Here is a 57671-nt window from a genome sequence, read left to right as displayed (position 1 = left end):
AATACTGGGCCACCAAGTACGACTGGCGCGCACACGAGGCCGAACTCAACACCCACCCGCAGTACGTCACCGACGTCGACGGGCAGCGGCTGCACTTCGTACACGTGAAATCCGCCGAACCCGGCGCACTGCCGCTGGTGCTGCTGCACGGTTGGCCGGGCTCGGTCGTGGAGTTCCTCGACGTGATCGGCCCGCTGAGCAACCCGCGGGCGCACGGCGGTGACGCGGCCGACGCGTTCGACCTGGTGATCCCGTCGCTGCCGGGATTCGGGTTCTCCGGGCCGCTGTCCGGGCCGGGCTGGGACAGCCGGCGGATCGCGGCCGCGTTCGCCGAGCTGATGCACCGCCTCGGCTACCACCGGTACGGCGCGCAGGGCGGCGACTTCGGCGCCTTTGTCGCCCCCGATCTCGGCCGGGTCGACCCGCAGCACGTGGTCGGCGTCCACGTCAACGCCGCCACCATGGGCTTCATCCCGTTCGGCGAGGTCGGCGAGGACGAACTGGCCGCCCTCACCGATGCCGAGCGCGCCCGCGTCGCGCGGATGCGGGCGTTCCTCGGCGAAGGAAACGGATACTTCCAGATCCAGGCCACCCGTCCGCAGACCCTCGCGCACGCGCTGGTCGACTCACCGGTCGGGCAACTGGCCTGGATCGTCGAGAAGTTCAAGGAATGGACCCACGGTGAGCTGCCCGAGCAATCGGTCGACCGGGACCGGATGCTCACCAACGTCATGCTGTACTGGCTGACCGGTACCGCCGGCTCCGCCGCGAACCTCTACTACGAGAGCATGCACACCCGCAACTGGCCCACCCCCAGCGACGTACCCACCGGCGTCGCGGTGTTCGCCGAGGACATCGCCATCCGCCGGTACGCCGAGCGCGGCAACGCCATCGTGCACTGGTCGGAGTTCGACCGAGGCGGACACTTCGCCGCCATGGAAGCCCCCGACCTGCTCGTCCAGGACGTGCGCACCTTCTTCCGCCGTTTCCGCTGACCCCGGCTCGCGTGCGGACGAGCCCGACGGCCCGCCCGCACGCGTCTCGGTCGACCACCCCGGCCCGGTCGACCACCCCGGCCCGGTCGCCCTCGGCGGAGGGACGCCGAGTCGGTCCCTACGAGAGGCGGTTGCTCTTGCCCGCGCCACTGGGGCAGATGACGAGGAGGCAGCTGTCGACGCGTACGCCGTCGATGACCGGGCCCCAGACGCTGGCCGTGGTGCTGCCGAACTGGAGCGTGGTCGACGCCGACAGCAGGTTGGTGAAGTAGAAGGTCCGGTGGACGTACCCCATGTCGCTCGGCGAGTGGCCGGCGGTGTCGAAGCTGAAGCTGTCGACCGTCGCGCCGTTCGCGGTGACGGTTCCGGTGGTCACGATGGCCCCGCCGTCGGGGTTGCCGGCGAGGGCGTAGGTCACTCGGTACGTGGTGAGCAGGCTGGTCGGCACCGTCCTGGCGACCGAGCCCGGCTGGTCGCCGTTGAGGTCGAGCGACTGCCCGCCCTCGGCGGCCTGCCAGTCGCTGGTCAGATCGACGTTTCCGCTGGTCACCGTCCACGGTCCCAGCGCCTGACCCTTGCCGAACGTCACGAAGTCGGTGGAGATCTGCGGTTGCTCGAAGCCGTCGGCGAAGACGGTGCCGCCGGCCGCCGCAGGGCTCGCCGTGCTCACGCTCAGTAGTGCGGTCAGTGTGAGCACCAGGCCCGCGCCGATCGTCGTACGGCGGGTGCGCGCATGCGTCGTTGCCATGATGGTCCTTTCGACGACGGTGTCCGACGGGGCGATGCCGGTTGTCCCTGGCGGCGGTGCGCGGTCCGGCTGCCGGATTCCCAGGAATCGATGCCCGTCAGCGACGCTACGGTTACCGTCCGAAGGCGACAAGGTTTCGGATTACTCACACATCCGTCGATATCCGACAACGATGCTGCCCCGACGGCCGTTGACACCCGCGCGGTACCCGGAATGAACAGCAGGCGGCAGCTACCGCCACGCGCATATCTCGCGCTTGACCTATAGGTCGGTCATCTGCTTATGGTGATGGCATGACTAAGCCCTTCGCGCCGATGCGCGAGCCCACGTACTTCATCCTCGCCGCCTTGCAGGACGAGCCCCTGCACGGCTACGCCATCGTCAAGCGCGCGCAGGAGTTGTCCGACGGGCGGGTGCGTCTGACGACCGGCACGCTGTACGCCGCGTTGGACCGGCTCGCCGGCGAGGAGATGGTGCGGGTCGCCGAAGAGGCCGTGGTCAACGGCCGCGCCCGTCGCACCTACGAGCTGACCGAGCACGGGTTGGCCGCGCTGCGCGCGGAGGCCGCGCGGATGGCAGCCGCGGCCCGGGTGGTTCGGGACCGCTCCGTGGGGTCGCCGGCCGTGACGGTGCGGACGGTACTGGCATGAGCGGGCTGGAACGCCACTACCGGTGGCTGCTGCGGGCATACCCTCGGGCCTACCGGCAGTACCGCGCCGACGAGATGCTGGAAACGCTGCTGGTCGCGGGCGAGACGGGCCGGAGGTATCCGAGCCTTCGGGAGTCCGTGGCGCTCGTGGTGGGGGGCCTGCGGGCCCGTACCGGCGTGGACCGGCTAGGTTCTCCGGCCGCGCTCCGACACTCGGCACTTCGGCTGACCGCGCTCTCGCTCATCGTGTGCGGCATCGCCCTCACGGCCACCCCCGTAATTTGGCGGTCATGGCTGCTCCTGCCCGGCGCCTCCCCCGACGCTGTCGTCGCCGGAAGCCTGGCCACGTCCGGGATGTTGCTGCTCGCGCTGGCCGCCACAGCCTGGGCCCGCCATCGCCTCGCGCTCGTCGCCACCATCGGCGCTCTCATCGCGAGTCACTGGCGCTCCGTCGTACACGGTCAGTGGTACGTGGAGCAGTGGACCGGGGTCGAGGTGCGGGGGTCGAGGCTCCAGGCGCTTCTCTACCTGACCGTGGACTTCTCAGTGTGGGCAATCGTGTTGGCCGCACTGGCGATGCTGCCGCTGCTCAGGACCCGGCAACCACGCGTCACGCGACCATGGATCTGGTTCGCCGTGACGGCGGTGGTTGTGGCGGTCGTGACGCCCAACCCGCTCAACGGCTGGTCCGGCGGGCTCGGCCAACCGGTCGTCGTGGTCGCCTGGCTCATGGCGGCAATCATGGGTGCCACATTCGACGTACGAATATCGGTCGTCGTCGGCGCGATCCTGCTGGTGCCGACCCTCGGCGCCCTGGCGCACACACTGATCGGTTCGGAGGCTGGTGTCGGAGGTCCCGGCAACCCGGCCGTACTGCTCGGAATCATGGTCGGGATGCTCGTGACCACACTCGCGGTCAACCGGGTCGCCGCCCGCCGCCAGGTCACCCTGTAGGACCCGGCGGAGCCCGTTCAGCGCAGGGCGGGCCGGCTCAGATGTCGAGGTCCTCCACGACGGGCTCGTCCTGGATGGTCTGCAGCGCGACCGCGTAGAGCTCCGCCGGCAGCAGCGTTTCGAGTTCCTCGACGGTGTCGACAACCGAGAACGTGGCCTGGGCCGGGGTTCGCATCCAGGCCTGGTCGGGCGACCAGTCGCCGATCCAACCGCGCCAGCCGGTGGCCCACTTCCTGCTGCGCTCCGCGTTGGGCCCGACCGGGGTGTGCAGCTCCGACCGGACATGATGCACGGCGAAGCGGCCCTTGCTGGTCCGGAACAGCGAGTACGTCTCCTCACCCTCCGCGCTCGACGAGGTCCACTCGCCCAGGGCGACACCGAGGAAGCGCTTGACCAGGGAACGCCCGACGCCCACCTTCACGGTGATCTCGTCGAACCCGGCCCGCTTTGCCTCCTCCACCTCGACCAGTCGACGTAGCGCCGTGACGATCGCGGCCGACAGGTTGCTCCCCGTCAACTCCTGGGCGCGCAGCAGCAGCGGCAGGTCGTCGTCGGCGACGTAGATCGTCTTGTTCGGCATGCACTTCTCACCTCTGGACAGCAGTCTACTCATACGTGTAAGACTACGTACATGCATACGTACACAGGAGCACGGCCGTACGCCGTCGAGGTCGACGTCCTTGCCACGCCAGTACTCAGTGATACGATCTACCGGTAGTCGGTGCTACTTAGTAGCACCATAGGTGGCCCGTGGGCAGCGAGCATCATCAACGCCCCGCTCGTCAGGGTCGGGCAGAAGCGCCTGGTCGACGTGGAAAGACAAGAGAGGACAGCCTGATGACGGCAGAGCAAGTCCCGGCGATCCACGTACGGGGCCTGGAGAAGTCGTACAAGGACCTGCGCGTGCTGCGCGGCGTGGACTTCGAGGTCGCGCGGGGCAGCATCTTCGCCCTGCTCGGCTCGAACGGAGCGGGCAAGACCACGGTCGTGAAGATCCTGTCCACGCTGCTCAGGGCGGACGCGGGGACGGCCGAGGTCAACGGTTTCGATGTCGCCGCCCAGGCGGCGAAGGTACGGGAGTCCATCAGCCTCACCGGGCAGTTCGCGGCCGTCGACGAGATCCTCACCGGGCGGGAGAACCTCGTCCTGGTCGCCCGGCTGCGACACCTCAGGAAGCCGGGCACCATCGCGGATGACCTGCTCGAACGCTTCTCGCTGACCGACGCCGGCGGGCGGAGGGTGTCGACGTACTCGGGCGGCATGCGGCGCCGCCTCGACATCGCGATGAGCCTCATCGGAAATCCGCCGGTCATCTTCCTGGACGAGCCGACAACCGGGCTCGACCCCCAGGCCCGCATCGAGGTGTGGCAGGCCGTCAAGAAGCTCGCCGGACAGGGCACGACGGTGCTGCTCACGACGCAGTACCTGGACGAGGCCGAACAACTGGCCGATCGGATCGCGATCCTCCACGAGGGTCGGATCATCGTCAACGGCACCCTCACCGAACTCAAGCGGCTGCTACCGCCCGCCAAGGTCGAATACGTCGAGAAGCAGCCGACCCTCGAGGACGTCTTCTTCGCCGTCGTCGGCGACGGCAGGCGCGGCACCGCCAACGACCGCAACGTCGGCGCGAACACGTAAGGAACGACGATGACCAAGCACTTCCTCAGCGACACCGCCGTCCTGTTGGGCCGATCCCTGACGCACGTCACCCGCAGCGTCGACACCATCATCACCACCGCGATCACGCCGATCGCCATGATGCTGCTGTTCGTCTACGTGCTCGGCGGCGCGATCAACGCGGGACCCGACTCGTACGTGAACTACCTGCTGCCCGGCATCCTGCTCATCACGATCGCCTCGGGCATCGCCTACACGGCGTTCCGGCTATTCCTGGACATGAAGAGCGGAATCTTCGAGCGATTCCAGTCCATGCCGATCGCACGGTCGTCCGTGCTGTGGGCGCACGTGCTGACCTCGCTCGTCGCCAACCTCATCTCGCTCGTGGTCGTCGTGGTCGTCGCCCTCCTCATGGGCTTCCGCTCGGCCGCCGGAGTGCTCGCCTGGCTCGCGGTGGCCGGCATCCTGATCCTGTTCACCCTCGCGCTGACCTGGCTGGCCGTCATCCCCGGCCTCACCGCCAAGTCCGTCGACGGGGCGAGCGGGTTCTCCTACCCGCTCATCTTCCTGCCGTTCGTCAGTTCGGCATTCGTACCCACCGACACCATGCCCGGCCCGGTGCGTGCTTTCGCCGAGCACCAGCCGGTGACGGCCATCGTCAACGCGATTCGCGACCTGTTCACCCGGCAGCCGGTGGACAGCGACATCTGGATCGCCCTCGCCTGGTGCGTCGGCATCCTCATCGTCACCTACATCTCGGCCATGGCCATCTACCGGCGCAAGATCAGCTAATGGACCGTCAAGCGCCCGACGGGGCCGGCGAGACCGTCGAGGCGCGCGGCGCCCCTGCTACGGCGGCCTCACCCGCCACCGCCCACTTCCGAAGCCGAGAGAAGAGAGCCATGACTGTCACGCATTCCGCCTGGACCGGCATGGTGCCGGTCGAGGACACCGAACTGTACGTGACCGACACCGGTGGGCCCGGCCTTCCGGTGGTCCATCTGAACGGCGCGGCGCGCCGATCTAGGGCAAATCGTCGTGATTGCGGATCCACTAGCAGGGATTTGCCCTAGATCGGCGCGCCCGGGCTGGGCTCCTGCCAGCGCCCGTCCGGGCCCATGCGCAGGGTTCGCGGCGGGCCCATCATCGCCAGCACCCGGGCGTACGCCGCCTCGCGCTCGGCCTGCTCGACGCCGGACGGGTCGGTGACGCGGAACCCATAGACGGGGACCTGCTCCGCGTCGAGGTCGTCCGGGTCCGGGTACCCCTCGATGACGAACCCGAAGAGGGCGCGCAGCGCATCCTCGCCGAGTTCCAGGGGGTGGAACGGCAACGGATACGGACCATTGTCGGGCCAGCCCGGTACGGGTTCGACCGCGCGCTCGCCGGCCCAGTAGGGGCGCTCGAAGTCGTACGGCTCGCCGATGTTCTCGATGATGCCGCTGTCCGGCGAGAGGCTGAGCGAACGGACCAGCCGACCGTCCTCCCAGACGGCGAAGCAGAGCCCGTCGACCGCCGAGTGCATGCCGTGCATGAGGATGCGCCGGCCGGCGCCCAGCGCAAGCAAATGGTCGGGCAGTTCGGAGGGGCGGTCGAGGACCAGGCGCCGGGTACAGAACAGTTCCGCGCCGGGCAGCACGGTCGCGTACGTGACGTCGTCCGGCGGATACGCCTCCTCAAGGAGCGTGGAGTCCTTCCCCGGATCGACGGAGTATCCGGGATGGATTCGACGTACGACTGCCTCGGTCTCCTCGCGCGAGGCCGGCGCCGGCCCGAGCAGGGCTCGGCGAATATCTCCGTCGGCAAACGCCAGCAGGGCGGTCTTCGCCCCCATGCGATTCCTCCAGTTGCTCGGCGCAGGCGGGGAGAGCCTATCCGCCCGCGCCTCCGCCGGTAGTCCCGGAAACTGGACAAGGCATGGCATCGCGGGGTCCGGCACGCGGGAATTGTGCCGGACCCCGAGGTTGAGCTGCGGGGCGAGCTATTTGTACGCGTCGACTACTTGAACGAGGACGCCTTGTCGTTGAACCAGAGCGGGACGGCGACCGGCTGGTTGTTCTCGTAGTTGGCCGTCCACCGCAGACCCTGCCCGCCCGAGTGCTCGTACAGGTCGATCCAGCAGCCGGGCACGTGCACCCGTACGGAGGAGGTCTTGTCGTTGAACCACGTCGGGATGTTGACGAGGTTGCCGCCGCACGGCGCCGGCCCGAAGACGTTGTACGTCTGGCCGAGCCCGTTGGCGTGCTCGTAGAGGGTCGCCCACTGCACGTCCGCGGCCTGGGCGGGGGTGGCGAACGCCGCCAGCGAGATGGTCATCACGCCAGCCACCGTGGCCAGGGTACGGAGAGCCGAATTCTTCCTGCGCATCCTTCATCCCTTTCCGTTCGGGGAACCTGATCGGGCGATGCCCTCGCCAATGGCGAACAGATTCGGCATCGCCCTGTTCGGATGGGCAAACGCTATTCGACCGTCCGCCGTCTTTTCCCGTCGTGCGTTTACGGGACGCCCCGTGGAGCCGGATGTCGGTCGAAATCCGACCCACCCAATTGTCGACTCCCCCACCGCCCGAAGCAGAAGGGTGATTTCGGTCCAGCACGCACCGCAGCCCGGATCGACGGGCGGCCGGTACGACACCTGAGCCGCACCAGCTGACCACCCGAGTTGCCGGACCGTGGGGGGAGTGTCAGGCCGGCGCCGGCTTCCGGAAGGCCGGTGGCACGTGGCACGGGTGGACGCTCACCCGCTGCCAGACGTCCTCGACGACGTAGGGCTCGACGCGCAGCCAGGCGTCCAGCTCGTCGCGGCTGGCGGCCTCCATCACCAGCATGGAGCCGACCATCTCGCCGTCGTCGTCGAGGATCGTCGCGCCGTAGACGGCCCGTACCCCGAGGCTCATCGCGGCCTGGGCCAGGTGCCGCTCGCGGGCGGCGGCACGGCGCTCGCGCCCCACCGGTCCGGGATGGTCGTACGCGACGACGAGGAACAGCATGGCGCCTCCGGTGACTCGTGCGGACACCCCGTCGATCTAGGGCAAATCGTGGTGATTGGAGATCCACTAGCAGGGATTTGCCCTAGATCGACGGGGGACGATCGGCGGAGAGGGACGCGGACGAGGCTAGCTCCAGCCGGTCAGGCCGGCGCCGTAGGGGTAGAGGGGGTTGCCGTAGTTGGTGGGTACCGGCTGGCCGGCGTCGATTCTCGCCCGGATCTCCGTACGTTGGGCGGCGGTGGCACCCAGGTCGTACGGCAGGTCCCAGCTCTCCGTGGCGTCGGCCGGTACGTCGGTGCCACCGGCCCGGAGCACGTCGGTGAGGTTGCGCGGCAGTTGCCAGGGCAGCTTGCCGCTCGGCGCGTAGTCGCCGAAGAGCAGGCTGGCCAGGGCCGGCCCCATCTCCTCACCGCCCCGGTAGGTGACCACGATCGCGCTGGCCAGGCTGTTCCACTCGGTGATGACGTACGGCCGGGGCAGCACCAGCACCACCACGACGGGTATCCCCTGCCGCTGGAAGTTCTGAATGATCGACAGTTGGTCCGGCGGCAGGTACGGCTGCTCCTTCACCCAGTTCGTCGCGTGCGTGTACGACGACTCCCCCACCGCCACGACCGCGAGCTTCGGTGCCGGTCCGGTGTCCTGGTAGACGTTGACCCCGGCCCGGCTCGCCCTCGATCTGATCGCGTCGAGGATGGTCTGCGAGCCGTATTCCTGGTGGAAGTAGCTGGTCCAGATGCAGCAGGCGGTGGTGTCGGTGGCGCGCGGTCCGGCCACCACGATGTTGTCGCCGGCCGCGAGCCGCATCGGCAGCACACCGTTGTTCTTGAGCAGCGTCATCGACTCGCGCGACGCCTGGTTGGCCAGGGCCGTGTACGCCGGCGTGTGGAAGCGGTACGGCCCGTTGACCGGGTCGCCGTACGGGTTCTCGAAGAGCCCGAGCTGGAACTTCAGTCGTAGCACCCGGCGGACCGCGTCGTCGATGCGCGACAGCGGCACGTTGGCGACGAAGGTGGCGATCGAGAAGCCGGCCGCGCCGGGGTCGGCGCCGCCCATCACGTCCGAGCCGGCCTTGGCGGCGCCCACCCAGGAGCCCGAGGGGAGCCAGTCGGTGGTGATGAGCCCGGTGTACCCGAGGTTCTGCCGCAGGTAGGCGAGGATCTTCGCGCTGTCCCCCGCGCCCGGACCGCCCGGGTCGAGGAAGGAGCTGCCCGCGTACCCGGGCATGATGTTGACGGCGCCCGCCTCCATCGCGGCCCGGAACGGGATCATGTGGTACTTGATGGTGACCCCGTCGTAGACGATCAGGGCCTCGCCGCCGGCGCCCTCGCCCGGCCAGTGCTTCACGGTGGCGAGCACCGAGCGCGGGTTCAGCTCCGGGCCGCCCTGCAGCCCCGCGACCAGCGCGCGTACCTGGGCCGCGGCGACGTCGGCGTTCTCGCCGTTGCCCTCCTGGATGCGGGGGTAGAGCACCTTGGTGCCGACCTCCGCGAGCGGCCCGAGCACGCCCCGGGTGCCGACCTCCAGCTGCTCGCGCCGCTGCATGTCGCCGAGCTTGTAGTCGAGCGCGTAGTCACGGGCCGCGGCGAGCGCGCTCTGGGTCGGGTACGTCGTCTTGTAGCCGTGGATCGTGTCGCCGGCCGAGATGAACGGGATGCCCAGCCGGGTGCCGCTCGACGCCAGCAGCGTGTTGTGCAGGTCCTGCGCCTCGGCCGGGCCGAAGTGCCAGCCCGACTGCGGGAACTGCTGGGCGTTGTAGAACATCTGGTACGCCTTCTCCTCGGTCGTCATCCGACCGAGCAGGTCGTTCACCCGCGTCTCGACGGGCTGCCGCCAGTCCTCGTACGGCTCGATGGTGCCGTTCTTGTTGAGGTCCCGGCTGCCGTTGACGATCCGTACGCCGTCGGCGACGGTGCTCAGCGTCGGCACGTAGACGCTGAACCGGCGGATGTTCGAGGTGCTGGTGCCGCCGCCGGTGACCGCCACGACGTACCACTTGTAGGTCCACCGGTCCGGCAGGTCCCAGCTCGGCGTGTAGCTGGTGCCGGTCGGCTCGGCGACCTTGGTGTAGAGGTCGATGAGGTTGCCGGCGGCGGTGAAGTCGTAGTCGGTCCGGCTGATGTTGATCCAGACCTGGTAGCGGCTCGCGCCGCCGACGGCGGCCCAGCTCAGCGCGGGCCGGCGGGTGGTGGTGACCATCGCGCCGTCGGCCGGGGCGTTGAGGGCGAACTGTCCGGTGGTGCCCGGCGGGCGGGTCGGCCCGGAGAGCATCGGCGGCGTGGTCGCGCTGCTGTCGACCGTACCGGAGATCTGGAACTCCCAGAGCGAGTAGCCGTACCCGGTGGCCCGCGCGGTGCCGTAGAAGCGCACGTAGCGGCCGGTGCCGGTGACGGTGAGCCGCTCGACGCCGCCGCGACCGTCGGCGGTGGAGTAGACGCTGTTCCAGCTGGCGCCGTCGGCGGAGACCTCGATCCGGTACGCCTTCGCGTACGCGGCCTCCCAGTTCAGCGTGACCCCGGTGATGCTGGCGGTGCCGCCGAGGTCGACCTGGAGCCACTGCGGATCGGCGAACTGGCTGGACCAGCGGGTGGTGGTCCGCCCGTCGAGGGCCGCCGCCGGGGCGTTGCCGCCCTCCCAGGAGGAGGCCGAGACCGGCTTGAACTCGGAGATGACGGTGCCGGGGCCACCGCCGCCGGGGCCGCCGCTCTGGGTGCCGTAGACCTGGAACTCCCAGAGCGAGTAGCCGTACCCGGTGGCCCGCGCGGTGCCGTAGATCCGCACGTACCGGCCGGTGCCGGTGACGGTGAGGTCCTGGGTGCCGCCGGTGCCGGTGGTGGTGCTGTAGACCGTGCTCCAGGTCGAGCCGTTGGCCGAGGTCTGGAGCTGGAACGCGGTGGCGTACGCCGCCTCCCAGGTCAGCACGACCCGGTCGATGTCGGCGCTGGCGCCCAGGTCGACCTGGAGCCACTGCGGGTCGGTGAACTGGCTGGCCCAGCGGGTGCCGGGGTTGCCGTCGACGGCGGCCGAGGCGGGCGTGCCGGCGTTCTCGACCGACGAGGCGGTGACGGTTTTGCCCTGCGAGAGCAGCACGCCGGCCGCGTGGGCGGGCGGCACGGTCGCGTTCGGATAGCCGGTGAGCAGCGCGACGACGACGAGTCCGACGAGGACGGCGAGGCTGCGGCCGCGCGAGCGGAGACGGGTGGTTGGGCGGCCGGGGGATCTGCTGGAGAACATGGTCGCTCCCAGGTGGGGGCAGCGGGTCCCGGCACCGGCGGCGGGGTCGGCGCGAGGGGACGACGACCCGCTGCCGGGTCGACGGGGGTTTGGAGAGCGCTCTCCCGTAACACTATAGAAATCGGTTGATCAGTCAAGACGGTGGCGGGGTGCTCGCCGCGCGGGACGCGTCAGTCCGGACGTCGGTGCGTCGCGTCGGCCGGTGGGACGGGCGCGGCCAGTTCGCGCGGGGCCGCGCCCGGGCGCCGGGCCCGGTGCAGCAGCAGCGCGGCGAGGCAGGCGCCGGCGAGGACCGCGGCGGCGCCCACGAGCTGGCCGGCCGCCAGCCCCGCGACGAACGCCTCGGTCACCTCGGCGCGCCCGGTACCGCCGTGGACGGCGGCCAGGGCGTCCGGGAACGAGGCCGCGCCGGCCGCCGTACCGGGCAGCAGCGCGACGAAGCGGGCGTTCATCACCGCGCCCAGTACGGCCACGCCGAGGCCGCTGCCCACCTCGGACAGGGTGCCGTCGATGCCGGCCCCGGTGCCGGCCCGGTCGGCCGGGATCGCGCCCATCACCGCCGCCACGATCGCCGGGTTGGCCAGCGCGCAGCCCGCCCCCATCAGGATCAGCCCGGCCAGCAGCCCGCCGTACCCGTCGAGGGCGCTGCGGGCGACCACCACGAGGCCGGCCGCGAAGAGCGACATTCCGGCGGCGATGGCGAGCGGTACGCCGAGCGCCCGGATCGCCCGGGTGGACACCCCGGCGAAGTTGAGCAGGACCACGCTGAGCGCGAACGGCGCGGTGCGCAGCCCGGCCTCCCAGGGCTCGTACCCGCGGACGAACTGGAGCTGCTGGGTGAGCAGGAAGAGCGCCCCGGCGCTGCCGAAGGTGACCAGTACGACCCCGGAGATCGCGCCGACGAAGCCCCGGTTGCGGAAGAAGTCCAGGTCGAGCATGGGGTGCCGGACCCGCCGCTCCCAGCCGGCGAAGGCGGCGAGCAGCAGCGCGCCCGCACCGGCCGGCAGGAGGACGTGCGCGGAGAGCCAGCCGTGTCCGGGCCCGGAGATGATGGCGTAGACCAGGGCGGACATTCCCGCGGTGGAGAGCGCCGCGCCGCCGAGGTCGGGGCGCCCGGCGGCCGGGCCCCGCGACTCGGGCAGCAGCGCCCAGGCCGCGACCAGCCCGAGCGCCACCACCGGCAGGTTCACCAGGAAGATCGCGCCCCACCAGAAGTGGGCGAGCAGCAGACCGCCGATCGGCGGGCCGGCCGCGAAGCCGAGCGCGTTCACGGCCGCCCAGACGCCGATCGCGCGCGGCCGTTCGTCGGCGTCGAAGACCTGCATCACCACGGCGAGCGTGCTGGTGGTCAGCAGCGCCCCGCCCACGCCCATGCCGGCCCGCGCCGCGACCAGTGCGCCGGCCGACGGCGCGAGGCCAGCCGCCAGCGACCCGACGCCGAAGAGGGCCAGCCCCGCGAGCAGGGCCCGCTTGCGCCCGTACCGGTCGGCGAGGCCGCCCGCGGTGAGCAGCAGCCCGGCCTGCACCAACGCGTACGAGTTGATGGTCCACTGGATCTCGGCGGTGCTGGCGCCCAGCTCCGTGCCGAGCACCGGGATGGCCACGTTCAGCACGGTGCTGTCGAGCAGCACGGCGAGCTGGGCGAGGCAGACCACCGCGAGGATCAGCCAGCGGGTGGGCAGTCGGTTGGCCACCCCGGTTTCGAGAACCGTCATCGCCCCGGCGGGGACGGCGCGGCCGCCGCGCCCGGGGCGGCACCGGCGGGCGGCGCCGGCACCGCTCGCTGCGCGGGCACGGCCGGCCGCGCGGGCGCGGCCGGCGCGTAGGGCGCGATCGGGTTGCGCAGCGTGCCGACGAGTTGGAGCGCCGCCGACGGGTCGGCGAGGTCGACCATCTGCTGGTTGTCGCGCAGTTGCAGCCGGTTGAGGCAGGAGAGCGCGAACTCCTCGACGAAGAGGTCGTACCGGCGCAGCCGCTCGGCCAGGTGCGGCACCCGCCGCTGGTAGTCGGCCGCGCACTCGGCGACGGTACGCCAGAAGCTCTCCTCGTCGAGCACGTCCGAGGTCGCCAGGATGGCGGCGAGGTGCCGCAGGAAGCAGTCGAAGACGTCGGTGAAGATGGCGAGCAGCCGCATCTCCTCCGGCACGGCGGCCTGGATGCGGCGTACCCGCTCGGGCAGCTCCGCCTCCGGGTCCATCACCGCGATCTCCTCGGCGATGTCCTTGAAGATCACCCGTTCGACCGTGCCGCCCTCGTCGAGGACGAGGATGACGTTCTCGCCGTGCGGCATGAAGGCCAGGTCGTAGGCGTAGAAGCTGTGCAGCAGCGGGGTCAGGTACGCGTCCAGGTACCGGCGCAGCCACGCCTCGGGGGCCAGCCCCGAGCGCGCGACCAGCGCGGCGGCGAGCGAGCGCCCCTCGGCGTCGACGTGCAGCAGCGACGCCATGGTGGCCAGCCGCCGCCCCGGCTCCAGCGCGGGCACCGGGCTCTCCCGCCACAGCGCCGCCAGCATCTTCCGGTACGGCGAGTAGCGGTCGGTCGCGGCCTCGTACTGCCGGTGGTGGTAGCCGACGGCCGCCCGCTCCCGCAGGATGGTCAGCCGGGTCGACGCGAGGATCTCGTCGTTCGCGACCAGGTCGGCGAGCCAGTCGTTGATGGCCGGGGTCGCCTCCATGTACGCGGCCGAGAGCCCGCGCATGAAGCCCATGTTCAGCACCGACAGGGCCGTCTTGACGTAGTGCCGGCGCGGGGTGGTGATGTTGAAGAAGGTTCGGATCGACTGCTGGGCCAGGTGTTCGTCCGGGCCGGGACCGAGGCAGACCAGCCGGCGACGGGCGAGTTCGCCGGCGAAGGTGACCGACAGCTTGTTCCACCACTGCCACGGGTGCACCGGGATCAGCAGGTGGTCGGCGAGGTCCAGCCCGAGGCCGGCCAGGGTCTCGGCGAAGCCGGCGAGGGTCTCCTCCCCCAGTTCCTCGTGGATCAGCGTCTCGTAGTCCAGGTCGGCGGCGCAGGTGAAGGTCGCGTGGTCCCGGTGCGCGGCCAGCCAGATCAGCCGTACCGGGTTGGCCGCCTCCGGCGCGTACCGCCGGTACTCGTCCGCGCCGAAGCCGAGCCGGCCGTTGTTCGCCACGAAGCAGGGGTGGCCCTCGGTCATCCCGGTCTCGATCGCCTGGAAGTCGGCGCCGGCCAGTTCGTCGGCGCGCACCGGCGGCTTGGCCAGCTTGTACGCGACACCGGCCAGGGTGGAGCTGATCTCCTCCAGGTAGACGGGGAGGATCCGCGCGCCGAGGCCGAGCGACTGCCGCAGCTCCACGCAGAGGTCGAGGGCGTCCAGCGGCAGCTCGGTGCCGTCGCGGTGCCGGGTGATGCCGTCGGCGTCGATCTCCCAGTGCTCCAGGCTCCGCACCCGGGCCGTGAAGCGGTACTCGACGCTGCCGTCGTCGCTGGTCACCACGTACCGGCGCGGGGACGTCGGGGCCGCCTCCGGGTCGACCGGCACCGGGGTGACGAGCCGCTCGTGGGCGAACTCCGCGAGGGCCTTGCGGACCAGGAGCCGGTTGGCGCGCGCCCAGTTCTCCGGGGTGAGGTGGGCGACGGCGTCGATGGGGTTCATTCCGCTCCTCCGGTGGCGGCCAGGAACTGGGCGCGGGTACAGGTGCTCAACAGGGCCCGCTTCTCCGGCTTGGCGACGGTGCCGACGACCTCGAACCCGACGGCCGCGTTGAGCGCGTGCACGGCGGTGTTGCGCACGTCCGGCTCGACCACCACGCGCCGGGTCGCCGGGTCGGCGAAGAGCCAGGCCAGCACCGTCGTGATCACCGCTCGGGTGAAGCCGTGCACCGGGGTGTCGGTGGGGGCGCAGAGGAAGTGCATGCCCACGTCGCCGGGGAGCGGGTCGTAGAGGCCGACCAGCTCGACCCGGGCCGGGTCGTAACGTTCGGCGAGGAAGGCCGGCTCGCCCCGCCAGAGGCCGAGGAAGGCGTCGTGGTGCGGGTGCTCGGCGATGCGCCGGTACTCCTCGGTCACCCGGGCCACGTCGGCGTCCTGCATCAGCCAGAACACCGAGCGCGGATGGGTCACCCAGGCGTGCAGCAGCTCGGCGTCGGCGACCGGGTCGAGCGTACGCAGCGCGAACTCGCCCAGTGCCGGGTCGGTACGGCGGTAGACGGTCACGAGCCACCGTCCGAGGGCGCGCCGAACTCCTGGAAGGCGATCGACTTCTCGATCGGGTAGACCTCCCGGCCGAGCAGCTCCCGGATGATCCACGAGTTGCGGTACGGGCCCATGCCCAGGTCGGGCGAGGTGACGCTGTGCGCGTGTGTCGCGGCGTTCTGGAGGAAGATCTCCCGGCCGGCCGCGTCGATGGTGTAGTTGCGGGCCACGTCGAAGCGCCCGTGCCCGTCGAAGCGGATCCGGTCCCGGATCGGGGCGAGGAAGTCGGGCACGGTGTACCGGTAACCGGTGGCGAGCACCAGCCCCTCGGTACGCAGCGAGAAGTCCCGCTCCTGCTCGACCTGGCGCAGCCCGAGCGTGTACGTGCCGGTCGGCTCGTCGTGGCTCGCCGAGGTCAGTTCGGTGTTGGTCAGCAGCCGGGTGGCGACCGGCCCGGCCACGCTCTGCTGGTAGAGCAGGTCGAAGATCTCGTTGATCAGGGCCGAGTTGATCCCCTTGAAGAGCCCCTTCTGCTCGGACTCCAGCCGGTACCGGGTCGGCTCGGGCAGCGCGTGGAAGTAGTCCACGTAGTCCGGCGAGGTCATCTCCAGGGTCAGTTTCGTGTATTCGAGGGGGAAGAAGCGCGGCGAGCGGGTGACCCAGTTCAGTCGGTAGCCGTACGCGTCGATGTCGCCGAGCAGGTCGCGGTAGATCTCGGCGGCGCTCTGGCCGCTGCCGACCACGGTGATGCTGTTCTTCCGCCGCAGCCGGTCCCGGTGCTCCAGGTAGCGCGAGTTGTGGACGACGTCGCCGCCGAGCCCGCGGGCGGCCTCCGGCACGTCCGGCGGGGTGCCGGTGCCGAGCACCAGGTGCCGGGCCCGGAACTCGACCCGCTCCCCCGTCCCGGCCCGTACCGCGCGCACCACGTACCGCTCGTCGGCCGGGTCGTACTCGACCGAGGTCACCTCGTGTCCGAAGCGGACGCTGCCGAGCCGGCCGGCCGCCCAGCGGCAGTAGTCGTCGTACTCGACGCGCAGCGGGTAGAAGTTCTCCCGGATGTAGAACGGGTAGAGCCGGCCGCGCTCCTTCAGGTAGTTGAGGAACGAGTACGGCGAGGTCGGGTCGGCCAGCGTGACCAGGTCGGCGATGAACGGGGTCTGCAGGTGCGTCGCCTCCAGCAGCATCCCGGGATGCCAGGAGAACTGGCCGCGCGCCTCCAGGAAGACGCCGTCCAGCTCGGGTAGGGGTTCGGTCAGGCAGGCCAGGCCCAGGTTGTAGGGGCCCAGCCCGACGGCGATGAAGTCGTGGGTGGACATGGCGCTCCTGCCGCGCGTACCGCGGATGTCGGGTGGTGGACGAGGGGTGGTGACGGGGCGGGCCCGACGCGCCGGTCAGCCGGCGTGGCAGACCACGGCCTGGCCGCGCTTCTCGTGCACGTACCGGCCGGCGTGCTCGGCGATCAGGTCGAGGACGTAGCCGATGTCGTCGAGCGAGGTCTCGGGGTTGAGCAGGGTGAACTTCAGGTAGTGCTGGCCGTCGACGCGGGTGCCGGCGACCACGGCGGCACCCGAGGCGGCCAGCGCGTCGCGGGCGTACAGGTTGGCCGCGTCGGCCAGCTCCCGCTCCGGCCCGGTCGGCAGGTACCGGAAGACCACCGTACTGAGCTGCGAGCGGTTCACCACCTCGAACCGGGGGTCCTCGCTCAGCATCTGCCAGGCGCCGGCGGCCCGGTCGACCACCTCGTCGAAGAGGGCGCCGAGAGCGTCCGGGCCCATCACGCGCAGGGTCAGCCAGAGCTTGAGCGCGTCGAAGCGGCGGGTGGTCTGCAGGCTCTTGTCCACCTGGTTGGGGATGCGCTGCTCGACCATGCGCGCGGGGTTGAGGTAGTCGGCGTGGTAGGTGGCGTGCCGCAGCGTCCGCCGGTCGCGGACCAGCACCGCGCTGGAGCTGACCGGCTGGAAGAAGGACTTGTGGTAGTCGACCGTGACCGAGTCGGCCCGCTCGATGCCGGCGAGCAGGTGCCGGCGGGTGCGGGAGACCAGCAGCCCGCAGCCGTACGCGGCGTCCACGTGCAGCCACACCCCGGCGGCCGTACAGAGGTCGGCGATCGGGGTGAGCGGGTCGATCGAGCCGAAGTCGGTGGTACCGGCGGTGGCGACCACGGCCGCCACCAGCAGCCCCTGCTGCCGGCAGCGGGCGATCTCACGGGCCAGCCCGGCCGGCGACATGCGCCGCTCGGCGTCGGTCTCGACCGCCACGACCGCGTCCGCGCCGAGACCGAGCAGCTTGGCCGACTTCCGCACGCTGAAGTGGGCGGCCTCCGAGGTGAGGACGCGCAGCCGGGGCAGCAGCTCCGGCCGGGTCGGCGGGGTCGCGCTCGCGGCGGCGACCTGCGCGTACGTCTCCTCGCGCGCCAGCAGCAGCGCGTGCAGATTGGACTGGCTGCCGCCGCTGGTGAAGACCCCGTCGGCGTCCGGACCGAGCCCGACCCGCGCGGCCGTCCACTCGACCAGCCGGCGCTCGATCAGGGTCGCGCCGGCGCTCTGGTCCCAGGTGTCCAGCGAGGAGTTGACGGCCGAGAGGAGCGCCTCGCCGAGCAGCGCCGGGATCACCACCGGGCAGTTGAGGTGGGCCAGGTAGCGGGGGTGGTGGAAGTAGACGGCGTCGCGCAGGTAGATCTGCTCGATCTCGTCCAGGGCGGCGCCGCTGTCGCCCAGCGGCAGGTCCAGGTCGATCCCGGAGATCTCCGGCGCCAGCGTGCCCGGGCTGATCCCGGTGAACGGCCGCTCGGTGCCGGCCACCCGGTTGGCCACCCGGTCGATCCCGTCGAGCAGCGCCCGCCGGTACTCCTCGACCGTGCCGTTGCGGAACAGGTGTGCGCGTGCGCCCGCCGGCCGGGAATCCGTCCCGGACGGTGACGCCTCGACGGTGGGCCCCTGCGTGCTCATGACAGCTCCTCGGCGGTACGGGCGCGGGCGCGTTCGCGCAGGTCCTCTTCGGAGACGCCCCGGCGCCAGTAGCCGGAGAAGGTGACCCGTTCGCGGTCGAAGCCGCGGTCGCCGACCAGGTGCCGGCGTACCGCGCGGACGGTGGCGGACTCGCCGGCGATCCAGGCGTACCCGGTGCCGCCGGGCAGCGGGGCGGAGCGCAGCGACTCGATCAGCCCGGGGCCACGGTTGCCGGCGCCGCCCCGGACCAGCCAGGTGACCTCGGCCTGGGCGGCGGTCGGCAGGTACTGGATGTCGGCGAGGTGGGCGACCTCGATCCAGATCCGGGCCCGGGTGCCGGCCGGCAGCCAGTCCAGGATCGCGCCGACGGCGGGCAGCGCGGTCTCGTCGGCGGTCATCAGCACCCAGTCGGTGCCGGCGGGCGGGCGGAACCCGACGCTGCGGTTCTCCGCCGTCGCCGGGCCGAGCAGGACGACGCGGTCGCCGGGGCGGGCGGACGCCGCCCAGCGGGAGGCCGGGCCGGTACCGCCGTGCAGGGCGAAGTCGATGTCCACCTCGGCGCGCTCCGGCCGCTGCGCCCGTACCGTGTACGAGCGCATGACCGCGCGTACCTCGGGGTCGAGGGCGCGCCACCGGGCGAACCAGTCGTCGCCGAACTCGACGGGTACCACGGGCGCGTCCTGTCCGGGGTGCGGCAGGAAGAGCGAGAGGCTCTGGTCCCGGCCGCCGCCGGCGAACCCGGCGAGCTGGGTACCGCCGAAGGTGATCCTGAGCATGGAGGGTCCGAGCCGCCGGCACCGGACGACCCGTGCCTCGAAGAAGCGGAACTGTACGGCGGCGGGGGCGAGTTGGGTGGTCGTCATCCTCGGTTCAGCCGACCTTCTTGGCGCCCTGGATGACCTTGGCCAGGTTCTCCAGCAGCGGCGCGGCACCCGCGTACGAGAAGCGCGGCACCGCGTCCCAGGCCGCGACCTGGTTCGCCCGGACGGCGGGCAGCTGCGCCCAGGTCGGCTTCGCGGCCAGGTCCTTCGGTTGCAGCGTGGTGGGCCGGTTGTCGAGCAGGATCACGTCGGCGCCGTACTTGGCGGCGTTCTCCCAGCTCAGGCTCTCGAAGTAGTCGCCCGGGTCGAGCTTGGCCGGCTGGACGAACTCGACCCCCAGCTCGGCGAAGTAGAGCAGGTCCGTGCTGATCTTCGGGTTGGAGACGTAGAAGAGGTCGGCGCTGCCGGAGGAGGCCATCACCCTGATGCCCGGGTTCGCCCTGACCGCCTGGCGCAGGGTCTCGCTCGCGGCCTCGAAGCGGGCCTTGGCGTCGGTCACCTTCCTGGCGTTCAGGTCGGCGCCGAGGGAGGCGGCCAGCTCGGCGTAGCGCGCGATCGGCTTGGTGATCGGTACCCGGCCGACGCCGATGGCGACGCTCGGCGCGAGCGGGAGGATCTTGTCCTTGCTCTCGTCCGGCACGTACCAGAGGGCGCCGGGGTCGTACATGTGGGTGACCAGGAGTTGCGGGCGCAGCGCGGCGTACTTCTCGACGCTGAACTCGCCCCACGCGTTGCCGAGGATGGTCACGGCCTCCACGTCCAGGTCCCCGGCCTGTGGTTCGACGCTGCCGTCGGCGCGCTTGGTCTCGCCGAAGACCCCGACGATCTGCTTGTCGAGTCCGAAGTCGACCAGGGCCGCCGCGGTGCCGGTGAAGGCGACGATCCGGGTCGGCGTGCCGGCCGCGGTGACCCTCTCGTTCCGGTCGTCGGTGAAGGACCAGGGGCTCCCGTTGCCCTTGCCCCCGTTGCCCTCGCCCGACGGGGACGCGGGTTCGCCGCCCCGGCCACAGGCGCCGAGGAGGGCGCCGAGTGTGACGGCTCCGCCCGCGGCGAGCAGGCCGCGGCGGGACAGACGGGTAGCGGGCGGCAAATGTGACATGGCAACGTCTTTCGCGTTGAGGAGGGTCAGCCTTCGCGTTCAGGATGGTCAGCCGACCGGCGACGTTGTTAAGTTACCCTAACCTAAGTCGCTGTCAACGGTGGTCCGCCGCACCGGTCCCACGATCTGGAGCCCACACTGTCCGTAACCCAACCATCGCGCAGCGGGCCACCCCTGGTCCTGCCGGCACCGGCGGCCGTACGGCCCCGGCGCGGCCGGCCCGGCCTGCGCGCGACCGGGCTGGTGGCGTCCCTGCTGCTGCTCGCCACGGTCCTGGTTCTCAGTATCGCGGTGGGCGCCAGCGCGCTCCCGCTCCACGACGTCTGGCAGGGACTCGTACAGGCCGACTCCCCCGCGTACGCCGTGGTGCACCGGATGCGGCTGCCCCGTACGCTGCTCGGCCTGCTCGCCGGCACCGCCCTGGGCCTGGCCGGCGCCGTCATGCAGGCGCTGACCCGCAATCCGCTCGCCGACCCCGGGCTGCTCGGCATCAACGCCGGCGCCTCCGCCGCGGTCGCCACGGCCGCCGCCCTGCTCCCGCTGACCGGCTTCGGCGGCTACATCTGGTTCGCGCTGGCCGGCGCGGCGGCGGTCACCGCCCTCGTCTACACGGTCGGCGGCGGGCGCGGGGCCACCCCGGCCCGGCTCGCGCTGGCCGGGGCCGCGCTCAACGCCACCCTCTACTCGTACGTCAACGCGATGATGCTGCTCAGCAGCGCGTCGCTGGAACGGATGCGGTTCTGGACCGTGGGCTCGCTGGCCAGCGCCGACGGGGCCACGGTGCTCCGGGTGCTGCCCTTCGTCGCCGCCGGGGTGGTGATCGCGCTCGCGGTGGCCCGACCCCTCAACGCGCTCGCCCTCGGCGACGACGCGGCCCGCTCGCTGGGCGCCCGCCCGGCCGCGATCCGGGTCGCCGTCATCGTGGCCGTGACGCTGCTCTGCGGGGCGGCGACCGCGGCCTGCGGTCCGATCGTCTTCGTCGGGCTGCTCGTACCGCACCTCGTGCGGGCGCTCACCGGGCCGGACCTGCGCTGGCTGCTGCCGTACTGCGCGGTGCTCGCCCCGGTGCTGCTGCTCGGCGCGGACGTGCTCGGCCGGCTGCTGGGCCGCCCGGGCGAACTCCAGGTCGGCATCGTCACCGCCGTGCTCGGCGGGCCGCTCTTCCTCTACCTGGTGGTCCGGCGGCCGGTGGCCCGCAAATGATCGTCATCCGTACCCCGGGCGGGCTCTCGCTGCGCGTCCGCAGCCGGGCCCTGGCCGTCGGCGCCGGCGCCACGCTGGTGGCGTTCGCGGTCGGGGTCGTCTCCATCGGCGGCGGCGACTACCCGATGAGCCCCGCCGACGTGCTGCGCACCCTCGCCGGGCAGGGCTCGGCGACGGACAACTTCATCATCGGGGAGCTGCGGCTGCCCCGGCTGGTCACCGCGCTGCTGGTCGGCGCCGCCCTCGCGCTCGCCGGTACGGTCTTCCAGTCCCTGGTACGCAACCCGCTCGGCAGCCCCGACGTGCTCGGCTTCACCCAGGGCGCCGCCGTGGGCGCGCTCGTCGTGGTCGTCGCCGGCGGCAGCAGCCTGGCGCTGTCGACCGGGGCGGTCGCCGGCGGGCTCGGCACCGGTCTGCTGATCTACGCGCTGGCCTGGCGCAACGGCGTGCACGGGCACCGGCTGGTGCTGGTCGGCATCGGCGTCTCGGCGATCCTCACCGGCGTCAACGGCTACCTGCTCACCCGGGGCCAGCTGATGGAGGCGGCCCGGGCGATGCTCTGGCTCACCGGCAGCCTCGACGGGCGCGGCTGGTCCGACGCGCTGCCGCTGCTCGCCGCGATGGCGGTCCTCGTACCGCTCGTGCTGCTCGGCTGCGGGCCGGCGCTGCGGATGCTGGAGCTGGGCGACGACGCGGCGGGCGGGCTCGGCGTACGGGTCGGCGTGTTGCGCCCGGTGCTGCTCGGTGCCGCGGTGCTGCTGGTCTCGTTGGCGGCGGCCGCCGCCGGACCGGTGTCGTTCGTGGCGCTCACCGCCCCGCACGTGGCCAAGCGGCTGACCCGGGCGCCCGGCCCCAACCTGCTCCCCTCGATGGCGGTGGGAGCGGCGCTGCTGGTCGCCGCCGACTGGGCCGCGCAGCGCGTCTTCGCCGGGCACCAGCTGCCGGTCGGCGTCCTCACCGGCGCGCTCGGCGGCGCGTACCTCGTCTGGCTGCTCGCCGCGCAGCGCCGGGCGGGCCGGCTGTGACCGCCCGCACCGGGCCCGGCGGGGCGGACCCGACGGCCCCGGCCCGGCCCGTCGGGGCGGACCACGACGGCGGGCTCGACCAGGAATCGAACGGAGTATCGCGGATGGAACCCGGCGCACCCCGGCTGAGCGGCAGCGGCCTGACCCTCGCCTACGACCGGCGCACCATCGCCGAGGACCTGACCATCGCCGTACCGGACCGGTCCTTCACGGTGATCATCGGGCCGAACGCCTGCGGCAAGTCCACGCTGCTGCGCGCGCTGTCGCGGATGCTGAAGCCGACCACCGGCGCGGTACTGCTCGACGGGCGGGACATCCACGGGCTGCCCGCGCGCCGGGTCGCCCGTACCCTCGGGCTGCTGCCGCAGTCCTCGATCGCGCCGGACGGCATCACCGTCGCCGAGCTGGTCGCCCGGGGTCGGTACCCGCACCAGGGGCTGCTGCGGCAGTGGTCCCGCGACGACGAGCGGGTGGTCGGCGAGGCGATGGTCTCGACCGGGGTGGCCGATCTCGCCGACCGGCTCGTGGACGAGCTCTCCGGCGGGCAACGGCAGCGGGTCTGGATCGCGATGGCGCTGGCCCAGCAGACGCCCCTGCTGCTGCTGGACGAGCCGACGACGTACCTCGACATCGCCCACCAGATCGAGGTGCTCGACCTCTGCGCCGAGCTGCACGAGGAGCAGGGCCGCACGCTGGTCGCGGTGCTGCACGACCTCAACCACGCGGCGCGGTACGCCACGCACCTGATCGCGATGCGCGACGGCCGGGTGGTGGCGGCCGGCGACCCGCGCGAGATCGTCACCGCCGAGCTGGTCGAGGAGGTCTTCCGGCTACCCTGCCGGGTGATCGACGATCCCGAGTCCGGCACGCCGCTGGTCATCCCCGCCCGCCGCCGCCTCGCCGCGACGGCGGCCCGCCCGGCCTGAGCCGTCCCGCGTCGCCCCGCCCGAGCCGTCCCGCGTCGCCCCGCCTGACTACCGCACCGCCCCCTCCCGACCCCGCGCCGCCCGACCCCGAGCCGCCCCGCACCGACTTCCGGACTCCCGCACCGCACCGCACCTCCCGACCCCGCACGAGGAGACGCATGTCCAGCGAGCCCGCCACCCACCCGGATTCCCCCACCGACGCCGATGCCCCGGCGCCCGACGACGACCCGGCGACGCCGGACGCGGCGGTCGTCCGCTACGAGCGGACCGTCGACGGGTTCGGCACCATCCGCATCCGCGAGGTGGAACCGGCCCGCGACCTCGACCTGATCTACGACTGGGTCACCCGGGAGCGGGCCCGCTTCTGGGGCATGCGCGAGATCGGCCGCGACCGGGTACGCGAGATCTACGAGTACCTGGACTCGCTCGACACCCACCACGCGTACCTGATCCACCGCGACGGCGTACCGGTGGGGCTCTTCCAGACGTACCAGCCGGAGGCCGACCCGGTCGGCGAGTGCTACGACGTGCGGCCCGGCGACTTCGGCATCCACCTGATGGTGGCGCCGCCGGCCGGTGACGCCCCCGAGCACGGCTTCACCGGTACCGTGCTCGCGGCGTTCCTGGACTTCGTGTTGGCGGACCCGTCGCGGCGGCGGATCGTGGCCGAACCCGACGCGCGCAACGAGCGGGCCATCGCCCGCCTGGTCCGGGCCGGCTTCGTACCGGGGCCGCAGGTCGACCTGGCGGAGAAGCGCGCCCAGCTCGTCTTCCTCGACCGCGACGCGTTCCGCGGCTTCCCGGGCCGGGACGGGTCCCGGGGCATCCGGGAGGCGGATGCGCACCGGGGCCGCCCGGAGGCGGACGGGTCCCGTGACTGAGCGCCCCGCCGCCCCCGGCGTGTACCGGGACGGGTGGGGAATCCCGCACCTGTGGGGCGACACCGTCGAGGAGCTGGCCCACCTCCAGGGCCGGACCGCCGCGACGGACCGGGCCTGGCAGATCGAGGTCGAGCGCTGGCGCTCCGAGGGGCGGCTCGCGGAGCACCTCGGCCCGGCGGAGCTGGACTGGGACCGCTTCGCCCGTCGGGTACGGCTGGACGACACCGCCCGGCGCTGTTTCGAGCGGCTCGACCCGCCGACGCGCCGCTGGGTCGGCGCGTACGTCGACGGGGTCAACGAGGGGCTCGCCGTCGGCGCGGAGGCCGCACCCGAGTTCGCGGCGACCGGCTGCCGGCCCGGGCGGTGGCGGCCCTGGACCCCGCTCGGCGTCTTCCTCGTCCAGCACGTGCTCTTCGGTACGTTCCCCAACAAGCTCTGGCGGGCGGACGTCGCCGCCGCGCTCGGGCCGGCGGGCACCGTCCTCTTCGGACCCGGGCATCCCGACGACCCCGACGGTTCGGGTGGCCCGGGTGACTCGGGCGGCTCCGGCGGTCTCAGGTACTCGGGCGGCCCCGCCGAACTCGGGCGCGAGGGTCCGGGCGGTGCCGGCAGCAACGCCTGGGCGGTGCCGGGTGACCCTGGGCTCGGCAGTGCCCCCCTGATCGCCGGGGACCCGCACCGCCTGCTCGAACTTCCCGGCATCTACCAGCAGGTACGCCTCGCCTGCCCGGAGTTCGACGTGGTCGGGCTCGCCTTCCCCGGCGTACCGGGGGTGCCGCACTTCGGGCACGCGGGCGCGGTCGCCTGGGCGGTGACCAACGCGATGGCCGACTACCAGGACGTGTACCGCGAGCGGCTGCGCCGCGTCGACGGGCGGGTGCTGGTACGCGAGCCGGACGGCTGGGCGCCGGTGCCGGCGTACTGGGAGCGGATCGAGGTACGCGGCCACCCGGCCGAGTCGGTCGAGGTGATCGAGACTCCGCGCGGCCCGGTCGTCGACGTAGACCGGCGTACCGGCGAGGCGATCAGCCTGCGTACCCCGAGCCGGGTCGAGGCCGACCTCGGCTTCGGCGCGCTGCTGCCGCTGCTGCGCGCGAAAAGCGCCGCGCAGGTCGCCGAGGCGCTGCGCGGCTGGGTCGAGCCGGTCAACAGCGTGCTCGTGGCCGACCGCGCCGGTACGGTGTTGCGGCTGGTCGCCGGGCTGGTCCCGGTCCGGGACGAGGAGTGCCGCCGGCTGCCCGTCCCCGGCTGGGAGCCGCGCTACCGCTGGCGGCCCGGATACGCCCCGCTGCCCCGCGCCGAGTTCACCACCGTCACCGTCGCCGCGAACGACCGGCGGCCCGGGGACGTGGCGGAGTTGGGCACCGACTTCTCGCCGCCGCACCGGGCCCGGCGCATCGCCGCGCTGCTCGCCGACGGGGCCGCACCGGCCGCCGTACACGTGGACGACCGGCTGGCGGCCGAGGTCCTGCGCGACCTGCTGGCCCGGCTCGCCCCCGGCGCGCTCGGCCCGGCCGCGCGGGCGCTGCGGGACCGGCTGCTCGCCTGGGACGGGCGGATGGCCGCCGAGAGTACCGACGCCGGCGCGTTCGCCGCCTGGCGCGCCGCGCTGGCCCGCCGGCTCGCCGCGCACCCGCGCCTGCGCCCGCTGCGCGCCGGGAGCGGCTTCGACCCGCTCTTCGCGCCCTGGACCGACGCGCCGGCCCGGATCGGGTACGCGCTGGACGCGGTGGTGCGGGGGCTGCACCGGCTCGGCGGGGAGGTGGAGCCGGAGGCGGCGGCCGCGCTGGAGGAGGTGGCCCGGGGCGAGGCGCCCGGACCGTGGGGCGCCCGGCACCGGCTCCGGCCGGTACGGCTGCCGGTCGACCCGGCGATCGACGCGTCCGTGGCCGAGGTCAGCGAGGAGGTACGCCTCTCCGGCGACACCGACTGCGTACTCGCCACGTCGAGCCTCCCCGGCGTCTCGGACGCCTGCTGGCGCGGACCGGTCGCCCGCTACGTCTGGGACCTGGGCGACCGGTCGCGCAGCCGCTGGGTGGTGCCGTTCGGCGCGTCCGGTCACCCCGGCGACCCGCACTTCGCCGACCAGCTACCGCTGTGGACGGAAGGTGAGCTGATCCCGGTGGTGACCGAGTGGGGGCGGCTGACCCGGCAACCGGAGTGAGGCCGGACCCGACAGGCCGCCCACGGTGGCCCACCACAAATACAGAGAAAGAGTGGCCTCGGACGGCCGTGGAAGGGACTGATTCTCTGTATTTGTGCGGACCTTGCGGGTGTGCGCGGGGTCCCACTCATGCGGGGCGTGGCAAGGTCGCACACGAACCGGGAAAGAGTGCCCTCGCGCGCTCCCGAGGGGCCTATGTCCCCGCAGTTGTCCCGATCAGGCGCGTGGATCGTCGGCAGGCGACAAGAGCGGACCGGTGCCGGGGGGGTAGCGCAACAACCGGTACGTCAACTCGGCCGCGCCGCAGACGGCCGGCGCCGGCGTCGGGCGGATTTGACCGCTGACCGCACGCCTCGCCGGGGCGAACCACGGGCGGTGGCGTGTGGCCGGTTCCGGGTGTGGGTAGAACACCGGCACCCATCTATCGCAGTGGAGCTGTCGATGACTTCTGTAGCGAGCACGCGCAACGTCCGCGTGACCGGCCGTCGGATCGGGGCCACCGTCATCGACGGCCTCGTCCTCGGCGCCGTCAGCGGTCTCCTCACGAGGCTGTTCGGTACCGAGACCGACAGCTCGGGCTTCGCCCTGACCACGCTGTCACCGGGCGGCAGCCTGCTGCTGCTGGTCATCGTGCTGCTGTACTACACGCTCCTGGAGGGCTTCCTCGGCCGTACGGTCGGCAAGATGGTCACCGGCATCCGGGTGATCGACGAGGCGACCGGCGACCGGCCGGGCTTGGTTTCCGCCCTCGTCCGGACCCTGCTGCGGATCGTCGACGGGCTCTTCGCGTACCTGGTCGGTCTCATCATCGTGGTCAACTCCGACCGACGCCGCCGGCTCGGCGACATGGCGGCGAAGACCCTGGTCGTCAAGGCCTGACCGGGCGCGACCGACCGCGCCCGCACCGAGCGGCGGGATCGGGCCGGACGGGAGCCGTGGTCGATCCCGTCCGGCCCGCCGGTCCCACCCGGAACGCACACCCGGGCGGGACCGGCCATCGACCCCCAGCGGCGCCGCGCCCGGGAACCGCCCCGGCGGCGCCGGCAGCCCTGTTACCGTGGGCTGGCCCACCCCGCGCCGACGGCGGCCTACGTCCGACCGCCGCACCGCAGGGAGAGGTCGGTCATGCCAGCTCAGGCGGTCCCCCGAGGCACGTTCGACCTGCGTACGGCCGCCCACGTCGGGATCTCGGTCGCCGACCTGGACCGCTCGGTCGAGTTCTACCGGGCGCTGACCGGCCGGGAGCCGGCGGTACGGGACGAGACCATGCACGGCATGGGCTTCGCCCAGACGCAGGGGTTGCCGGCGGCCGACCTGCGCTACGCCACCTTCCACCTGGACAACCTCGGCATCGACCTGATCCAGTTCCGCGAGCCGGCCGGCGCTCCCGCGCAGGTGGCGGCCAACCGGCCCGGCTCGATGCACCTCTGCTTCCAGGTCGACGACCTGGCGGCGGTCTACGCCCGGATGCGCGAGGCCGGCGTGGAGTTCCTCGGCGAGCCGTACACGTTCGCGTCGGGCGAGGTGACCCCGGCGGAGGCGCTCGGTACCGAGGTGGCGTACTTCAACGACCCGGACGGGACGAACCTGGAGCTGATCGCGCCCCGGGGCGGCTTCTCCCGGCCGTCCTGACGGCGGGCCGGGCCCGGGGCGTACCGGCGCGGAGCGGGCCGGGAACGACCTACCAGGGACCGACGGGCGGCGCGGAGCCACGGACCGGAACCGACGGACAGCGGGTGCGTCGGCAGCGGGCCGGGCGTCGACGGCCCCCGGAACTGTCGGAGGCGGGAGCTACGCTCCGTGGTGCCTCGATCGCTCATGGTCCAGCACCCGACCCGAAGCCCAGCGGGCGGCACGTCCGCCCCGTCCGGAGCGCCCGTTCGCCGCCGGCCGAGGTCCCGCCGCCGGTCGGACGCTCGAAGTCGGCGGACGCTCGACGCCGGTCACGGCGCCCGCCGCCCGGTCACCACCCCGTGCCCGGCGGAAGCCTCGGCGCGGATCGGAGCCTCGACGCGGGTCGGAGCCTCGACACCCGTCGGAGCGGTCGCGGCGCTGCCCGACCCGCCGGACGAACGGAGAAGCCCCGTGACCGCATCGGCCACCGACGACACCACCCGCGGCGCCAGCACCAGCACCAGCACCAGCGGCGGCCCGACCGCCGCGCGACCCGCGCAATCCGTCCTCCCCGAGCTGCGCACCATGTGGTGGGAGACCGGGGTACGGGCCCGCGCCGACGCGGGCCTGCTCACCGTCTTCGCGGAGCTGCCCCGCCTGGTCGGCAGGGCGCTACTGATCAGCTGGCGGGCCGACCGGGTCCGCACGTCGGTGGTCGCCGCCACCACGGTCGGCGCCGGGGTGATGGCGGCCTTCGGCCTGCTGGCCACCCAGCGGGTGCTCGTCGAACTCTTCGCCGGCGGCCCCACGCCGGACCGGGTCGCGGCGGCGCTGCCCGCGCTCGCGGCGCTCGCCGCCGCGACGGCGGTACGGGCCGGGATGGGCATCGCGATGGGGTACGCGCAGAACGGCCTCACCCCTCGGGTCGACCGCGAGGTCGAGCGCGGGCTCTTCGAGGTCACCACGGCGGTACGCCTCGACGCGTTCGACCAGGACGCGTTCGCCGACGACATGGAACGCGCGTCACGGGGCACCGAGTCGGCCATCTCGCTGGTGCAGGCCGCGATGAACCTGCTGGCGGGCCTGGTCGGGCTGCTCGCCGTGGCGGTGGCCGTGATCGTGATCCATCCGCTGCTGATCGCCGCGCTGCTGGTGGCGACGCTGCCGAACGCCTGGGCGTCGCTGCGCGCCGGCCACCAGCGGTACCAGACCTACATCGCCGGCTCGGTGCGCCGCCGCCGGCTCTGGCTCCTGCACCGGCTCATGGCCGAGCGCGTCTCCGCCCCGGAGCTGCGCTCGTACGGCCTGCGCCGCTTCCTGCTCGACCAGTACGACCGGGTGATGGGCGTGGAGACCGAGATCCAGCTCGCCCTGGCCCGGCGGGTGACCACGACCACCAGCGTCGGCGCGGTGATCGGCGGGGTCGCCACCGGAATCGTGTACGTGCTGCTCGGCGTCCTGCTGCTCGACGGGCAGATCCCGCTGTCGGCGGCGGCGACCTGCGTGATCGCGGTGCAGGCCGCCCAGCGCTCGCTCAGCACCGTGACGGTGCAGGTGGACCGCTGCTACACGGAGGGACAGCACTTCGGCGACTACACCGGCTTCATGAGCCGCGCCGCCGGCCACCTCCCCGACGCCGCGGGCGGCCCGGCCGTCACCCCGCTGACCGAACTGGCGGTGCGCGGGGTCAGTCTCTCCTACCCGGACCGCGACACCCCGGCGGTGGACGACGTCACCCTCACCGTCCGGGCCGGAGAGACGGTCGCCTTCGTGGGCGAGAACGGCTCCGGCAAGTCCACCCTCGCCGCGATGATCGCCGGGTTGCGTACGCCCAGCGGCGGCCGGGTCGAGTGGAACGGGCGGGCGCTGGACGGGTGGGACGCCGAGGGGCTGCGCGCGCGGATCGCCGTGGTGACCCAGGAGTACCACAAGTGGCCCTTCACGGCCGCCACGAACATCGCGCTGGGCGACGCGGAGAGCGAACCGGAGCAGGCCCGGATCGAGCGCGCGGCGGCCCGCGCGGTCGCCCACGACATGATCCGCGAGCTGCCGTACGGCTACGAGACCCTGCTGGACCGGACCTTCGCCCAGGGCCAGGACCTCTCCGGCGGACAGTGGCAGCGGATCACGGCGGCGCGCGGGTTCCTCCGCGACGCGGATCTGCTGATCATGGACGAGCCCTCGTCGGCGCTGGACCCGCGCGCCGAGGACGCGCTCTTCCAGGCCATCCGGGACCGCCAGGGCCGGGCCACGACGATCCTGATCACCCATCGGCTCGCCAACGTCCGGCACGCCGACCGGATCTTCGTACTGCACGACGGCGCGCTGGTCGAGTCGGGCGGGCACGACGAACTCATGGCCGCCGGCGGCCGGTACGCCGAGCTGTTCGCGTTGCAGGCCGCCGGCTACCGCGGCGCGGATCCGGCCACCCGGTGACGGCGTGGCGGGCGCGGGCCCGGCCACGCGGGGACGGCTACGACGGGCGGGTACGACCGGCGGGAAAGTACAGTGACCGGCATGCATTTCTCCGTCCCGGTGCCGGCCGGGTGAGGGTGCCGCCGACCGGAGGAGGGGCGCGATGGCCGACGGCGGATTCGGCGACGCCGAGGAGTTCGCCCGGGCCCGCCTGGATCCGCTGCGCCGCTTCGCGTACCTGATCTGCGGCAGCGCCGCGGAGGCGGACGACCTGGCCCAGATCGCGATGATCGAGGTGTGGCAGCGCTGGTCGCGGGCCCGGGAGAACCCCGAGGCGTACGCCCGGCAGGTCATCGTCACCCGCAACGTGAGCCGGTGGCGGCGGTGGCGGCGGGAGGTGCCGCGCCACGACGCGGACGCCCGGCCGGACGACCCGGCGGGCCCGGTGGTGGACAACGGTGCCCTCTGGCAGGCGTTGCAGGAGCTGGGACGTCCCGAGCGGAGCGTGGTCGTGCTGCATGTGCTCTACCGCTACACCTTTCAGGAGATCGCGGCGATGTTCGGCGAGCCGGCCGGCACGGTCTCCAGCCGGTACGCCCGGGCCAGGCGGAGCCTGCGGGCCCACCTGAGCACTGCCCGGCCGGCGATGCGGAGCGGCCGTGGCTGACCGGAACTGGGCCGGGGAGACCGGCGCCGCCGGGGAGGACGGGTTCGCCGAGGAGGTAGCCGCCACGCTGGCGCAGGCGGGCGCGGCGCTGCCGGCCGTCGCGCCGGACGCGGTCGGGCTGCTCCGGGCCCGGTACCGGCGGATCCGGCGGCGCCGGGCCCGGCTCGCCACCGCCACCGTGGCGGTCCTCGTCCTGACCGTCAGCCTGGCCGGCGTGGCGCTGGTGCGCGGACCGCACCGGCGTACTGCGCCGGCCGGGCCGCCGGCGGGGGTACCGGCCGGGGTGATCCGGGTCTGGACCCTCGCCACCACCGACCCCGATTCCGCGCTGCGGCGGATGGTCGACCGCTACAACCGCACCGCCGAGGTACCGGTCGAGCTCTCCACCTTCGCCAACGACGAGTACAAGGAGCGGCTGCGGACGATGCCCACCGGGCCGGCGGCGCCCGACGTGTTGATGACGTGGGGTGGCGAGCGGCTGACCCGGCTCGCCCGGGAGGGCCGGCTGGCCGAGCTGACCGGACCGGGGCGGCAGCAGCCCGAGGTGGCCGGGCCGTTCCTGCCGCGGGTGCTGGCGGGCGGGGCGGTCGACGGCCGGCAGTACGGGCTGCCGATGAGCGGTACGCAGCCGGTGCTGCTCTTCTACCACAGGGGACTCTTCGCCCAGGCCGGGCTGCGCCCGCCGACCACCTACCCGGAGCTGCTCGCCCTGGTCGACGCGTTCGCGTCCCGGGGCGTCACGCCGATCGCGCTGGGCGGCGCGCAGGGCTGGACCGAGCTGATGTACCTCATGTACCTGGTCGAGCGGATCGGCGGCGCCGCCGTGGCGCGCCAGATCGCGCTCGGGCGCCCGGGGGCGTGGTCCGACCCGGCCGTGCTGGCGGCGCTGCGGACCGTACGGGACCTGGTCGCCCGGGGCGCCTTCGGTACGGACTTCGGCTCGCTCGGCTACGACGACGGCGCCGCGTCGGCGCGGTTCGCGACGGGCCGGGCGGCGATGCAGCTGATGGGGAGCTGGGAGTACCAGAACCAGCTCGCCCGGCACCCGGAGGTCGTCCGCGACGGTGACCTCGGCTGGGTACCGTTCCCGGCGGTGCCCGGCGGGGCCGGCGATCCGGCCGCCGTGGTGGGGGTCCCCGCCCACTTCCTCTCGGTCTCCGCCGCCAGCCCGCACCGGGAGGCGGCGACCGCGTTCGTGCGCGGCGTCGCCTCGGACGAGTACCTGGACGCGCTGGTGGCGACCGGCGAGGTCCCGCCCGTCACCGACCCGGCCCGGCTGCGCGGTACCGCGCACGCCCCGTTCGCCACCGCCGTCCACGGGCTGGTCAGCCGGGCGCCCGACTACGACCTCGCCTGGGACCTGACGTTGCCCCCGGGCCCGGCGGCGGCGCTGAACACCGGTCTGCAGCGGCTGTTCCGCGCGGAGCTGACCCCGGAACGGTTCGTGGCGGAGATGGCGGCGACGACCGGCTGAGCTACCAAGAGCATCAACGTTTGTCAAAGTCAGATGCCCGACACCGGGTGGTGCAGCAAACCGGGTCCCCCGCGGCGTTCGCGTCGCGACGGATCCACCACACCGCAGCACACCACCTGGAGGTTTCCGCGCAATGAGACAACTTCGAATCGCGATGGTCGGCGCGCTCGCGGCCGGCGTCCTGTACTGGGTCGGGCCGTCCACCGCCACGGCCGCGCCCCAGCCGGGCGAGGAGGAGGCCGCCGTCGCGTCGACCCGGACCGGCGGCTCGTACCTGGACCAGTCGCTGCGCGCGCTCGCCCAGCGGCACGGGCTCGGCTTCGGTACCGCCGTCGACGTCGACGTCCTCGGCTCCGACGCGGCGTACCGGGACCGGGTGGCCCGGGACTTCTCCGCCGTCACGGCCGAGAACGCGATGAAGTGGGAGTCGCTGGAGCCGGTCCGGGGCCAGTACAACTGGGGGCCGGCGGACCAGCTCGTCGAGTTCGCCCGGCGCAACGGGCAGAAGGTGCACGGGCACACCCTGATCTGGCACAACCAGCTTCCGGCGTGGCTGACCAGCGGGCTGGCCGACGGTTCGATCGACTCGGCGGAGTTCCGCGCCATCGTCCGCGACCACGTGACGACCGTGGTACGGCACTTCCGGGGCAAGGTACGCGCCTGGGACGTGGTGAACGAGGCGTTCACGGACGGCGCGAATCCCGTACTGCGCGACACGGTCTTCCGCCAGCACCTCGGCCCGAACTACATCGCGGACGTGCTGCGCTGGGCGCACGCGGCCGACCCGGGCGCCAAGCTCTTCCTCAACGACTACGCCATCGACAACGTCAACCCGAAGAGCACCGCCTACTACGAGCTGGCCCGGCAACTGCTCCGGCAGCGGGTGCCGCTGCACGGCATGGGCTTCCAGGGCCACCTCGACCTGCAGTACGACATCCCGATCGACGCGCCGGAGAACCTGCGCCGGTTCGACCAGCTCGGCCTGCAGACGGCGTTCACCGAGGTGGACGTGCGGTTCTTCCTGCCGGTCGACACGTACAAGACGGCCGGGCAGGTCGGCAGCTTCACCACCCTGCTGCGCGCCTGCCTGCTGACCCCGCGCTGCGTGATGTTCACGATCTGGGGCTTCACGGACAAGTACTCCTGGGTCCCGGGCTGGTTCGACGGGCAGGGGTCGGCCACGCCGATGGACGAGAACCTGGCGCCCAAGCCGGCGTACCGGGGCCTGCAGCAGGTGCTCGCGGGCAGCGCCGGCGCCCGCCAGCGCGGCTTCTGACGCGACCCGCGCGCCGCTCCCCCGCGACTGGTCGCCGGGGAGCGGCGCGGCGCACGACGCGCCGGGAGGCTCAGGACTCGACGAGGTCCAGGGCCCGGCTGGGGCAGAGGTGTACCGCCTCCCGTACCCGGTCGACCGTCTTCTCGTCCCCGGGGGTCTCGTCGAGGACGATCACCGTCCCGTCGTCCTCGCGCTGGTCGAAGACGGCGGGTTCGGTCAGCACGCACTGGCCGGCGCCGACGCAGCGGGTGAGGTCCGCCGTTATCCGCATCACGCCGCCTACCAGGTGACCGGGAGGGAGTAGAGGCCGTAGACGGTGGCGTCGTCCTTGAACGGCAGCTCGTCGGGCTCCGCCGCCAGCCGGAGGTCCGGGATGCGGGCGAAGAGGGAGTCGAAGACGATCTGGAGTTCGAGCCGGGCGAGGTTCTGCCCCAGGCACTGGTGGGCGCCGAAGCCGAAGGCGATGTGGTGCCGGGCGCCGCGCTCGATGTCGAAGGCGTCGGGGTCGGCGAACGCGGCCGGGTCGCGGTTCGCGACGTTGCCGAGCGAGACCACCCCCTCGCCCGCACGGATCAGCACCCCGCCGATCTCGACGTCCTCCGTGGCGAGCCGGGAGGTGACGAACTCGGCGATGGTGAAGTACCGCAACAGCTCCTCGACGGCCTGCGGCGTCAGTCCGGGGTCGCGCTTGAGCGCCGCCAGGGCCTCGGGCTGCCGCAGCAGCATCAGCGTGCCGAGCGAGATCATGTTGGCGGTGGTCTCGTGCCCGGCGAGCAGCAGCAGGAACCCGAGGTTCACCAGGTCTTCCCGGTCGGTGCCCTTGGCCAGTTGCCGGCCGAGCAGGTCGTCCGCCGGTTCCGTGGCCTTCTTCCCGATCAGCGCGGCCATGTACTCGCGGATCTCGTTGACCGCCGCGCGGCGCTCGTCCGGCGGGGTGTCGCGGCGCAGCAGCTTCGCCGAGCGGGTCTGGAAGAACTCGTGGTCGGCGTAGGGGACGCCGAGCAGCTCACAGATGACCAGCGACGGTACCGGCAGCGCCAGCGCGGGAACCAGGTCGACCGGGCGCGGGCCGGCGAGCATCTCGTCGAGACAGTCGTCGACGATCTGCTGGATCCGCGGCCGCAGCGCGTTCATCCGCTTGACGGTGAACTCCCCGACCACCGCCCGGCGCGCCTCGCCGTGCTCCGGCGGGTCGAGCCCGATCAGGGACGGCCGACCCGGCACGGCGATCCTGGGTCCGGGCGTGAGCAGCGGAAACTCCGGCCGCTGACGGTCCGAGCTGAATCGCGGGTCGGTCAGCATCGTACGGATGTCCTCGAGGCGGCTCAGCGCCCACGCCTGCGAGCCGTCGGGCAGCGTCACCCGCGCGACCGGCTCCTCCTGCTGGAGCTGGACGTGCTCCTGGGGCGGGGCGTAGGGGCAGGTGCGCTTAATCGAGAGCACCGGAGAAGCGGTCATCGTGCCAGCTCCCATCTCGAACCACTATCAAGCGGGCGAATTTCCCTCCCACGACAAAGCGTACCAGCGAAGTGGAGACTCGTCGTCCACTTAGGAGGCCCTCGGTCCGACGCGCCCACCCGGTGTCACCGCGCTGCCTGCGGCGACGGCGCTCGGCACCGCCCGCGATCTGCATCGAGATGCGACAATTTGCTGATGGCGGCAGAGAGCGAGGCCAGGTTGCGTACCGACGCGCGCCGCAACCGTGACCAGATCATCGCCGCGGCCAAGGTGGCGTTCACCGAGTTCGGCCCGGACGTGCCGATGGAGGAGATCGCCCGGCGCGCCGGGGTCGGCGTCGGCACGCTCTACCGCCGCTTCCCCGACCGCGAGGCGCTGATCCGCGCGGTCGCGCGGGACAACTTCGGCGCCGTCGTGGCCGACGCCCGCGCGGTGCTCGCCGAGGAGCACAGCGCCTGGCAGGCACTGGTACGGCTGCTGGGGCGCTCGCGCAGCCTGCGGCTCACCATCCAGTTGGCCGTACTCTCCGAGGGAGCCCGCGCGGCGGTCAAGGACGACCCGATCACCCAGCGCTACCGCGACGAACTCATGGCGATGCTGGAGGAGATCGTGCGCCGCGCCCAGCGGGAGGGCTCGCTCCGCGCCGACGTCGGCGCCGGTGACGTGGCGGTCCTGGTCTCCCTGCTGCTGCGCCGCGTCCCGGTCGACTCGGAGGTGCTCGCCGAGTCCATGCTCGACCGCGCCCTGGTCCTGATCCTCGACGGCCTCCGCGCCGACCCGGGCAGCCCGCTGCCCGGCCGCCCGGTCACCACCCGGGACCTCACCGACCAGGCGACCCGCTCCCCGTAGCGGGTCGCGCCCACGGCCCGGCCCGCGCCGGCGCCGGCGCCGGGGGCTCAGCGCGACTTGGCGCTGATCTTCGCGCGGACCCGCGCGATCTTGATGGCCTTCGTGAGCGTGTCGATGTCGTACGCGCCGTAGTGGCGCTGCCCGTTGATGAAGAACGTCGGCGTGCCGGAGACCCCGCTGAGGTCGGCCGACTCGACGTCCTGGGCGATCCGGGCCGCGTGCACGTGCAGCAGCAGGTCGTCGCGGAACTGCTCCTGGTCGAGGCCGACCTGCTCGGCGTACCCGAAGAGGTCGCTGAGCAGCAGCTTGCCCTGGTGGTCCAGCAGCTGGTCGTGCATCTCCCAGAACTTTCCCTGCGCGTGGGCCGCCTCGACCGCCTCCGCCGCCAGCTGCGCCTGCGGATGCACGTCCGCCAGCGGCAGGTGCCGCCAGACGTAGCGCAGGTCGGCGTCGCTGAGCAACTCCCGCACGACCGTCTCGGCCTGCCCGCAGTACGGGCACTGGAAGTCGCCGTACTCGACCAGCGTGACCGAGGCGTCCGCGGGCCCGCGTACGTGGTCGCGGTCCTGGTCGACCGGCGGGATCAGGTCGACCAGCTGGTCGGGGTTGCCCAGCAGCGCGCGGGCGCGGCGGGCCCGGGGCATCGCCGCGGTGACCCGGTAGACGGTCCAGGTGAGCAGCGAGGCGACGGCCGCGGCGGCCAGCACGCCGACCTTGGCCTCGGCCAGCTGCGGCCCCGTGAAGGCCAGGTTGGCGATGAGCAGCGACACGGTGAAGCCGATGCCGGCGATGGTGCCGCTGCCCAGCACGGCCGCCCACCCGATCGCCGGCCGGATCCGGCCCCCGGTCAGCCGCGCCACCAGCCAGGCGACGCCGACCACCGCGACCGGCTTGCCGACGACGTACCCGAGCAGGATGCCGAGGGTCACCGGGGCGGTGAAGGCGCGGGCCAGGAACGCGCCGTCGACCGTGATGCCGGCGTTGGCCAGCGCGAAGAGCGGGACGATCAGGTAGCTGGTCCACGGGTGGTAGATCCGCTGGAGCCGATCGTTGGGCGAGAGCGTCTGGGCCAGCCCGAGCGTCGCGTTGCGGGCCAGTTCGGCGGTGGGCTGCTCACGGAAGAGCTTGAACAGCCCGGTCGCCCGTTCCAGGGCACTGCGCAGCGGCGAGTACGCCGTCGCGGTCAGGCCGATGGCGAGCCCGGCCACGACCGGGTCCACGCCGCTGGCGAGCAGGGCGGCCCACAGGGCGACGCAGACCGGGGCGTAGACGACGCCCCGCCGTACCCCGAACGCCCGCAGGCCGAGCAGCAGGGCGAAGATCGCGATCGCGACCAGGAGCGGGCCGACGCTGATCCGCTCGCTGTAGACCACCGCGATGACCCCGAGCGCGACCAGGTCGTCCACCACGAAGACGGTCAGCAGGAAGACCCGCACCTGGTCGGGTACGCCCCGGCCCAGCAGGGCGAGCAGACCCAGGGCGAGCGCCGTGTCGGTCGACATCGCCACGCCCCAGCCGTGCGCGCCCGGGCCGCCCCGGTTCACCAGCAGGAAGATCCCGATCGGGATCAGCATGCCCATGATGCCGGCGGCGAGCGGCAGCGCGAAGCGTCGGCGGTCCCGCAGCTCGCCGAGATCGAACTCGCGGCGCGCCTCCAGGCCGACGACCAGGAAGAAGAGGGTCATCAACCCGCTGTTGACCCAGGTACGCAGGTCGTAGCCGACGCCGGTGTCACCGACCCGGATGGCGAGTTCGGTGTGCCAGACCGACTCGTACGACGCCGGGCCCACGTTCGCCCAGACCATCGCCGCGACGATGGCGGTGACCAGCACCCCGGCGCTGCCCGCCTCGGTACGCACGAACCGGCGCAGCGGCGCCGTGATCTCGCCGGTCCAGACCGTTCGCCCGAACATCCGGGTCGAGGATGAGTCAGTCACGCCAGTTTCCGTCCCGCGAATTTCCGTCGCCTCAGGCCAGGTCCCGGCCGGGTCCTCGGCCGCCTCCCGCCGGGCCCGGTGCGTCCGGGTAGCCGGACGGGCCCCACCAGGGCCGACAGTGATCGACAGGAGAGAGCCTAGGCCAGCCCCGGGGAATCCCGGCGGGGACCGTGACGTTTCCAACCTCGGAGCGGTCGAGAGACCGGACCCGAGGCCGAGGAGAGGCAAGTCATGAAGGTTCGCAGTTCGCTACGGGCTTTGAAGCAGAAGCCGGGTTCGGTAGTGGTGCGGCGCCGCGGCCGGGTGGTCGTGGTGAACCGCGCGAACCCGCAGTGGAAGAGCCGTCAGGGCTGATTCCGTCATTTCGTACACCGGTCGGGCCGGCGCAACGGCCGCTCCGACCGGTGTTTTTCGTCCTAACCTGGGGTGTTTCGTCCGGTTTCGGGGCCGAGGTCACCTTCGCGGGTTAACCGAACCCGGCGAAAGCGTACTTCGTGCGGTTTACCGAACTCGGGCGGAAGCGCATCTCGGCCGGTCGCCAGGTTTCGGGCGGGCGGCGACGACCGGGGCGGCGCGTACCCTTCTCCGGGTGCGACGCCGTCCCCGACACCGGATCCGGGCGATCCTGCTGTCGGCGCTCCTCCTGGCGGGCTGCGAGACGGACCCGGCGGGCACCTCCGCGCCCGGCACCCCGGGGGGCCCGACCCCTTCCGCCGCGTCCACCGGCGCCGCCCCGGCATCCGTGCCGGCGCCCTCGGGCACGCCGTCGCCGGCCGCGACCGGATTCACCAGCAGCATCTCGCCGGTCAGCGCCGCCGATCTCGGCGCGAGCTGGCACCCGGGCTGCCCGGTGGGACCGGATCAGCTCCGGCTGGTGCGGGTGGGTTACCGGGGCTTCGACGGCCGGCCGTACCTCGGCGCGGTCGTGGTGGACCGGAGCGTCGCCGCCGACGTGGTGAGCGTCTTCGCCGCCCTCTACCGGGCGCGCTTCCCGATCCGGCGGATGACGCCCATCGCCGCGTACGGCGGCAGCGACGACGACTCGATGGCGGCCGACAACACCTCGGGCTTCAACTGCCGCGACGCCGTCTCGGCGGGACCGGCCAAGTGGTCGGCGCACGCGTACGGGAAGGCGATCGACGTCAATCCGGTGGAGAATCCGTACCTCGTGGACGGTCGGGTCCTGCCGCCGGCCGGCGCGTCGTACGCCGACCGCGACCGGTACCGCGACCGGCCCGGGCTGGCGGTTCGCGGCGGAACGCTGGTCGAGGCGTTCGCCTCGGTGGGCTGGCAGTGGGGTGGCGGCTGGCGTTCGCCCGACTACCAGCACTTCACCGCGACCGGCGGCTGAGCGGGCCACCCGGCCGCCGGCGCACTGCGCACCTCGCCGCGCCGGGGGTGCTGGCGGGACGGACGCCACTGCTACACACTGCGTGCATGGACGACGACCCGACGCGAGTGCCGCCGAACCCCATCCGGATCACCCGCGCCGACCACCCGGTCGCCGCCATCATGGAGGAGGACGCGGCCCGCCGGGCGGTCACGTACCCGAACCTGCGGTGCGGCGGGCCCCTCTTCGGTCACGCCGAGGACCTCGGCGACGGGCGCTGGCACGTCCACTCCCTGCACGACGACACCCCGCAGGCGGCCCGCGACGGCCTCGCGCACCGGTTCCGGGTACGCCTGGCCGAGACCACCGATCCGGCCGCGGTCGCGGAGCTCACGGCGGTGGGGCGGGTGCTGGACTGGGAGAAGGTCGACGAGCTGACGGTGCTGAGCCGGCGCTACCGGATCATCCGCGCCGACACGTTCGCCCGCTTCGGTCCCGACGGTCCCGAGCCGCCGCGTGCCAGCGATCCCGATCCGCTACCGGCCGGCGGCAAGCACCCCGACCCGTGGTTCGCCGACGGGGTGGTGGTGGATCCCCGGGCGGCCACCGGCGCCGCCCACGCGCTACTGAAGATCGAGCTGCTGCCGGCGCACTACCCGGCCGCGGCCGTCCCCGCCGAGGTGTACGACGACAGCCGCCGCGCCGTGCACAGCCACCCCGACGGGGTCATCCTCCCGACCGAGTACGCCGTGGCCGAGTACGTCGACGGGCGCTGGCAGCCGGACACCCGCGCGGTCGCCACGCCGCAGGCCGCCCGCGACCTGATCACCTTCAACTTCCGCTATCTCATCCCCCGGATCGGCGCGCCCACCGAGGACGAGGCCGCCGCCTACGCCCGGGCCGCCGACGAGTTCGACGCCGCCCGGGCGGACGAGACCACGGTGCTCGGGCGCCGGTTCCGGGTCACCCGGATCGAGATCCTGCTGCGGTTCGGCCCGGACGGACCGGAGGGGCCCCGCCCCTCCGACCACGACCCCGAGCCGCCGCCGGAGGCACACTTCGCCCAACTCCGCGCGGAAGGGCTCATGCCGGAGCCGGACTGACATCCTCTCCGCCCTGAAGGATGCGGATTCCCTCCACGCTGCGCGGCGCCCTCCTCACCGGCCGGCACGCCGCCGTGTTCGCCGAGGTGGGACCCGGGGAACCCGGTTCGACCGGCGCGAGGACGGCGTCATCAGGGCCGTGCCGCGCCCGCGGGGCGGTGCGGGGACGACGGTCGCCCTCCCCGGTCCGCTACGCCCCACGGCGGTCGATGTGTCAGGGTGGCATCGTGTCCGGGCGACTCATAGCTGATCGGTACCAATTGCAGTCGATGCTGGGCCGCGGCGGGATGGCCGTGGTCTGGCGGGCCGTCGACGTCCGGCTGGGGCGGCCGGTCGCGGTCAAGCTGCTCGACCCCGCCGGGCTGGCCGACCCGGCGCTGCTGGAACGCTTCGACCGGGAGGCCCGCACCGCCGCCCGGCTGGCCCACCCGAACATCGTGGCCGTGCACGACGTCGGCGACGACGCGGGCCAGCCGTACCTGGTGATGGAGCTGGTCGACGGGGAGAGCCTGGCCGCCGCGCTGGCCGGCGAGCCGTTGCCGATCGAGCAGGTGGTCTCGATCGCGGGCCAGGTCTGCGACGCGCTCGCCGCCGCGCACGCCGCCGGGATCGTGCACCGCGACATCAAGCCGGCCAACATCCTGCTCGACCGGCGGGGCGGGGTGAAGGTCTGCGACTTCGGCATCGCCCGGGTGCTGCACGCCGGCCAGGCGGCCCTGACCGCTCCCGCCACGACCATCGGCACGAGCCAGTACATGGCCCCCGAGCAGGCCAACGGCGAGCCGGCGAGTTCGCGCAGCGACCTGTACGCGCTCGGCTGCGTGCTCTACGCGATGCTCACCGGGCAACCGCCGTTCGTGGGCGACAACCCGATCGGCGTGATGTGGCGGCACCTCAACGAGCCGCCGGTGCCGGTCGCGACCGTCCGCCCCGACGTGCCGCCGGGGTTGGACCGCCTGATCCGCTGGCTGCTGACGAAGAACCCGGCGCTGCGGCCCGAGAGCGCGGACGAGGTCCGCGCCCGGCTCGCGGAGCTCCCCGGCGCGTCCCGCCCGCCCGCGCCCGGCGCCGCCTTCGGCCCGCCGGCCACCGGTCCCGCCGGTTTCGCGCCGCCGACGACCGTCGGTCCCGCCGCCTTCGCGCCGCCGACCACCGGAGCCGCCGATCCGGTACGCGGTGCCGCCGCCGTGCCGCCGCGGACCCGTACGCTGCCGACGCTCGATGCCGACGCGGAACCGCCGGTCGGACGGGGCCGGCCCGTGTCGCGGCGCGGACTCGTCGCGGCCGTGGCGCTCGGCGTCGCCCTGCTCGCCGTGCTCGCGATCGCCGTACCGCTGGCGTCCCGCTCCGGGCCGGACGGCGGCAACCGGGCGGGCTCCGCCCCGTCGAGCCCGGCGCCGACCACGCCGGCCGATCCGGCGCCGACCGCCTCGGCCGCGACCCTGCTCTCCGACACCGGCCCGGCCGCGCGCCTCGGCACCGTACGGGCCGTCGTCGCGGCGCAGGTCGAGGCCGGCGAACTCGACGCCGAGGCGGCCGAGACGCTCGACAAGCGGCTCGCGGAGGTCGAGGAGAAGCTGGCCGACGGGAACCTCCGCGACGCCGTCAAGAAGGTCGACGACGTACGCGACGCGCTCGCCGACCTGCGCGACGACGGCGACATCGGCGACGCCGGGTACCAGGCCGTGCGGACCAGCCTCGACGAGCTGGCCGGCAGCCTCGCCGCCGACGGGGCGGACCGGGGCAACGGCAAGGGCAACGGGAAGCGGCGGGGCGGCGACGACACCGAGTGAGCGCCGAGCGAGTCCGGGCGCTACCGCGGGCGGAGTGAGCGGCCGTCGATCCTGGACGATCCCCTGGGAGGCGCCGCAGCGGAGGTTTCCTCCGCGTTCGTGGCGTCGAGCTACAAATATTGCCCAGCGATTAAATCTGTTGATCTCTATTGCTGTCGGGCCGGAACTGCTGGTACGCAGTCTGGGAGAGGTTGATCACCGCACGGGAGTCGCTCTCCCGTACCGCCGACCCAGGAGGAAGACCCACCGGCAGCAGCGCGGGGTACCCCCGCCCCGCGACAGAGAACGGCCAGGTGAACCGGCCGCGAAAGGCGATGCCCCCATGACGATCAGTGAGAGTTCCGGTCTGTCCCGTCGAACGCTGTTCCGGACCACCGCCACGGCCGGTGCCGCGGCGGCCGCGGCGAGCGTGCTCCGCCCGGACGCCGCGTCGGCGCAACCGGCCGAGGTGCCGCCCCACGACGCCCACGAGACCCCGGCCGCCAACCCGCTCTCCGGCGCCGTACCCACCCCTGAGAAGTACTTCGGCTTCCGCATCGGCTCCGACGGCAACCTGGCGACCTGGGACAAGATGGTCCCCTACTTCAAGCTCGTCGCACAGCGCAGCAACCGGGTCACGTACGAGGAGCTCGGCCGGACCACTCTGGACAACGAGTACGTGCTGCTCACCATCAGCTCCCCGCGCAACCTCGCCAACCTCGACCGGCTCGTGGAGATCAACAGCCGGCTGGCCGACCCGCGCGGGCTCTCCGAGGCCGACGCGCAGGAGTTGGCCCGGGCCGGCAAGCCCTTCTACTTCGTCCAGGCCGGTATCCACTCCACCGAGGTCGGCAACTCGCAGGCCACCCTGGAGTGGGTGCACCGGCTCGCCACCGAGCGGTCCGCGTACGTCGAGAAGATCCTCGACAACCTGGTCATCCTGCTGGTGCCCTGCCAGAATCCGGACGGGCTGGTCCTGGTCAACGACTACTTCGTCGCCACCGCGGGCACCAGCTACGCGCGCACCTACCCCGACCTGTACCACAGGTACACCGGCCACGACGACAACCGCGACTGGTTCATGCTCACCCAGGTCGAGACGAAGCTGAACCTGTGCATCCAGAACCGGTACCACCCGCAGGTCTTCCAGGACTCGCACCAGGCCGGCTCGGGCGCGCCGCGAATGTTCACCCCGCCGTACCTGTCGCCGTACGACCCGAACATCGACCCGATCACCGTGCAGCAGACCGACGCGCTCGGCATGGCGATGCAGCGGGGCATGACCGCCGCCGGCATGAAGGGCGTCGGCTGGGGCATGGAGTACGACTACTGGACCCCGTCGCGGCAGTACGGCGTCTACCACCACTCGGTCCGCATCCTGACCGAGGCGGCCAGCTGCTCGAACCTCGCGTACCCGCTGGTCAGCGACAAGCCGATCGGTGACCAGGAGTCGACGATCAGCTTCATCGAGCCGTACGACCAGAAGACCTGGACGCTGCGGCAGATCGTCGACTACGTCTCGCAGGCCTTCTACTCGGGCATCGAGGCGGTCGCGTACGACGGCTACAACTGGCTCTACAACTTCTACCGGGTCGGCCGGAAGGCGGTCACCCGCACCACCCCGTACGCCTACGTCATCCCCGCCGGGCAGCGGGACCCGCAGGCGGTGCGCGACGCGCTGGACATCCTCTTCCAGGGCGCGGTGGAGCTGCGCCAGGCCGAGTCGGCGTTCACGGCCGGCGGGAAGCAGTACCCCGCCGGGTCGTACGTCGTCTACCTGAACCAGCCGTACGGCGGCTTCGCCAAGACGCTGCTGGAGGTGCAGCACTACCCGCAGCTGCGCGAGTACCCGGGCGGCCCGCCGCAGCAGCCGTACGACGTGACCGCACAGACGCTGCCGATGCTGCTCGGCTTCCGGGCGGACCTGGTCGCCGACGCCTTCTCGGCGACCACGAAGCCGGTGCGGGAGGTGAAACCGCCGGCCGTGACGGTGCCGCCCGCTCCCCCGGCCGCGGGCGCGTACGCGCTGGGCCCGGAGTCGTACGGGGTCTTCCGGATCGTCTCGCAGTTGCAGCGGCAGGACGTGCCGGTGTTCCGGGCCGGCGCGGAGTTCAGCGACGGCGGCCGGACCTTCCCGGCCGGCACGTTCCTGGTCCCGCCGACCGAGGCGGCCCGGCGGGTGCTGCAGGACGGCGCCCGCGCCACCGGCATCCCGGTCGCCGCCGTGCCGGCCGTGCCCCGGGTCGCCGGGGCCCAACTCAAGCCGAACACCCGGATCGGCCTGCTCAAGCCGGCCAACAACATCCAGGCCGGCTGGCTGAGCTGGATCTTCGATCAGTACGGGGTGAACTACACGACCGTCAAGGCGCCGGACTACGCCGACCTGGCCGGCCACTTCGACGCGATCGTGGTGCCGACGGGCGTCAGCAAGAGCTCCATCACCAACGGGCTGAACCGCAACAACTACCCGCCGGAGTGGGGCTGGGCGTTCGGCGTCGGCGAGGAGGGCTGGGCCAAGCTGCGCGAGTTCGTCACGGCCGGCGGCACGCTGGTGGCGTACGGCAGCGGGGCGAACACCGCGCAGCAGCTCTTCGAGCTGCCGATCCGGTCGGTGCTCCCCACCGACTCGTCGCTCTTCTACTGCCCGGGCTCGCTGCTCAGCCAGGAGATCGACGCGTCCGACCCGGTCGGCTGGGGGATGGATCCGCACAATCCGGTCTGGTTCAACGAGGACCGGGCGTACGAGATCACCGACCCGGAAAAGTACCCGGTCCACGTGGTGGCGAAGTACCCGGACAGCGGCGACCAGCTCCAGAGCGGCTGGTTGATCGGCGGCCAGTACCTCAACGGCGCCGTCAACGGCCTGGCCTGGACGGTCGGCGAAGGTTACGTGGTCACCTTCGGCAGCGAAATCGGCTTCCGCACCTGGAACCGGGCCGAGGAGAAAATGATCTTCAACGCGATGTACCACGGCCCGTCGCGGAAGCTCGCGGCGGACCAGTTCCAGCGGCTCGGCCGGTAGCCACCGGCCCGACCCGGGCGGCGCCGATCCGTCGGCGCCGCCCGGTCCGAGCGGCCGGCACGTGCGGCCCGGCGCGCGGCGGGACGGCGCGCGGCGGGACGGCGCGCGGCGGGACGGCAAGAGCGCCTCCCGGCCAGAAAGACTGTCTGACCGATCGGCAAAGGAGACTTCAGTGCCGGCAGCACCGATGGTCGAGCTCCGGGGCGTACGCAAGTCGTACGGCGACCTCGAGGTGCTCAAGGGAATCGACCTCACCGTGGCCCGGGGCGAGGTGGTCGCCGTCATCGGCCCCTCCGGCGGCGGCAAGAGCACGCTGCTGCGCTGCGTGAACCTGCTGGAGCCGATCAGCGCCGGCCAGGTCCTGCTGGAGGGCGAGGACCTGACCCGGCCCGGCGTCGACCTCAACCGGGTACGCCGGCACATCGGCATGGTCTTCCAGCAGTTCAACCTCTTCCCGCACCTGACCGCGCTGGACAACCTCACCCTGGCGCCCCGCAAGCTGCTGCGGATGCCGCGCGCCGAGGCCGAGGAGCGCGCCCGCGCGCTGCTGGAGCGGGTCGGGCTGGCCGACCGGGCCGGCGCCCACCCGCGGCAGCTCTCCGGCGGCCAGCAGCAGCGGGTCGCCATCGCCCGGGCGCTGATGATGGACCCGCACGTGATGCTCTTCGACGAGGTCACCTCCGCGCTCGACCCGGAACTGGTCAGCGAGGTCCTCGACGTGATGCGCGACCTCGCCCGCGCCGGCATGACCATGCTCTGCGTCACCCACGAGATGGGCTTCGCCCGCGAACTCGGCGACCGGCTGGTCTTCGTCGACGGCGGTCTGGTCACCGAGCAGGGGCCGCCGGCGGAGGTGCTGGACGAGCCGCGACACGAACGTACCCGCCAGTTTCTGCGCAAGGTTCTGCGATGACCCGCCCCCGGGCGGGCGAGAGGAGTACGCGATGAGATCGCGCATCGGCCTGCTGCTGGTCGCCCTGGCGCTGGCCGTCACCACCGGCTGCGCCGGTACCGACGACGGCGGCTCCGGCGACGCCCCACGCGGCGCCCCCGTCGACGTTGGCGCGCCGCTGCCCGGCAACGTCAAGGAGCGCGGCAGGCTCGCGGTCGGCGTCAAGTGCGACTACCCGCCGTTCGGCTACATCGACGAGGCCGCGAAGAACGCCGGCTTCGAGATCGACCTCGCCCGCCGGCTCGCCGGCTACGCGTTCGGTGATCCGGGCGCGGTCGAGCTGACCTGCGTCACCGGCGCCAACCGGGTCTCCTTCCTCACCACCAACCGGATCGACCTGATCATCGCGACGATGAACTACACGGCCGAGCGCGCCAAGACCATCGACTTCAGCACGCCGTACTTCGCCAGCGGGGTGCGGCTCCTGGTGCCGAAGGACTCGCCGATCGCCTCCTTCGCCGACCTGGACGGGAAGTCGGTGATCAGCACCAACGGCGCCACCGCGAGCCTCTGGCTGACCCAGTGCCGGCCCGGGGCCAAGCAGGTGCTCTTCGGCCAGACCAGCGAGGCCCTCACCGCGCTCAAGCAGCGGCGGGGCGACGCGTTCGCCCAGGACGACACGCTCCTGCTCGATCTGGCGACCAAGAACCGCGACCTCAGGGTGGTCGGCGACAGCAAGGCCGGCAGCCCGTGGGGAATGGGCGTACGCAAGGGCGACCGGGCCATGCTCGACTGGGTGAACGCGGCGCTGGTGAAGTTGCAGGGCGAGGACTTCTTCTGGACCGAGTTCCAGCAGACCGTCACCGACCCGGCGCTGCGGGAGCAGTTCGCGAAGTTCGTACCGCGCCCCGGCAACGACCTGACCTACCCGAGCGGGTCGACGCTGCAGTGCTGACCGCCGACGGGTACCGATTCGACCCGGGCTTTCTCGTCGACCACCTCGACGAGCTGGCCCGGGGCCTGCTCCGCACGCTCGGCGTCGGCGTCCTCGGCATGGCCGGGGCGCTGGCCGTCGGCCTGCTGCTGGGGGCGCTCGCCGCGCTGCGGGTACCGGTCGCCCGCCAGCTCGTCCGGGTCTACGTGGAGGTCTTCCGCAACACCCCGCTGCTGGTACAGATCTTCTTCCTCTACTTCGCGCTGCCCGAGGTCGGGCTGCGGCTGGACGCCTTCACGGTCGGCTGGCTGTCGCTGCTGCTCTGGGGCGGGGCGTACAACGTGGAGAACTTCCGGGCCGGCTTCGAGGCGGTCGACGGCGGGTACCTGGAGGCGTGCCGGGCCCTGGGCTTTCCCCGGCTGGCCGCCTTCCGGCAGGTGGCGCTGCCGCTGGGCTGGCGGGTCGCGCTCCCCTCGGTGACCAACACCGAGATCTCCGTCCTCAAGAACTCGTCGTTCCTGGTCGCGATCAGCTTCCCCGAGCTGACCCAGACCGCCGTCGACATCGTCGCCGTCTCGTTCCGGGTGTTCGAGATGTTCCTCGTGCTCGGCGTGGTCTACCTCGGGCTGGTCTGGCTGATGTCGCTCGGGGCGCGGGCGGTCGAGCGCCGCTTCGCCGTACCGGGAGGGCTGTAGATGCCGGCCTGGGTTCCCCCGGTGGCGAGCTACCTCGCCACCGGCCTGCGCACCACCGCGCTGCTCGCCCTGGTCAGCATCGTCGCCAGCGTGGCGCTGGGGGTCGTGCTCGGTACGCTGCTGACCCTGCCGAGCCGGCCGGTGCGCGCCGCCGTGCGGGCGTACGTCGAGGTGTGGCGCGGACTGCCGATCATCGTGATCCTCTTCTTCATCTTCTTCGTGCTGCCCGTCGTCGGGCTGCGGGTGGAGACGTTCACCGCCGCCGCCGTCGGGTTGAGCCTCTGGGGCAGCGCCAACGCGGCGGAGGTGGTCCGGGGCGCGGTCCGGTCGGTGCCGCGCGGGCAGACCGAGGCGGGCGCGGCGCTGGGCTTCGGCTGGGCGGGCCGGATGCGGTACGTCGTCCTGCCGCAGGCCGCCCGCCGGGCCCTGCCGCCGCTGGTCGGCCTGGTCGTCAACCTCACCCAGCAGACCTCGCTGGCCGCGGTGATCGGCCTGCTGGACATCCTGGAGGCGGCCCAGCGCTCGATCGAGCGGCTCACCCTCACGGGCGGCGACACCCACGCGGTACCGATCCTCGGCGCGGTGCTCGGGGTCTTCTTCGTGGTCTGCCTGGCGCTGACCCTGCTCTCCCGCTGGCTCGAACGCCGCCTGCGGTGAGCGCCGCCCGGACATCGAGACAGTTACATTGAAGAAAGTTAACTGATAAGCTTCCTGCCCAATCGACGAGGTGGGGTGGGTCACATGAGACTGCGACGTCAGCTAATCGCCCTGGTGGCCGGCGCGGCCACGGCCCTCGCGGCCGGCCTGGTCGCCGCCCCGGACGGCCTCGCGGCGCCGGTCGGGGCCAGCCCGAACGTGCTCGTGGTCTGCTCGGCCCCCGCCTGGGCCGAGGGGACCGCGTACTCGGTGGGGAGCCGGGTCACCTACGCCGGGCGGCTCTACGAGGCGCTGGTGGCGCACACCCCGCCGCCGGGCGCCGGCTGGAACCCCGCCGCCACGCCCTCGCTCTGGCGCGACCTCGGGGCGTGCGACGGCGGCGGTACCCCGTCGCCGACCCCGACCCGGACCGCGACGCCCTCCCCCACGCCGACCCGGACCGCCACCCCGACCCCGACCCGGACCGCCACGCCCAGCCCGACCACGACGAACCCCCCGGGCGCCACCTGCGCGGTCAGGTCCAAGCCGGCCGGGAAGGTGCTCCAGGGCTACTGGGAGAACTGGGACGGCGCCGCGAACGGCGTACACCCCGGGCTCGGCTGGATCCCGATCACCGACCCGCGCATCGCCCAGCACGGCTACAACGTGGTCAACGCCGCCTTCCCGGTGATCCGCTCGGACGGGACCGTCCTCTGGGAGGACGGCATGGACGCGGGCGTGAAGGTCGCCACCCCGGCCGAGATGTGCCAGGCCAAGGCGGCCGGGCTGACCATCCTGATGTCGATCGGCGGCGCCGCGGCCGGCATCGACCTCAGCTCCAGCGCCGTCGCCGACCGGTTCGTCGCGACCGTGGTACCGATCCTCAAGCGGTACAACTTCGACGGCATCGACATCGACATCGAGACGGGCCTCACCGGCAGCGGCAACATCAACCAGCTCTCCACCTCGCAGGCCAACCTGATCCGCATCATCGACGGGGTGCTGGCCCAGATGCCGGCGAACTTCGGCCTCACCATGGCGCCCGAAACGGCGTACGTCACCGGCGGCAGCGTCACGTACGGGTCGATCTGGGGCGCGTACCTGCCGATCGTGAAGAAGTACGCCGACAACGGCCGGCTCTGGTGGCTGAACATGCAGTACTACAACGGCAGCATGTACGGCTGCTCCGGCGACTCCTACGCCGCCGGCACGGTCCAGGGCTTCACCGTGCAGACCAACTGCCTCAACTCCGGCCTGGTCGTACAGGGCACCACGATCCGCGTGCCGTACGACAAGCAGGTCCCCGGCCTGCCCGCACAGCAGGGCGCCGGCGGCGGCTACCTGTCCCCGGCGCTGGTGTCGCAGGCGTGGAACACCTACTCGGGCGGCCTCAAGGGGCTGATGACCTGGTCGCTCAACTGGGACGGCTCGAAGGGCTGGACGTTCGGGGACAACGTCCGGTCACTCCAGGGCCGCTGAGCCGGACGCCGTTCCGGCCCCCGCCGCCCCCCGCCCCCCACCCCCCCCCCGGGCCGCGGGCCGGGCACCCCCCCGCCGCGCCCCCCCCGCCCCCCCGCGCCCCGCGGGGCGGCGCCCCCCCCCGCCCGCCCCCGCCCCCCGGGGGGCGCCCCCCCCCCCCCCCGGGGCCCCCCCCCCCCCGGCCCCCCCCCGGTTCTCGTGTGGGGGCCGTCGCGCCGGGACCGCGCGAGCGCCCCGCGCGGCGGTGGCGTGGCCCCCGTCCCGGGGATCGGCCGGGGTGGCGACGCGACGACGCCCCGGTCCGGGGGACCGCCGGGACAGCGACGCGGCGGCCTCGATCCGGGGCGACGACGCGCGGGCGCCCGTCCCACCCGGTAACGGGTGGGACGGGCGCCGGACGACGCGGAGCGGCGGTCCGTACCGCGCGTCGGGGCGATGCGCGGTACGGACGGTCAGGCCACGGCCGGGCGGAAGTAGTGGCCCTTGTCGAGGTCGTCGAGGAGCCCGGGCTGGGCCGGCCGCCAGTCCAGCAGTTCGCGGGTAAGCGTGCCGGAGGCCGGGGCGTCGAGCGCGAGGAGGTTGGCGAGCCAGGTGAAGTGCGCGGCCGCGTCCTCGGCGGGAACGGCGGCCACCGGGAGGTCGAGGTGCCGCCCGATCACCTCGGCGATCGCCCGGATCGGCACGCCCTCGTCGCCGACCGCGTGCAGCACCGACCCCGCCGGAGCCTGCTCCAGCGCCCGGCGGAAGAGGCGCGCGGCATCGAGGCGGTGCACGGCGGGCCACCGGTTGGCGCCGTCGCCGAGGTAACCCGACAGGCCCCTCTCGCGGGCGATCCCGACGATGGCCGCCATGAAGCCGTGGTCGCCGTCGCCATGGACGGTCGGGGGCAGTCGCAGGACGGACGAGCGCACGCCGCGGTCGGCGAGGGAGCGCGTCAGTCGCGCGGTGGCCTGCCGGACGTCCGGACCGGTGCTCGTCCCCGCCGGGGCGGCCTCGGCTTCGAGCCCGTCCCGCTCGGTCGCGACCCGCCCCGGAGCCAGCCCGAGCAGCCCGGAGGCGAGGACGAACGGCCGGCCGGTACCGGCGAGCGCCGCGCCGAGGGTCTCGACGGCGCGGCGGTCGGCCTCGGCGGCGCTCAGGAAGCCGCCCGAGAAGGCGATGTCGTGCTTGAACGCGAGGTGGATCACGCCGTCCGCGGCGGCGGCCGCGTCGGCCAGGACGTCCAGGTCGTCGATGGTGCCGCGGCGTACCTGGGCACCGGCGGCGGTGAGGGCGGCGGCCGAGGCGTCCGAACGGGCGAGCCCGACGACCTCGTGACCCGCGCCGAGCAGTTCGGGCACGACGGCGGAGCCGATCCAGCCGGACGCGCCGGTGACGAAAACGCGCATGAGAAGAAGAACCTCCAGGGGGCGGTGCGCCCGCGACGCGGACCGGTGCCGTACGACGCACCCAGATGTCAGTGACTGACGTCAGGCTAGCACGCGGATGTCAGGATCTGTCATCACTATGATCGGAGCATGAGTCGATGGGAGCCGAACGCCCGCGGCCGGCTGGAGCAGGCCGCCCTCGCGCTCTACGGCGAGCGCGGGTTCGAGCAGGTCACGGTGGCCGAGATCGCCGGGCGGGCGGGGCTCACGGAGCGGACCTTCTTCCGGCACTACGCCGACAAGCGGGAGGTGCTGTTCGCGGGAGCGAGCGCCCTCCAGGAGATCCTCGTGGGCGCCGTCGAGGAGGCGCCGGACGCCGCGGCGCCGATGGAGGTGGTCGCCGCGGCCTTGGCGGCCGTCGGCGCCATGTTCGACGAGCGCCGCGACCTGGTTCGGCAGCGGCAGGCCGTCATCGCCGCGAACCCGGAACTCCAGGAACGCGAGCTGATCAAGCTCGCGGCGCTGGCCACGGCGCTCGCCGGGGCACTGCGCGACCGCGGCGTCCCCGAGCCGGCCGCGAGCCTGACCGGGCAGACCGGGATCGCCGTCTTCCGGGTCGCCTTCGAGCGCTGGATCGACGACCCCGGGCGGCGGGGACTGGCCGAGGTCGTCCGGGAGTCGTTCGACGAACTGCGGACGCTGGCCGCCGGGCCGAGCGTCTGACCATGGTTCCGGCATCCGCCCGCCGCTGACCGCGCCTCCGCCGGGCGGCCCGGACGCGAGGGGCTTGCCCCGGGGGTGCGCGTGAATCCCCGGGACGCGTGGCTCACCGGAATGCATGCCTCACGGGAACAGCTGGGTACCCGGAACGCCCACCGGTACCGCCAGGTGGGCGCCCCGGGAGCTGTCAGAGCAGATCGAGGGTGGTGCCGAGCCACCGCCCCTGCCGGTGTTCCAGCCGGAACGCGAGGGCCCAACTGCGCCGATCGGTACCGATCGAGGCGGCCGCCTCCACCACCCCGGTACGGGGCTCGCAGGCCCGTACCAGCCGGAGCCGGACCAGCTCGCGCGCCCGGCCCGGCGTGCGGCGCTGCGCGACCAGCCGCGCGGTGCCGCTGGTGAGCCGCTCGATGATCTCCGTGGCGTGCGCCGGCTTCGTCAGCGGGCGGATCTGGGCCACGGGCCGGTAGCCGTTGACTATCTCGAGGCAGGTGGCGGCGAACCGCCGGGCCGCGCGCTTCGCCTCCGGCGAGGCCAGGGCGAGTGCCTCGGGCGGCAGGGGCGTCGCGGTGGTCGCGCCCTCGCCGCCCGCCCGCTCGGGCCCGCTCCGGCCGGGAAGCCCCTCGGTGCGCCCCGGTCCGGCGGGCGGGGCGAGCGGCACCGGTCGGCGGCCGCGCCCGCTGGACCGCGTCGGCAGGTTCAGGGTGAGTTGCCCGCCCAGCTCGCGGGCTAGGCCCGACATCGGGAACTCGTCGTCGAAGGGCGGGTCCAGCGGCGGTGCCGGGCGCAGCCGTACGGCGGGGCGTACCGGCGTCCGGGGGCGTACCTCGCGCATCCGACCTCCTTTGATCTTGCGTTTGTCTTCGTTTGCTTTCGACAGCTCCCATTAGTAGCGAAGGATTAGTCGTCCGTCAATGTCTTGATCTCCGTCGACGGCGAACTCGTGCCGGTGCCGGCGAGTGGGTTCCCGCCGACCAGAGGGGCCCCGTCGGGTCCCCGCGTCCGCAGCGCTCAAGTGATCCACACACTTTTCGAGAAAGAGGCCCTTCGCGGGCACGCCGAGGCCACTCTTTCTCTGTATTTGCGCGGAAGCTCCGGGCGGAGTCGGCCGACCCGCGACCGGGACGTCAGGGCCCTCGGCCTACTCCGGTTCGCGCTCGACCAGTGGGTTGCTCTGCACCCAATCGGCCGTTTCGGCGTACTTGCGCTGGATGTACTCCTCCAGCCGGGCGCGCTCCACCCGCCACTGCCCCCGCCCGCCAATCTTGATCGCGGGCAGCTCGCCGCTGCGCACCATGTGGTAGACCTGCGAGTCCGACACGTTCAGCTCGGCGGCGACGTCGGAGAGGAGCAGGAACCTGGGCTCCACGGGAACTCCCGGTGTGGGTCGGCGTTTGCCTCAGTTTGCCACCGACTGCCGCCGGTGACGCGGGGCGGTCGCCCGCAGTGATCGCACGCGGAGGCGGGGCGGGACACACCCGGGGCGGATGGGCTTGGCGTGGGGGCCTGCGGGGTGTAGTACAGGGACGGCGCCGCGCATGATCGGTGCCGCGGCGGGGCAGGGTGCTCCGTACGCAGCCCGAACGGGGGAGAACCAGCGGTGACCGACCAGCCTGTCCGGATCTACCTCCCGGCCACCCTGCCGCTCCTGGCCGAGCTGCGGCGACGGGGCGAGATCGACGTCGTCGAGGCGCACGCCGTGACGCCCTCGCTGCGCGAGTGGTACGCCGAGGGCGACGAGGAGGAGTTGGAGTACGTCGCCTTCACCCGGGCCGCCCAGGCGGCGCTACGGCTGCTGCGGGCGGCCCCGGACGCGCCCCGCCGCCGCGTGGTGGTCTCCGTGGACCTGCCGGCAGCCGAGGTCGGGCGCGGTGACGGCGAGCTGGGTTCGAGCCTCGTCCGGCTCGCGCGCCCGGTACCGGTGGGCGCGGTCGCGGCCATCCACCTCGACGGGGCCGAGGCCACGCCGGAGGTGGAGGCGGCTGTCGAGGTGGTGGAGGAGGCGCTGGCCGGGGACCCGGACGCGCAGTTCACCGTGGACGGCGCCGAGGACCACGAGCTGGAGTGGTACGACCCCTCCGAACTCGATCCCCTGCTCCGGGACCTGACCTAGTCAGGTTGCTCCCACCGGGCCTGATCACGCCGCACCGGGCCGCAGCGCACGGGACCACACGGTGCCGGACCACACGGTGCCGGACCGGGCGGTGCCGCGCGAGTCATCGGCCGGCGGTGGCCGCCTTGTCGTCGGCACCGGCGGCGGGGGTCGCGGTGGCGACCAGCGCCTCGTCGTCGTCCTTCTCCCCGTCGGCCGGCTCGCCGTCGACCTCCGGCGCGTCGCCGGGCGTGACGGGCTCGGCCGCGTCGGTGGCGCCGGGGCCGGCCGGTGGCTCGCTGGCGGGATCGGCTGCGGGGTCGGCCGGCGGGCGCAGGGTACGCCCGAAGGCGATCAGCGCGACGAACGCGCCGACGAAGAGCACCCCGAGCGCGTAGTCGAAGCGGGAGGAGCCGAGCCAGCCCTGGGCGGTGTCGTCGGACTCGCTGAGCGCCCGGGCCAGTTCGAGGACCCGGCCGCCGGCGGTCCAGGTGAGCGCCTCGGTGGCGAGCAGGAGCAGGCCCGGCCCGGCCCCGGCGATCAGGTACGCGGGCCAGCGCAGCCCCGGCCGGGTCGACTGGCGGGACTCGGCGCGGCGCTGCTCCCAGCGCAGGTACGCGAAGGCGACCAGCCCGGCGAGGACGCCGCCGACCAGCCAGGCGGTCCGCAGGAACCATTCGAGCGCGGTGACCCGGGACTCCAGCGACTCGCCCGACCCGTAGAGCGACAGCAGCGGGTGCTCGAACTGGTTCATCACGTAGGAGGCCGCGAAGACGGCCATCCCGGCGGCGACCACGCCACCGATCATGGGGGCGCTGCGCAGTCCGCCGGCGGCACCGCCGATCGTGGCGGCCGCCGCGATGGCGCCCGCGAGCACCATGTTGACCGGGTCTCCGCCGTAGGTGGCCGTCACCGCGACGGCGGCCAGCACCCCGACGAGCAGGCCGGCGCCGACCGCCACGGTGAAGCGGGGCGCGGTCCGGACGACGCCGCGCCGGGCGAGCAGGTTGGTCGCGGCCAGCCCGGTCGCGGCCCCGCTGAGCAGGCTGGCCGAGATCACACCCGGGAGCGAGAGCGCTGTCATGCTGATCGCGATGGAGTCGACGTTGGCCGAGGTGATCGAGCGCTGACCCGACCAGAGCATGGCGGCGAGCCAGGCCACGGCGATGACGGCGAAGGCGCCGGCGCCGGGGGCCGGCAGTACCTCGGTCGACCGCGCCGCCGGAGGCTCGCCGGCCGCGCGGCTCGACCTGGCCGGCCGGCGGCCGGAGGTCGCGGTGATGCCCGACTCTTTGGTCATCGTCTCCCCTTCGACGGGTGTCCGGAACCGCACGGGTGGGGCGGCGGGGACTCGGGGCGGCGCGCTGGGGGCCGCCGGCTCTTCAGGGTACGCGGGGCGCCGTTGCCGACCGCGCGGTGCTGGTGGGGCGGGTTGTCCGCCCGGGGCCCCGGGGCACCGCCCGGATCGGCGATCCGGACGGCTCGTGGCAGGATTGGCGCAGGTCCCGCCGCCGTACCTCCGGACATCCCGGGGTGCGGGCCAGGGTGCCCGGCCAACCGGTCGGTGCCCGCGGGTCCGATTTCGCCGAGGCTGTCGAGATCGCCCAGGAGCATGTGATGGACGCCGTCTTCGCCGTACCGGAGCCGCACAACGAGCCGGTCCGCAACTACGAGCCGGGCAGTACCGAGCGGGAGAGCCTGCGGCGGCGGCTCGACGAACTCGCCGCCGAACGGCTCGACCTGCCGATGACCATCGGTGGGGAACAACGGATGGGCGCGGGTGCGGCCATCGACGTCGTGCAGCCGCACCGGCACGAGCATGTGCTGGGGGTCACCCACAACGCAACCAACGCGGATGCGCTGGCCGCGGTGACGGCCGCGAAGCAGGCCGCCCCCATGTGGCGTGATTTGTCCTTCGAGGACCGGGCCGCCGTGTTCCTCCGCGCCGCCGACCTGCTCTCCGGCCCCTGGCGGGACACGCTCAACGCCGCCACGATGCTCGGCCAGTCGAAGACGGCCATCCAGGCCGAGATCGACTCGGCCTGCGAGCTGATCGACTTTCTGCGGTTCAACGTCTTCTTCGCCCGCAAGCTCCTCGCCGAGCAGCCGGCCTCCTCGCCCGGCGTGTGGAACCGGTTCGACCACCGGCCGCTGGAGGGCTTCGTCTACGCGATCACCCCGTTCAACTTCACCGCCATCGCGGGCAACCTCCCGGCGACGCCGGCACTGCTCGGCAACACGGTGGTGTGGAAGCCGTCGCCGACCCAGCAGTTCGCCGCGCACTTCACCATGCGGCTCTTCGAGGCGGCCGGCCTGCCCCCGGGCGTGATCAACATGGTCACCGGCGACGGGATCGCGGTCTCCGAGGTGGCGCTGGCCGACCCCGACCTGGCCGGCATCCACTTCACCGGTTCGACCAAGGTCTTCCAGCACCTCTGGCGGACCGTCGGCGAGAACCTCGCGGGTTACCGCGGCTACCCGCGGCTGGTCGGCGAGACGGGCGGCAAGGACTTCGTGATCGCGCACTCCAGCGCCGACGTGGACGCCCTGCACACCGCCCTGATCCGGGGCGCGTACGAGTACCAGGGCCAGAAGTGCTCGGCCGCCTCCCGGGCGTACGTGCCGAGGTCGCTCTGGGAGGACGGGCTGCGGGACCGGCTGGCGGCGACCGCCGACGGGCTGCGGTACGGCGACGTCACCGACTTCGGCAACTTCGGCGGTGCCGTGATCGACGCGCGGGCGTTCGCCCGGCACACCGCGGCGCTCGACATGATCAAGCAGGACGGCGCGTGCCGGATCCTGGCCGGCGGTACCGCGGACGACTCGGTCGGCTACTTCGTCCGGCCGACGCTCTTCGAGTGCGACGACCCGACCCACGACTCGTTCACCACCGAGTACTTCGGGCCGATCCTCGCCGTGCACGTCTTCGACGACGCCCGGTTCGAGTCGGTGGTGGCGCAGGCCGAGGCCGCGGCCCCGTACGCGCTGACCGGCTCGATCTTCGCGACCGACCGCCGCGTGATCGACTGGGCGAGCGAGGCGCTGCGGTACGCCGCCGGCAACTTCTACATCAACGACAAGCCGACCGGCGCGGTGGTCGGGCAGCAGCCGTTCGGCGGCGCCCGGGCCAGCGGCACGAACGACAAGGCCGGGTCCTGGCACAACCTGGTGCGCTGGATGTCGCCGCGCACGATCAAGGAGACCTTCGTCCCGCCGACCGACCACCGGTACCCGCACATGGGTGCCGCCGACTGACCCGCCCGGACCGGCCCCCGCCCGCGCGGGGTCCGGTCCGTGATCGAGGTCCGGTCCATGATCGAGTCGTCCCCGGTTCGGGTCAAAGCCGCCCGACCGCCCGCGCGCCGCGCCCGGCCCGCCTAGGCTCTGTCCCGCCGATCACTGTCGGCCCGCGTGCGTCCGGGCCACCGCCGGCGGCGTCGCCGTTCCGTCCGGACGTCACATCCGCTGTCCGGACGGATCTCCGCCAGGCCACGCGCGCCGGAGGCCGGCGGCTCGCGTGGTACGTGA

At 72.9% G+C, this 57671-nt stretch carries 49 protein-coding genes and 1 pseudogene (1 of these 50 running past the window's edge); 30 read left to right on the top strand and 20 right to left on the bottom strand.

All coding sequences use genetic code 11. The annotated features are described in order from the left end of the window. Window positions 1-995, top strand: partial view of an epoxide hydrolase family protein gene (locus tag AB0J86_RS06950; RefSeq protein ID WP_363853714.1) — the 3' portion only. Its footprint begins 151 nt before the window's first position; the window shows 995 of its 1146 coding nt (coding positions 152-1146); its start codon lies off the left edge, out of view; it ends in the stop codon at window positions 993-995. Between the two features lie 118 nt (window positions 996-1113). Here the strand turns inward: AB0J86_RS06950 and AB0J86_RS06945 are convergent, their stop codons facing one another. Further along, entirely contained in the window at window positions 1114-1743 is a 630-nt protein-coding gene (locus AB0J86_RS06945) for a DUF642 domain-containing protein (RefSeq protein WP_363853711.1), read from the bottom strand. A gap of 293 nt (window positions 1744-2036) precedes the next feature. Between AB0J86_RS06945 and AB0J86_RS06940 the strand changes: the two genes are divergently transcribed. Together AB0J86_RS06940 and AB0J86_RS06935 are read left to right on the top strand one after the other, a co-directional pair. Further along, a complete protein-coding gene (locus AB0J86_RS06940) occupies window positions 2037-2393 on the top strand; it encodes a PadR family transcriptional regulator (RefSeq protein WP_363853708.1) in 357 nt (118 codons plus the stop codon). Further along, complete coding sequence (locus tag AB0J86_RS06935) at window positions 2390-3346, top strand: hypothetical protein (protein ID WP_363853705.1); 957 nt, start codon at window positions 2390-2392, stop codon at window positions 3344-3346. Before AB0J86_RS06940 ends, AB0J86_RS06935 begins: the two co-directional genes overlap by 4 nt. A gap of 37 nt (window positions 3347-3383) precedes the next feature. On the opposite strand, the gene AB0J86_RS06930 is transcribed toward AB0J86_RS06935, so the two are convergent. Beyond that, on the bottom strand, window positions 3384-3959 hold the full coding sequence (locus AB0J86_RS06930; RefSeq protein WP_363853702.1) for an EXLDI protein: 576 nt from the start codon (window positions 3957-3959) through the stop codon (window positions 3384-3386). 224 nt (window positions 3960-4183) lie between these two features. On the opposite strand from AB0J86_RS06930, the gene AB0J86_RS06925 reads away from it, so the two are divergent. Both AB0J86_RS06925 and AB0J86_RS06920 read left to right on the top strand, forming a co-directional pair. After that, a complete protein-coding gene (locus AB0J86_RS06925; protein WP_363853699.1) occupies window positions 4184-4987 on the top strand; it encodes an ATP-binding cassette domain-containing protein in 804 nt (267 codons plus the stop codon). 9 nt (window positions 4988-4996) lie between these two features. Beyond that, window positions 4997-5758 (top strand): ABC transporter permease, encoded by a 762-nt coding sequence (locus AB0J86_RS06920; protein ID WP_363853696.1) that lies wholly within the window; start codon window positions 4997-4999, stop codon window positions 5756-5758. A 277-nt stretch (window positions 5759-6035) separates the two neighbouring features. Here the strand turns inward: AB0J86_RS06920 and AB0J86_RS06915 are convergent, their stop codons facing one another. The 11 genes and pseudogenes from AB0J86_RS06915 to AB0J86_RS06865 form a co-directional block, all read right to left on the bottom strand. After that, window positions 6036-6800: a hypothetical protein gene (locus tag AB0J86_RS06915; RefSeq protein WP_363853693.1), complete on the bottom strand. Its 765-nt coding sequence runs from the start codon at window positions 6798-6800 to the stop codon at window positions 6036-6038. A 164-nt stretch (window positions 6801-6964) separates the two neighbouring features. Then, on the bottom strand, window positions 6965-7294 hold the full coding sequence (locus tag AB0J86_RS06910) for a hypothetical protein (protein ID WP_363853690.1): 330 nt from the start codon (window positions 7292-7294) through the stop codon (window positions 6965-6967). A 355-nt stretch (window positions 7295-7649) separates the two neighbouring features. After that, on the bottom strand, window positions 7650-7982 hold the full coding sequence (locus AB0J86_RS06905) for a YciI family protein (RefSeq protein WP_363853688.1): 333 nt from the start codon (window positions 7980-7982) through the stop codon (window positions 7650-7652). A 99-nt stretch (window positions 7983-8081) separates the two neighbouring features. Further along, entirely contained in the window at window positions 8082-11189 is a 3108-nt protein-coding gene (locus tag AB0J86_RS06900) for a discoidin domain-containing protein (RefSeq protein ID WP_363853685.1), read from the bottom strand. Window positions 11190-11359: 170 nt separating this feature from the next. After that, the gene (locus AB0J86_RS06895) at window positions 11360-12904 is read right to left on the bottom strand and encodes an MFS transporter (protein ID WP_363853682.1); all 1545 of its coding nucleotides are present in this window, start codon (window positions 12902-12904) and stop codon (window positions 11360-11362) included. Window positions 12905-13011: 107 nt separating this feature from the next. After that, window positions 13012-14805, bottom strand: a pseudogene (locus tag AB0J86_RS06890) (IucA/IucC family siderophore biosynthesis protein); the annotation flags it as partial. Then, complete coding sequence (locus tag AB0J86_RS06885; RefSeq protein WP_363853679.1) at window positions 14802-15365, bottom strand: GNAT family N-acetyltransferase; 564 nt, start codon at window positions 15363-15365, stop codon at window positions 14802-14804. The pseudogene AB0J86_RS06890 and the gene AB0J86_RS06885, both read right to left, overlap by 4 nt. Beyond that, window positions 15362-16660 (bottom strand): SidA/IucD/PvdA family monooxygenase, encoded by a 1299-nt coding sequence (locus tag AB0J86_RS06880; RefSeq protein ID WP_363853677.1) that lies wholly within the window; start codon window positions 16658-16660, stop codon window positions 15362-15364. Before AB0J86_RS06880 ends, AB0J86_RS06885 begins: the two co-directional genes overlap by 4 nt. A 75-nt stretch (window positions 16661-16735) precedes the next feature. Next, entirely contained in the window at window positions 16736-18292 is a 1557-nt protein-coding gene (locus AB0J86_RS06875) for an aspartate aminotransferase family protein (protein WP_363853674.1), read from the bottom strand. Further along, complete coding sequence (locus AB0J86_RS06870) at window positions 18289-19155, bottom strand: siderophore-interacting protein (protein WP_363853672.1); 867 nt, start codon at window positions 19153-19155, stop codon at window positions 18289-18291. Before AB0J86_RS06870 ends, AB0J86_RS06875 begins: the two co-directional genes overlap by 4 nt. Window positions 19156-19162: 7 nt before the next feature. Continuing rightward, window positions 19163-20212: an ABC transporter substrate-binding protein gene (locus AB0J86_RS06865; protein WP_363853669.1), complete on the bottom strand. Its 1050-nt coding sequence runs from the start codon at window positions 20210-20212 to the stop codon at window positions 19163-19165. A gap of 174 nt (window positions 20213-20386) precedes the next feature. Here AB0J86_RS06865 and AB0J86_RS06860 point away from each other — a divergent pair, with 174 nt between their 5' ends. The 11 genes from AB0J86_RS06860 to AB0J86_RS06810 all read left to right on the top strand — a co-directional run bounded on the left by AB0J86_RS06860 (window position 20387) and on the right by AB0J86_RS06810 (window position 33857). Next, window positions 20387-21415 (top strand): iron chelate uptake ABC transporter family permease subunit, encoded by a 1029-nt coding sequence (locus tag AB0J86_RS06860; protein WP_363853901.1) that lies wholly within the window; start codon window positions 20387-20389, stop codon window positions 21413-21415. Beyond that, a complete protein-coding gene (locus AB0J86_RS06855) occupies window positions 21412-22440 on the top strand; it encodes an iron chelate uptake ABC transporter family permease subunit (protein WP_363853662.1) in 1029 nt (342 codons plus the stop codon). Before AB0J86_RS06860 ends, AB0J86_RS06855 begins: the two co-directional genes overlap by 4 nt. Window positions 22441-22544: 104 nt before the next feature. Continuing rightward, entirely contained in the window at window positions 22545-23366 is an 822-nt protein-coding gene (locus AB0J86_RS06850; RefSeq protein WP_363853659.1) for an ABC transporter ATP-binding protein, read from the top strand. 158 nt (window positions 23367-23524) lie between these two features. Further along, entirely contained in the window at window positions 23525-24247 is a 723-nt protein-coding gene (locus AB0J86_RS06845) for a GNAT family N-acetyltransferase (protein WP_363853656.1), read from the top strand. After that, entirely contained in the window at window positions 24240-26411 is a 2172-nt protein-coding gene (locus AB0J86_RS06840) for a penicillin acylase family protein (RefSeq protein ID WP_363853653.1), read from the top strand. The genes AB0J86_RS06845 and AB0J86_RS06840 overlap by 8 nt, the downstream gene beginning before the upstream one ends. Window positions 26412-26852: 441 nt before the next feature. Beyond that, window positions 26853-27290 (top strand): RDD family protein, encoded by a 438-nt coding sequence (locus AB0J86_RS06835; RefSeq protein ID WP_363853650.1) that lies wholly within the window; start codon window positions 26853-26855, stop codon window positions 27288-27290. A gap of 246 nt (window positions 27291-27536) precedes the next feature. Next, entirely contained in the window at window positions 27537-28043 is a 507-nt protein-coding gene (locus AB0J86_RS06830; RefSeq protein ID WP_363853648.1) for a VOC family protein, read from the top strand. A gap of 453 nt (window positions 28044-28496) precedes the next feature. Continuing rightward, window positions 28497-30461 carry an ABC transporter ATP-binding protein gene (locus AB0J86_RS06825; RefSeq protein ID WP_363853645.1) on the top strand — a complete coding sequence of 655 codons (1965 nt, stop codon included), beginning with the start codon at window positions 28497-28499 and terminating at the stop codon, window positions 30459-30461. Between the two features lie 142 nt (window positions 30462-30603). Next, on the top strand, window positions 30604-31107 hold the full coding sequence (locus AB0J86_RS06820) for a sigma-70 family RNA polymerase sigma factor (protein ID WP_363853643.1): 504 nt from the start codon (window positions 30604-30606) through the stop codon (window positions 31105-31107). Beyond that, window positions 31100-32581: an extracellular solute-binding protein gene (locus AB0J86_RS06815; RefSeq protein WP_363853640.1), complete on the top strand. Its 1482-nt coding sequence runs from the start codon at window positions 31100-31102 to the stop codon at window positions 32579-32581. Before AB0J86_RS06820 ends, AB0J86_RS06815 begins: the two co-directional genes overlap by 8 nt. A gap of 133 nt (window positions 32582-32714) precedes the next feature. Next, a complete protein-coding gene (locus AB0J86_RS06810) occupies window positions 32715-33857 on the top strand; it encodes an endo-1,4-beta-xylanase (RefSeq protein ID WP_363853637.1) in 1143 nt (380 codons plus the stop codon). A gap of 70 nt (window positions 33858-33927) precedes the next feature. Here AB0J86_RS06810 and AB0J86_RS06805 read toward each other — a convergent pair whose 3' ends face one another. Both AB0J86_RS06805 and AB0J86_RS06800 read right to left on the bottom strand, forming a co-directional pair. Next, window positions 33928-34128 carry a ferredoxin gene (locus AB0J86_RS06805; RefSeq protein WP_363853634.1) on the bottom strand — a complete coding sequence of 67 codons (201 nt, stop codon included), beginning with the start codon at window positions 34126-34128 and terminating at the stop codon, window positions 33928-33930. An 8-nt stretch (window positions 34129-34136) separates the two neighbouring features. After that, window positions 34137-35315 (bottom strand): cytochrome P450, encoded by a 1179-nt coding sequence (locus AB0J86_RS06800; protein WP_363853631.1) that lies wholly within the window; start codon window positions 35313-35315, stop codon window positions 34137-34139. Between the two features lie 195 nt (window positions 35316-35510). Between AB0J86_RS06800 and AB0J86_RS06795 the strand changes: the two genes are divergently transcribed. After that, window positions 35511-36164, top strand: a complete 654-nt coding sequence (locus tag AB0J86_RS06795) for a helix-turn-helix domain-containing protein (protein WP_363853628.1) — start codon at window positions 35511-35513, stop codon at window positions 36162-36164. A gap of 47 nt (window positions 36165-36211) precedes the next feature. Here the strand turns inward: AB0J86_RS06795 and nhaA are convergent, their stop codons facing one another. Next, window positions 36212-38077: a Na+/H+ antiporter NhaA gene (gene nhaA / locus AB0J86_RS06790; protein ID WP_363853625.1), complete on the bottom strand. Its 1866-nt coding sequence runs from the start codon at window positions 38075-38077 to the stop codon at window positions 36212-36214. 255 nt (window positions 38078-38332) lie between these two features. Here nhaA and AB0J86_RS06785 point away from each other — a divergent pair, with 255 nt between their 5' ends. From AB0J86_RS06785 to AB0J86_RS06740, 10 genes are all read left to right on the top strand, one after another. Continuing rightward, window positions 38333-38455: a 50S ribosomal protein L36 gene (locus tag AB0J86_RS06785; RefSeq protein WP_030490864.1), complete on the top strand. Its 123-nt coding sequence runs from the start codon at window positions 38333-38335 to the stop codon at window positions 38453-38455. 235 nt (window positions 38456-38690) lie between these two features. Beyond that, entirely contained in the window at window positions 38691-39452 is a 762-nt protein-coding gene (locus tag AB0J86_RS06780; protein ID WP_363853623.1) for a M15 family metallopeptidase, read from the top strand. Window positions 39453-39538: 86 nt separating this feature from the next. Continuing rightward, window positions 39539-40534, top strand: coding sequence for a DUF5954 family protein (locus tag AB0J86_RS06775; protein WP_363853620.1), 996 nt, complete (start codon window positions 39539-39541; stop codon window positions 40532-40534). 227 nt (window positions 40535-40761) lie between these two features. Further along, window positions 40762-42327, top strand: a complete 1566-nt coding sequence (locus AB0J86_RS06770; protein WP_363853617.1) for a protein kinase — start codon at window positions 40762-40764, stop codon at window positions 42325-42327. Window positions 42328-42649: 322 nt separating this feature from the next. After that, on the top strand, window positions 42650-45328 hold the full coding sequence (locus tag AB0J86_RS06765; protein ID WP_363853614.1) for a M14 metallopeptidase family protein: 2679 nt from the start codon (window positions 42650-42652) through the stop codon (window positions 45326-45328). Window positions 45329-45515: 187 nt separating this feature from the next. After that, the gene (locus tag AB0J86_RS06760) at window positions 45516-46241 is read left to right on the top strand and encodes an amino acid ABC transporter ATP-binding protein (RefSeq protein ID WP_363853898.1); all 726 of its coding nucleotides are present in this window, start codon (window positions 45516-45518) and stop codon (window positions 46239-46241) included. Between the two features lie 31 nt (window positions 46242-46272). Beyond that, the gene (locus tag AB0J86_RS06755; protein WP_363853612.1) at window positions 46273-47175 is read left to right on the top strand and encodes a transporter substrate-binding domain-containing protein; all 903 of its coding nucleotides are present in this window, start codon (window positions 46273-46275) and stop codon (window positions 47173-47175) included. Then, window positions 47169-47849: an amino acid ABC transporter permease gene (locus tag AB0J86_RS06750; RefSeq protein ID WP_363853610.1), complete on the top strand. Its 681-nt coding sequence runs from the start codon at window positions 47169-47171 to the stop codon at window positions 47847-47849. Before AB0J86_RS06755 ends, AB0J86_RS06750 begins: the two co-directional genes overlap by 7 nt. Next, window positions 47850-48506, top strand: a complete 657-nt coding sequence (locus tag AB0J86_RS06745) for an amino acid ABC transporter permease (protein ID WP_363853607.1) — start codon at window positions 47850-47852, stop codon at window positions 48504-48506. Window positions 48507-48590: 84 nt separating this feature from the next. Further along, entirely contained in the window at window positions 48591-49964 is a 1374-nt protein-coding gene (locus tag AB0J86_RS06740; RefSeq protein WP_363853604.1) for a glycosyl hydrolase family 18 protein, read from the top strand. Between the two features lie 452 nt (window positions 49965-50416). Here the strand turns inward: AB0J86_RS06740 and AB0J86_RS06735 are convergent, their stop codons facing one another. After that, window positions 50417-51352 (bottom strand): SDR family oxidoreductase, encoded by a 936-nt coding sequence (locus AB0J86_RS06735; protein WP_363853602.1) that lies wholly within the window; start codon window positions 51350-51352, stop codon window positions 50417-50419. Window positions 51353-51481: 129 nt separating this feature from the next. Between AB0J86_RS06735 and AB0J86_RS06730 the strand changes: the two genes are divergently transcribed. Further along, window positions 51482-52054 carry a TetR family transcriptional regulator gene (locus AB0J86_RS06730; protein ID WP_363853601.1) on the top strand — a complete coding sequence of 191 codons (573 nt, stop codon included), beginning with the start codon at window positions 51482-51484 and terminating at the stop codon, window positions 52052-52054. 184 nt (window positions 52055-52238) lie between these two features. On the opposite strand, the gene AB0J86_RS06725 is transcribed toward AB0J86_RS06730, so the two are convergent. Then, window positions 52239-52886 (bottom strand): Rv3235 family protein, encoded by a 648-nt coding sequence (locus AB0J86_RS06725; protein WP_363853598.1) that lies wholly within the window; start codon window positions 52884-52886, stop codon window positions 52239-52241. 306 nt (window positions 52887-53192) lie between these two features. Further along, window positions 53193-53420, bottom strand: coding sequence for a helix-turn-helix domain-containing protein (locus tag AB0J86_RS06720; protein ID WP_363853595.1), 228 nt, complete (start codon window positions 53418-53420; stop codon window positions 53193-53195). Between the two features lie 231 nt (window positions 53421-53651). Between AB0J86_RS06720 and AB0J86_RS06715 the strand changes: the two genes are divergently transcribed. Then, window positions 53652-54164: a hypothetical protein gene (locus AB0J86_RS06715; RefSeq protein WP_363853593.1), complete on the top strand. Its 513-nt coding sequence runs from the start codon at window positions 53652-53654 to the stop codon at window positions 54162-54164. 103 nt (window positions 54165-54267) lie between these two features. Here AB0J86_RS06715 and AB0J86_RS06710 read toward each other — a convergent pair whose 3' ends face one another. Further along, entirely contained in the window at window positions 54268-55443 is a 1176-nt protein-coding gene (locus AB0J86_RS06710; protein ID WP_363853590.1) for a hypothetical protein, read from the bottom strand. 317 nt (window positions 55444-55760) lie between these two features. Here AB0J86_RS06710 and pruA point away from each other — a divergent pair, with 317 nt between their 5' ends. After that, window positions 55761-57398: an L-glutamate gamma-semialdehyde dehydrogenase gene (gene pruA / locus AB0J86_RS06705; protein WP_363853587.1), complete on the top strand. Its 1638-nt coding sequence runs from the start codon at window positions 55761-55763 to the stop codon at window positions 57396-57398. The last annotated feature ends 273 nt before the right edge of the window (window positions 57399-57671 follow it).

Source organism: Micromonospora sp. NPDC049559 (assembly GCF_040676675.1).
Taxonomy (GTDB): Bacteria; Actinomycetota; Actinomycetes; order Mycobacteriales; family Micromonosporaceae; genus JBFAPK01.
The sequence above is the reverse complement of the archived record's forward strand: the minus strand, read 5'-3'. Positions and strand labels throughout refer to the sequence as shown.

Bases quoted from the DNA above. Each gene is read 5' to 3' on its own strand.
- AB0J86_RS06945 (WP_363853711.1), bottom strand. From the start codon at position 1,743: ATGGCAACGACGCATGCGCGCACCCGCCGTACGACGATCGGCGCGGGC.
- AB0J86_RS06940 (WP_363853708.1), top strand. From the start codon at position 2,037: ATGACTAAGCCCTTCGCGCCGATGCGCGAGCCCACGTACTTCATCCTC.
- AB0J86_RS06935 (WP_363853705.1), top strand. From the start codon at position 2,390: ATGAGCGGGCTGGAACGCCACTACCGGTGGCTGCTGCGGGCATACCCT.
- AB0J86_RS06930 (WP_363853702.1), bottom strand. From the start codon at position 3,959: ATGAGTAGACTGCTGTCCAGAGGTGAGAAGTGCATGCCGAACAAGACG.
- AB0J86_RS06925 (WP_363853699.1), top strand. From the start codon at position 4,184: ATGACGGCAGAGCAAGTCCCGGCGATCCACGTACGGGGCCTGGAGAAG.
- AB0J86_RS06920 (WP_363853696.1), top strand. From the start codon at position 4,997: ATGACCAAGCACTTCCTCAGCGACACCGCCGTCCTGTTGGGCCGATCC.
- AB0J86_RS06915 (WP_363853693.1), bottom strand. From the start codon at position 6,800: ATGGGGGCGAAGACCGCCCTGCTGGCGTTTGCCGACGGAGATATTCGC.
- AB0J86_RS06900 (WP_363853685.1), bottom strand. From the start codon at position 11,189: ATGTTCTCCAGCAGATCCCCCGGCCGCCCAACCACCCGTCTCCGCTCG.
- AB0J86_RS06895 (WP_363853682.1), bottom strand. From the start codon at position 12,904: ATGACGGTTCTCGAAACCGGGGTGGCCAACCGACTGCCCACCCGCTGG.
- AB0J86_RS06880 (WP_363853677.1), bottom strand. From the start codon at position 16,660: ATGTCCACCCACGACTTCATCGCCGTCGGGCTGGGCCCCTACAACCTG.
- AB0J86_RS06875 (WP_363853674.1), bottom strand. From the start codon at position 18,292: ATGAGCACGCAGGGGCCCACCGTCGAGGCGTCACCGTCCGGGACGGAT.
- AB0J86_RS06870 (WP_363853672.1), bottom strand. From the start codon at position 19,155: ATGACGACCACCCAACTCGCCCCCGCCGCCGTACAGTTCCGCTTCTTC.
- AB0J86_RS06865 (WP_363853669.1), bottom strand. From the start codon at position 20,212: ATGTCACATTTGCCGCCCGCTACCCGTCTGTCCCGCCGCGGCCTGCTC.
- AB0J86_RS06855 (WP_363853662.1), top strand. From the start codon at position 21,412: ATGATCGTCATCCGTACCCCGGGCGGGCTCTCGCTGCGCGTCCGCAGC.
- AB0J86_RS06850 (WP_363853659.1), top strand. From the start codon at position 22,545: ATGGAACCCGGCGCACCCCGGCTGAGCGGCAGCGGCCTGACCCTCGCC.
- AB0J86_RS06845 (WP_363853656.1), top strand. From the start codon at position 23,525: ATGTCCAGCGAGCCCGCCACCCACCCGGATTCCCCCACCGACGCCGAT.
- AB0J86_RS06835 (WP_363853650.1), top strand. From the start codon at position 26,853: ATGACTTCTGTAGCGAGCACGCGCAACGTCCGCGTGACCGGCCGTCGG.
- AB0J86_RS06830 (WP_363853648.1), top strand. From the start codon at position 27,537: ATGCCAGCTCAGGCGGTCCCCCGAGGCACGTTCGACCTGCGTACGGCC.
- AB0J86_RS06820 (WP_363853643.1), top strand. From the start codon at position 30,604: ATGGCCGACGGCGGATTCGGCGACGCCGAGGAGTTCGCCCGGGCCCGC.
- AB0J86_RS06810 (WP_363853637.1), top strand. From the start codon at position 32,715: ATGAGACAACTTCGAATCGCGATGGTCGGCGCGCTCGCGGCCGGCGTC.
- AB0J86_RS06805 (WP_363853634.1), bottom strand. From the start codon at position 34,128: ATGCGGATAACGGCGGACCTCACCCGCTGCGTCGGCGCCGGCCAGTGC.
- AB0J86_RS06800 (WP_363853631.1), bottom strand. From the start codon at position 35,315: ATGACCGCTTCTCCGGTGCTCTCGATTAAGCGCACCTGCCCCTACGCC.
- AB0J86_RS06795 (WP_363853628.1), top strand. From the start codon at position 35,511: ATGGCGGCAGAGAGCGAGGCCAGGTTGCGTACCGACGCGCGCCGCAAC.
- nhaA (WP_363853625.1), bottom strand. From the start codon at position 38,077: ATGTTCGGGCGAACGGTCTGGACCGGCGAGATCACGGCGCCGCTGCGC.
- AB0J86_RS06785 (WP_030490864.1), top strand. From the start codon at position 38,333: ATGAAGGTTCGCAGTTCGCTACGGGCTTTGAAGCAGAAGCCGGGTTCG.
- AB0J86_RS06775 (WP_363853620.1), top strand. From the start codon at position 39,539: ATGGACGACGACCCGACGCGAGTGCCGCCGAACCCCATCCGGATCACC.
- AB0J86_RS06765 (WP_363853614.1), top strand. From the start codon at position 42,650: ATGACGATCAGTGAGAGTTCCGGTCTGTCCCGTCGAACGCTGTTCCGG.
- AB0J86_RS06760 (WP_363853898.1), top strand. From the start codon at position 45,516: ATGGTCGAGCTCCGGGGCGTACGCAAGTCGTACGGCGACCTCGAGGTG.
- AB0J86_RS06755 (WP_363853612.1), top strand. From the start codon at position 46,273: ATGAGATCGCGCATCGGCCTGCTGCTGGTCGCCCTGGCGCTGGCCGTC.
- AB0J86_RS06745 (WP_363853607.1), top strand. From the start codon at position 47,850: ATGCCGGCCTGGGTTCCCCCGGTGGCGAGCTACCTCGCCACCGGCCTG.
- AB0J86_RS06740 (WP_363853604.1), top strand. From the start codon at position 48,591: ATGAGACTGCGACGTCAGCTAATCGCCCTGGTGGCCGGCGCGGCCACG.
- AB0J86_RS06735 (WP_363853602.1), bottom strand. From the start codon at position 51,352: ATGCGCGTTTTCGTCACCGGCGCGTCCGGCTGGATCGGCTCCGCCGTC.
- AB0J86_RS06730 (WP_363853601.1), top strand. From the start codon at position 51,482: ATGAGTCGATGGGAGCCGAACGCCCGCGGCCGGCTGGAGCAGGCCGCC.
- AB0J86_RS06725 (WP_363853598.1), bottom strand. From the start codon at position 52,886: ATGCGCGAGGTACGCCCCCGGACGCCGGTACGCCCCGCCGTACGGCTG.
- AB0J86_RS06710 (WP_363853590.1), bottom strand. From the start codon at position 55,443: ATGACCAAAGAGTCGGGCATCACCGCGACCTCCGGCCGCCGGCCGGCC.
- pruA (WP_363853587.1), top strand. From the start codon at position 55,761: ATGGACGCCGTCTTCGCCGTACCGGAGCCGCACAACGAGCCGGTCCGC.